The sequence below is a fragment of the Citrobacter sp. S46_ASV_140 genome, assembly GCF_018919545.1.
Classification (GTDB): Bacteria; Pseudomonadota; Gammaproteobacteria; order Enterobacterales; family Enterobacteriaceae; genus Citrobacter; species Citrobacter braakii.
Window position 1 is genome coordinate 1 of record NZ_JAHLRC010000012.1, and the last position, 57,671, is coordinate 57,671.

At 53.1% G+C, this 57,671-nt stretch carries 49 protein-coding genes, 5 tRNA genes and 1 pseudogene; 21 read left to right on the forward strand and 34 right to left on the reverse strand.

The window, feature by feature from the left end; all coding sequences use genetic code 11:
• Window position 1: 1 nt before the first annotated feature.
• The 10 genes from KQJ19_RS05630 to nagB all read right to left on the reverse strand — a co-directional run bounded on the left by KQJ19_RS05630 (window position 2) and on the right by nagB (window position 6,765).
• Window positions 2-78: transfer RNA gene (locus KQJ19_RS05630), tRNA-Met, on the reverse strand.
• Window positions 79-99: 21 nt separating this feature from the next.
• A tRNA-Gln gene (locus tag KQJ19_RS05635) sits at window positions 100-174 on the reverse strand.
• A gap of 37 nt (window positions 175-211) precedes the next feature.
• Window positions 212-286, reverse strand: a tRNA-Gln gene (locus KQJ19_RS05640).
• Window positions 287-309: 23 nt separating this feature from the next.
• Window positions 310-394 (reverse strand) — tRNA-Leu (locus KQJ19_RS05645).
• An 8-nt stretch (window positions 395-402) separates the two neighbouring features.
• Window positions 403-479, reverse strand: a tRNA-Met gene (locus tag KQJ19_RS05650).
• 222 nt (window positions 480-701) lie between these two features.
• Window positions 702-2,366, reverse strand: coding sequence for an asparagine synthase B (asnB, locus tag KQJ19_RS05655; RefSeq protein WP_003835552.1), 1,665 nt, complete (start codon window positions 2,364-2,366; stop codon window positions 702-704).
• A gap of 252 nt (window positions 2,367-2,618) precedes the next feature.
• The gene (gene nagD / locus KQJ19_RS05660) at window positions 2,619-3,371 is read right to left on the reverse strand and encodes a ribonucleotide monophosphatase NagD (protein WP_005121413.1); all 753 of its coding nucleotides are present in this window, start codon (window positions 3,369-3,371) and stop codon (window positions 2,619-2,621) included.
• A gap of 155 nt (window positions 3,372-3,526) precedes the next feature.
• Window positions 3,527-4,747 carry an N-acetylglucosamine repressor gene (locus tag KQJ19_RS05665; RefSeq protein ID WP_016152247.1) on the reverse strand — a complete coding sequence of 407 codons (1,221 nt, stop codon included), beginning with the start codon at window positions 4,745-4,747 and terminating at the stop codon, window positions 3,527-3,529.
• An 8-nt stretch (window positions 4,748-4,755) separates the two neighbouring features.
• Window positions 4,756-5,904 carry an N-acetylglucosamine-6-phosphate deacetylase gene (nagA, locus tag KQJ19_RS05670; protein WP_032931096.1) on the reverse strand — a complete coding sequence of 383 codons (1,149 nt, stop codon included), beginning with the start codon at window positions 5,902-5,904 and terminating at the stop codon, window positions 4,756-4,758.
• Window positions 5,905-5,964: 60 nt separating this feature from the next.
• Window positions 5,965-6,765: a glucosamine-6-phosphate deaminase gene (nagB, locus tag KQJ19_RS05675; RefSeq protein WP_003022803.1), complete on the reverse strand. Its 801-nt coding sequence runs from the start codon at window positions 6,763-6,765 to the stop codon at window positions 5,965-5,967.
• 342 nt (window positions 6,766-7,107) lie between these two features.
• Between nagB and nagE the strand changes: the two genes are divergently transcribed.
• Both nagE and glnS read left to right on the forward strand, forming a co-directional pair.
• Window positions 7,108-9,057, forward strand: a complete 1,950-nt coding sequence (gene nagE, locus KQJ19_RS05680; protein WP_016152249.1) for a PTS N-acetyl glucosamine transporter subunit IIABC — start codon at window positions 7,108-7,110, stop codon at window positions 9,055-9,057.
• A 187-nt stretch (window positions 9,058-9,244) separates the two neighbouring features.
• On the forward strand, window positions 9,245-10,912 hold the full coding sequence (glnS, locus tag KQJ19_RS05685) for a glutamine--tRNA ligase (RefSeq protein WP_016152250.1): 1,668 nt from the start codon (window positions 9,245-9,247) through the stop codon (window positions 10,910-10,912).
• Window positions 10,913-10,970: 58 nt separating this feature from the next.
• Here the strand turns inward: glnS and KQJ19_RS05690 are convergent, their stop codons facing one another.
• From KQJ19_RS05690 to KQJ19_RS05700, 3 genes are read right to left on the reverse strand one after another with little or no spacing between them, the layout of a single operon-like run.
• Entirely contained in the window at window positions 10,971-12,254 is a 1,284-nt protein-coding gene (locus tag KQJ19_RS05690; RefSeq protein WP_216403415.1) for an extracellular solute-binding protein, read from the reverse strand.
• Window positions 12,255-12,287: 33 nt separating this feature from the next.
• Window positions 12,288-14,396, reverse strand: coding sequence for an ADP-ribosylglycohydrolase family protein (locus tag KQJ19_RS05695; protein ID WP_216403416.1), 2,109 nt, complete (start codon window positions 14,394-14,396; stop codon window positions 12,288-12,290).
• 34 nt (window positions 14,397-14,430) lie between these two features.
• Window positions 14,431-15,432, reverse strand: a complete 1,002-nt coding sequence (locus tag KQJ19_RS05700) for a LacI family DNA-binding transcriptional regulator (RefSeq protein WP_181220676.1) — start codon at window positions 15,430-15,432, stop codon at window positions 14,431-14,433.
• 636 nt (window positions 15,433-16,068) lie between these two features.
• Here KQJ19_RS05700 and chiP point away from each other — a divergent pair.
• Together chiP and chiQ are read left to right on the forward strand one after the other, a co-directional pair.
• Window positions 16,069-17,475: a chitoporin gene (chiP, locus tag KQJ19_RS05705; protein ID WP_016152254.1), complete on the forward strand. Its 1,407-nt coding sequence runs from the start codon at window positions 16,069-16,071 to the stop codon at window positions 17,473-17,475.
• Between the two features lie 49 nt (window positions 17,476-17,524).
• Window positions 17,525-17,857, forward strand: a complete 333-nt coding sequence (chiQ, locus tag KQJ19_RS05710) for a ChiQ/YbfN family lipoprotein (protein ID WP_016155980.1) — start codon at window positions 17,525-17,527, stop codon at window positions 17,855-17,857.
• Between the two features lie 51 nt (window positions 17,858-17,908).
• Here chiQ and KQJ19_RS05715 read toward each other — a convergent pair whose 3' ends face one another.
• From KQJ19_RS05715 to ybfF, 9 genes are all read right to left on the reverse strand, one after another.
• A complete protein-coding gene (locus KQJ19_RS05715; protein ID WP_200046402.1) occupies window positions 17,909-19,204 on the reverse strand; it encodes an MFS transporter in 1,296 nt (431 codons plus the stop codon).
• A 53-nt stretch (window positions 19,205-19,257) separates the two neighbouring features.
• On the reverse strand, window positions 19,258-20,397 hold the full coding sequence (tcuB, locus tag KQJ19_RS05720; RefSeq protein ID WP_101699818.1) for a tricarballylate utilization 4Fe-4S protein TcuB: 1,140 nt from the start codon (window positions 20,395-20,397) through the stop codon (window positions 19,258-19,260).
• On the reverse strand, window positions 20,384-21,787 hold the full coding sequence (tcuA, locus tag KQJ19_RS05725; protein ID WP_200079487.1) for an FAD-dependent tricarballylate dehydrogenase TcuA: 1,404 nt from the start codon (window positions 21,785-21,787) through the stop codon (window positions 20,384-20,386). Before tcuA ends, tcuB begins: the two co-directional genes overlap by 14 nt.
• A gap of 97 nt (window positions 21,788-21,884) precedes the next feature.
• Window positions 21,885-22,811 carry a tricarballylate utilization LysR family transcriptional regulator TcuR gene (tcuR, locus tag KQJ19_RS05730; RefSeq protein WP_049281838.1) on the reverse strand — a complete coding sequence of 309 codons (927 nt, stop codon included), beginning with the start codon at window positions 22,809-22,811 and terminating at the stop codon, window positions 21,885-21,887.
• Window positions 22,812-22,939: 128 nt separating this feature from the next.
• Complete coding sequence (fur, locus tag KQJ19_RS05735; protein WP_003022836.1) at window positions 22,940-23,386, reverse strand: ferric iron uptake transcriptional regulator; 447 nt, start codon at window positions 23,384-23,386, stop codon at window positions 22,940-22,942.
• Window positions 23,379-23,465 carry a ryhB-regulated fur leader peptide gene (locus KQJ19_RS05740; RefSeq protein WP_049259739.1) on the reverse strand — a complete coding sequence of 29 codons (87 nt, stop codon included), beginning with the start codon at window positions 23,463-23,465 and terminating at the stop codon, window positions 23,379-23,381. Before KQJ19_RS05740 ends, fur begins: the two co-directional genes overlap by 8 nt.
• A 210-nt stretch (window positions 23,466-23,675) precedes the next feature.
• Entirely contained in the window at window positions 23,676-24,206 is a 531-nt protein-coding gene (gene fldA / locus KQJ19_RS05745; protein ID WP_003022839.1) for a flavodoxin FldA, read from the reverse strand.
• Window positions 24,207-24,361: 155 nt separating this feature from the next.
• Complete coding sequence (ybfE, locus tag KQJ19_RS05750; RefSeq protein WP_003022842.1) at window positions 24,362-24,649, reverse strand: LexA regulated protein; 288 nt, start codon at window positions 24,647-24,649, stop codon at window positions 24,362-24,364.
• A gap of 128 nt (window positions 24,650-24,777) precedes the next feature.
• The gene (ybfF, locus tag KQJ19_RS05755) at window positions 24,778-25,551 is read right to left on the reverse strand and encodes an esterase (RefSeq protein ID WP_047415163.1); all 774 of its coding nucleotides are present in this window, start codon (window positions 25,549-25,551) and stop codon (window positions 24,778-24,780) included.
• 194 nt (window positions 25,552-25,745) lie between these two features.
• Here ybfF and seqA point away from each other — a divergent pair, with 194 nt between their 5' ends.
• Both seqA and pgm read left to right on the forward strand, forming a co-directional pair.
• The gene (gene seqA, locus KQJ19_RS05760) at window positions 25,746-26,288 is read left to right on the forward strand and encodes a replication initiation negative regulator SeqA (protein ID WP_216403417.1); all 543 of its coding nucleotides are present in this window, start codon (window positions 25,746-25,748) and stop codon (window positions 26,286-26,288) included.
• A gap of 24 nt (window positions 26,289-26,312) precedes the next feature.
• Complete coding sequence (pgm, locus tag KQJ19_RS05765) at window positions 26,313-27,953, forward strand: phosphoglucomutase (alpha-D-glucose-1,6-bisphosphate-dependent) (protein WP_016152262.1); 1,641 nt, start codon at window positions 26,313-26,315, stop codon at window positions 27,951-27,953.
• A 71-nt stretch (window positions 27,954-28,024) separates the two neighbouring features.
• Here pgm and potE read toward each other — a convergent pair whose 3' ends face one another.
• The 9 genes from potE to kdpF all read right to left on the reverse strand — a co-directional run bounded on the left by potE (window position 28,025) and on the right by kdpF (window position 39,960).
• On the reverse strand, window positions 28,025-29,344 hold the full coding sequence (potE, locus tag KQJ19_RS05770; RefSeq protein WP_016155987.1) for a putrescine-ornithine antiporter: 1,320 nt from the start codon (window positions 29,342-29,344) through the stop codon (window positions 28,025-28,027).
• Window positions 29,341-31,539, reverse strand: a complete 2,199-nt coding sequence (gene speF / locus KQJ19_RS05775) for an ornithine decarboxylase SpeF (protein WP_216403418.1) — start codon at window positions 31,537-31,539, stop codon at window positions 29,341-29,343. The genes potE and speF overlap by 4 nt, the downstream gene beginning before the upstream one ends.
• Window positions 31,540-31,795: 256 nt before the next feature.
• Entirely contained in the window at window positions 31,796-31,900 is a 105-nt protein-coding gene (gene speFL / locus KQJ19_RS05780; protein WP_114149115.1) for a leader peptide SpeFL, read from the reverse strand.
• Between the two features lie 278 nt (window positions 31,901-32,178).
• Entirely contained in the window at window positions 32,179-32,856 is a 678-nt protein-coding gene (gene kdpE / locus KQJ19_RS05785) for a two-component system response regulator KdpE (protein ID WP_049269245.1), read from the reverse strand.
• A complete protein-coding gene (gene kdpD, locus KQJ19_RS05790; protein WP_216403419.1) occupies window positions 32,853-35,537 on the reverse strand; it encodes a two-component system sensor histidine kinase KdpD in 2,685 nt (894 codons plus the stop codon). The genes kdpE and kdpD overlap by 4 nt, the downstream gene beginning before the upstream one ends.
• Before the next feature lie 10 nt (window positions 35,538-35,547).
• Window positions 35,548-36,114 (reverse strand): potassium-transporting ATPase subunit KdpC, encoded by a 567-nt coding sequence (gene kdpC / locus KQJ19_RS05795; protein WP_047497716.1) that lies wholly within the window; start codon window positions 36,112-36,114, stop codon window positions 35,548-35,550.
• 8 nt (window positions 36,115-36,122) lie between these two features.
• A complete protein-coding gene (kdpB, locus tag KQJ19_RS05800) occupies window positions 36,123-38,171 on the reverse strand; it encodes a potassium-transporting ATPase subunit KdpB (RefSeq protein WP_016152268.1) in 2,049 nt (682 codons plus the stop codon).
• Window positions 38,172-38,191: 20 nt separating this feature from the next.
• A complete protein-coding gene (gene kdpA / locus KQJ19_RS05805; protein ID WP_047497718.1) occupies window positions 38,192-39,871 on the reverse strand; it encodes a potassium-transporting ATPase subunit KdpA in 1,680 nt (559 codons plus the stop codon).
• The gene (kdpF, locus tag KQJ19_RS05810; RefSeq protein ID WP_001670793.1) at window positions 39,871-39,960 is read right to left on the reverse strand and encodes a K(+)-transporting ATPase subunit F; all 90 of its coding nucleotides are present in this window, start codon (window positions 39,958-39,960) and stop codon (window positions 39,871-39,873) included. Before kdpF ends, kdpA begins: the two co-directional genes overlap by 1 nt.
• 308 nt (window positions 39,961-40,268) lie before the next feature.
• On the opposite strand from kdpF, the gene KQJ19_RS05815 reads away from it, so the two are divergent.
• The 3 genes and pseudogenes from KQJ19_RS05815 (at window position 40,269) to KQJ19_RS05825 (ending at window position 43,110) form a co-directional block, all read left to right on the forward strand.
• Window positions 40,269-40,475 (forward strand): YbfA family protein, encoded by a 207-nt coding sequence (locus tag KQJ19_RS05815; RefSeq protein ID WP_003022870.1) that lies wholly within the window; start codon window positions 40,269-40,271, stop codon window positions 40,473-40,475.
• Window positions 40,476-40,599: 124 nt separating this feature from the next.
• Window positions 40,600-42,018: a deoxyribodipyrimidine photo-lyase gene (phrB, locus tag KQJ19_RS05820; RefSeq protein WP_216403420.1), complete on the forward strand. Its 1,419-nt coding sequence runs from the start codon at window positions 40,600-40,602 to the stop codon at window positions 42,016-42,018.
• 159 nt (window positions 42,019-42,177) lie between these two features.
• Window positions 42,178-43,110 (forward strand): annotated as a pseudogene (locus tag KQJ19_RS05825) (Rpn family recombination-promoting nuclease/putative transposase).
• Between the two features lie 49 nt (window positions 43,111-43,159).
• On the opposite strand, the gene dtpD reads toward KQJ19_RS05825, so the two are convergent.
• Window positions 43,160-44,641: a dipeptide permease DtpD gene (dtpD, locus tag KQJ19_RS05830; protein ID WP_016155995.1), complete on the reverse strand. Its 1,482-nt coding sequence runs from the start codon at window positions 44,639-44,641 to the stop codon at window positions 43,160-43,162.
• A 289-nt stretch (window positions 44,642-44,930) separates the two neighbouring features.
• On the opposite strand from dtpD, the gene ybgI reads away from it, so the two are divergent.
• The 8 genes from ybgI to nei are packed head-to-tail and all read left to right on the forward strand — an operon-like array spanning window position 44,931 to window position 51,226.
• A complete protein-coding gene (gene ybgI / locus KQJ19_RS05835) occupies window positions 44,931-45,674 on the forward strand; it encodes a radiation resistance protein YbgI (RefSeq protein WP_016152273.1) in 744 nt (247 codons plus the stop codon).
• 15 nt (window positions 45,675-45,689) lie between these two features.
• Window positions 45,690-46,346: a 5-oxoprolinase subunit PxpB gene (gene pxpB / locus KQJ19_RS05840; RefSeq protein WP_046274709.1), complete on the forward strand. Its 657-nt coding sequence runs from the start codon at window positions 45,690-45,692 to the stop codon at window positions 46,344-46,346.
• Complete coding sequence (gene pxpC / locus KQJ19_RS05845) at window positions 46,340-47,272, forward strand: 5-oxoprolinase subunit PxpC (RefSeq protein ID WP_103766032.1); 933 nt, start codon at window positions 46,340-46,342, stop codon at window positions 47,270-47,272. The genes pxpB and pxpC overlap by 7 nt, the downstream gene beginning before the upstream one ends.
• Window positions 47,262-47,996: a 5-oxoprolinase subunit PxpA gene (gene pxpA, locus KQJ19_RS05850; RefSeq protein ID WP_053388605.1), complete on the forward strand. Its 735-nt coding sequence runs from the start codon at window positions 47,262-47,264 to the stop codon at window positions 47,994-47,996. Before pxpC ends, pxpA begins: the two co-directional genes overlap by 11 nt.
• Window positions 47,997-48,051: 55 nt before the next feature.
• Window positions 48,052-48,774: a DUF969 domain-containing protein gene (locus KQJ19_RS05855; protein WP_003831395.1), complete on the forward strand. Its 723-nt coding sequence runs from the start codon at window positions 48,052-48,054 to the stop codon at window positions 48,772-48,774.
• Entirely contained in the window at window positions 48,771-49,766 is a 996-nt protein-coding gene (locus KQJ19_RS05860; RefSeq protein WP_216403421.1) for a DUF979 domain-containing protein, read from the forward strand. The genes KQJ19_RS05855 and KQJ19_RS05860 overlap by 4 nt, the downstream gene beginning before the upstream one ends.
• 9 nt (window positions 49,767-49,775) lie before the next feature.
• The gene (gene pcp, locus KQJ19_RS05865) at window positions 49,776-50,420 is read left to right on the forward strand and encodes a pyroglutamyl-peptidase I (RefSeq protein WP_103766034.1); all 645 of its coding nucleotides are present in this window, start codon (window positions 49,776-49,778) and stop codon (window positions 50,418-50,420) included.
• A 14-nt stretch (window positions 50,421-50,434) separates the two neighbouring features.
• Window positions 50,435-51,226: an endonuclease VIII gene (gene nei, locus KQJ19_RS05870; RefSeq protein ID WP_049269262.1), complete on the forward strand. Its 792-nt coding sequence runs from the start codon at window positions 50,435-50,437 to the stop codon at window positions 51,224-51,226.
• On the opposite strand, the gene KQJ19_RS05875 is transcribed toward nei, so the two are convergent.
• Window positions 51,223-52,269: an AbrB family transcriptional regulator gene (locus KQJ19_RS05875; RefSeq protein ID WP_103766035.1), complete on the reverse strand. Its 1,047-nt coding sequence runs from the start codon at window positions 52,267-52,269 to the stop codon at window positions 51,223-51,225. The genes nei and KQJ19_RS05875 overlap by 4 nt on opposite strands.
• Window positions 52,270-52,442: 173 nt before the next feature.
• A complete protein-coding gene (locus KQJ19_RS05880; protein ID WP_016152281.1) occupies window positions 52,443-53,726 on the reverse strand; it encodes a citrate synthase in 1,284 nt (427 codons plus the stop codon).
• A gap of 697 nt (window positions 53,727-54,423) precedes the next feature.
• Here KQJ19_RS05880 and sdhC point away from each other — a divergent pair.
• From sdhC to sdhB, 4 genes are read left to right on the forward strand one after another with little or no spacing between them, the layout of a single operon-like run.
• Window positions 54,424-54,828 (forward strand): succinate dehydrogenase cytochrome b556 subunit, encoded by a 405-nt coding sequence (gene sdhC / locus KQJ19_RS05885; RefSeq protein WP_016152282.1) that lies wholly within the window; start codon window positions 54,424-54,426, stop codon window positions 54,826-54,828.
• Window positions 54,822-55,169, forward strand: a complete 348-nt coding sequence (gene sdhD, locus KQJ19_RS05890; protein ID WP_005122550.1) for a succinate dehydrogenase membrane anchor subunit — start codon at window positions 54,822-54,824, stop codon at window positions 55,167-55,169. The genes sdhC and sdhD overlap by 7 nt, the downstream gene beginning before the upstream one ends.
• On the forward strand, window positions 55,169-56,935 hold the full coding sequence (gene sdhA, locus KQJ19_RS05895; RefSeq protein ID WP_003022919.1) for a succinate dehydrogenase flavoprotein subunit: 1,767 nt from the start codon (window positions 55,169-55,171) through the stop codon (window positions 56,933-56,935). The genes sdhD and sdhA overlap by 1 nt, the downstream gene beginning before the upstream one ends.
• 15 nt (window positions 56,936-56,950) lie before the next feature.
• Window positions 56,951-57,667, forward strand: a complete 717-nt coding sequence (gene sdhB / locus KQJ19_RS05900; protein ID WP_003022921.1) for a succinate dehydrogenase iron-sulfur subunit SdhB — start codon at window positions 56,951-56,953, stop codon at window positions 57,665-57,667.
• Window positions 57,668-57,671: the final 4 nt, after the last annotated feature.

Genomic DNA, 57,671 nt, shown 5'->3' on the forward strand with positions numbered 1-57,671 from the left:
ATGGTGGCTACGACGGGATTCGAACCTGTGACCCCATCATTATGAGTGATGTGCTCTAACCAGCTGAGCTACGTAGCCAGATATTATCATATTCTTCGATGGCTGGGGTACCTGGATTCGAACCAGGGAATGCCGGTATCAAAAACCGGTGCCTTACCGCTTGGCGATACCCCAATGACCGTTGCGGTGAACCGCTACATCGAAGAAAAAATGGCTGGGGTACCTGGATTCGAACCAGGGAATGCCGGTATCAAAAACCGGTGCCTTACCGCTTGGCGATACCCCATCCGTGCAACGCTTACGGGTGAATGGTGCGGGAGGCGAGACTTGAACTCGCACACCTTGCGGCGCCAGAACCTAAATCTGGTGCGTCTACCAATTTCGCCACTCCCGCAAAAAAGATGGTGGCTACGACGGGATTCGAACCTGTGACCCCATCATTATGAGTGATGTGCTCTAACCAGCTGAGCTACGTAGCCATCTTTTTTTCGCGTAACCTTATCGGCGTTGCGGGGCGCATTATGCGTATTGAGCCTTGAAGCGTCAACCCCTTTTTCATTGAAAATAGCTGGAATGTGACTGTTTGGTTAGGTTGCGAACAGCATGACGCAATATTCGGCAATTATTAGTTATTAATTGTTTTTTTGCACAGAAAATAGACATAAAAAAGAGCCCCGCAGGGCCCTTTTCTAAGGATTAACTTATTTATAAGCGGACTGGTGTACGCCAACCGCACGACCAGAAGGATCGTTCATGGTTTTAAACGCCTCATCCCATTCAATTGCTTTGGCAGAAGAACAGGCAACAGACGGCCCGCCAGGTACACATTCCGCAGCGCTCGCAACCGGGAACAGCTCTTCGAAAATCTCACGGTACAAATACGCTTCTTTAGATGATGGCGTGTTGTAAGGGAAACGGAAGCTGGCGGTTTCCAGTTGTTGGTCAGAAACTTGCTCAGCGGCCACCTCTTTCAGGGTATCAATCCAGCTGTAACCGACACCATCGGAGAACTGCTCTTTCTGGCGCCATGCAACGCTTGCTGGCAGGTAGGATTCAAAACATTCACGCAGAACATGTTTTTCCATTTTGCCGTTGCCACACATTTTGTCCTGCGGGTTGATGCGCATCGCCACATCAAGGAATTTCTTATCCAGGAAGGGCACGCGAGCTTCCACGCCCCAGGCCGACATAGCTTTGTTGGCACGGGCACAGTCGAACATATGCAGCGCCTGCAGCTTACGCACGGTCTCTTCGTGCAGCTCTTTTGCATCTGGTGCTTTGTGGAAATAGAGATAGCCGCCAAATACTTCGTCAGAACCTTCGCCCGATAGCACCATTTTAATGCCCATCGCTTTAATTTTACGCGACATTAAGTACATCGGGGTCGAGGCGCGAATCGTCGTAACATCGTAAGTTTCGATGTGATAAATCACGTCGCGGATAGCATCCAAACCTTCCTGCACGGTGAAGTGGATCTCATGGTGCACAGTACCCAGATGGTTCGCCACCTCTTGCGCGGCTTTCAGGTCCGGAGCGCCTTCCAGGCCTACGGCGAAGGAGTGCAACTGCGGCCACCAGGCTTCGCTACGCTCCTGATCTTCAACACGACGCGCGGCGTATTTTTTGGTGATTGCGGAAATGACGGATGAATCCAGACCGCCGGACAGCAATACACCATAAGGAACATCTGACATCAGGTGGCTTTTCACTGCATCTTCCAGTGCCTGACGCAACTCGTTTTTATCGGTAACGTTGTCTTTTACCGCATCGTATTCAAACCAGTCGCGCTGGTAGTACTGACGAATTTCGCCGTCTTTACTCCATAAATAGCTACCGGCCGGGAATTCTTTGATCGTGCGACACACGGGAACCAGGGCTTTCATTTCAGACGCAACGTAGAAGTTACCGTGCTCGTCGTAACCCATATACAGCGGGATGATCCCGATATGATCGCGACCGATCAGATAAGCGTCCTGCTCGCTGTCGTACAGAGCAAAAGCAAACATGCCTTGCAGGTCATCCAGAAACTCTGGGCCTTTTTCCTGATACAGCGCAAGGATAACTTCGCAGTCGGAACCGGTCTGGAACTGATAGCGATCGCCGTATTCAGCGCGCAGCGCCTGATGGTTATAAATTTCACCGTTAACCGCCAGGATATGCGTTTTCTTCACGTTGTACAGCGGCTGAGCACCGGCGTTGACGTCGACGATGGACAGACGTTCGTGCGCCAGAATGGCGTTATCACTGGCGTAAATACCTGACCAGTCCGGGCCGCGATGGCGCATCAGACGAGACAATTCCAGGGCTTTTTTACGCAGTTCAACTGCGTCAGTTTTAATATCGAATACGCCAAAAATAGAACACATAACCTTCTCCGTTAACCTGTTGCGTGATGCTTTTTATGTTTGCTTGATAAAGAAAATGCCGCAAAGCTGGAGAGGGCGCAAGTGAATTACGGGTCAGAAAATAAAAAACGCAATGGTCATTGTGGATTGGTGAAAAAAGATTACAGAATAGACGGGTTTATTAATGAATCGATAATTTTATGGCTGTTTTATTAAATGGAAGGATTTCTTCTGGCCGGATATGACGCGGGGGCGTCTTATCCGGCTTACGCATCAAATCACATCAATTTCCGCAACGGACGGGTAAATCCAGCTTGGTCTGAACGGCATGCTGTCAATGTCGTCGAGCGTCGAAACGCCAGACAATACCAGGATGGTTTCGAGACCCGCCTGGAAGCCCGCCAGAATATCGGTACGCAGGTTGTCGCCGACGATAACGGTCTCTTCCGAATGCGCCTGCATTTTGTTGAGCGCCGCGCGAATAATCCACGGGCTGGGTTTGCCCACATAAAACGGCTTGCGGCCAGAGATTTTTTCGATACCGGCGCACAGCGCACCGCAGGCGGGATAAAAACCGCGTCCGTGAGTATCCGGGTTTGTGGCGATGAAACGCGCGCCGTTGGCCACAAAATATGCCGCTTTATGCATCATGTCCCAGTTATAGGATCGCGTCTCGCCAACAATCACAAAATCGGGGTTCACGTCAGTAATAGTAAACCCGGCTTTATACAGCTCGTGAATTAACGCACCTTCACCTACCACGTAGGCCTTTTTCCCTTCCTGGCGGCGAAGAAAATCAGCGGTAGCCATGGCGGAAGTATAAAAGACGCTATCAGGGACATTCACACCCGCGGTGGCGAAGCGGTTTGCCAAATCCTGCCCGGTCTGTGAAGGATAGTTAGTCAGCAAAACTAACGGCAGGCCTTTTTCCAGGATCCCAGTCAGAAATTCTGCCGCACCCGGTACGGCAACATTGTCGTGCATCAGCACGCCGTCGATATCACAAATTACATTCTTAATGGCCATGGACAATCCGACATCAAAAAAAGAAGGCATTACTATACACAAAATACACTAAATCATTCGAGTTGCATCAAGGCGGCAAGTCTGAGAACCCCGGAAGCTTACTGAAGTAAGTGACTGGGGTGAGCAGGTGCAGCTAACGCAGAGGCAGCTTGGTATTAGCTTTCCAGCAAACGTTGCAGCAATGTACCGTTGAGCATCGCACGCTTCACCAGCGCAAAGGCGCCAATGGCTGAACGGTGATCCAGCGTGGAACGAACCACCGGTAAATTGTGGCGAAACGCTTTCAACGCCTGCGTGTTGATACAGCTTTCTATAGCAGGCAGCAGCACTTTATCAGCCTCGGTAATTTCGCCCGCAATGACGATTTTTTGTGGGTTAAACAGGTTGATGGCGATGGCGATGGTTTTACCCAGGTGACGACCAACGTGCTCAATGACTTCTGATGCCAGGTTATCGCCTTTATTAGCCGCCTTACAGATGGCTTTAATGCCGCAATCATCCAGCGTGAGTCGGCTTGGATAACCCTGTTTCAATAAGTTCTGCACGCGGTGTTCAATAGAGGCATTGGCGGCAATTGTTTCCAGACAGCCGAAATTACCGCAGTGACAGCGCTCCCCCAGCGGCTCTACCTGAATATGGCCAATCTCACCCACGTTGCCATTGCGACCAATAAAAATTCGGCCATTGGAGATGATTCCCGCCCCGGTTCCGCGGTGAACACGCACCAAAATGGAGTCTTCGCAATCCTGGCTTGCCCCGAAATAGTGCTCGGCCAGCGCCAGACTGCGAATATCGTGACCGACAAAGCAGGTGACCTTAAAGCGTTTTTCGAGTGCTTCGACCAGCCCCCAGTTTTCGACCTGAATGTGCGGCATATAGCGGATGACGCCGCTTTCAGGATCAACCAGGCCTGGCAGAATGACGGAAATCGCAACCAGCTCGCGGATTTTCCGCTGGCAGTTCTCAATAAAGGTGGCAATGGTGTTGAGCAGCGCATACTCGAGCGTTTCCTGGGTGCGCTCCGGGAGGGGATAATGCTCTTCAGCGACCACTTTACTGCTCATATCATAGAGCGTGAGCGTAGTATCGTGGCGGCCTAAGCGAACGCCAATCGCGTGGAAATTGCGGGTTTCAGTGACGATAGAGATAGCGCGGCGGCCCCCGGTGGAGGCCTGCTGGTCGACTTCTTTGATCAGCCCGCGTTCAATCAATTGACGCGTAATTTTCGTTACGCTGGCGGGGGCAAGCTGGCTTTGCTCGGCAATTTGAATTCGCGAGATTGGCCCATGCTGGTCAATCAGGCGATAAACCGCCGCGCTGTTAAGCTGTTTTACGAGATCAACATTACCTATTTGAGCTTGTCCGCCTGGTGTCATTCTTTCTCTTACTCAGTAACGACCTCGTTGCCATTAACGATGGTCTTGATAATTTTAAAGTCGTGCGTGAACGCAGTCAGGTTGGCTACTTTGCCTGGCGCGATGCTGCCGAGTTGTTTGTCGACGCCAATGGCGCGAGCAGGGTAGAGCGTTGCCATACGTAAGACTTCGTCGAGAGCGATATTCGCATGTTCGACCAGATTGCGTACGCCTTCAATCATGGTTAATGATGAGCCGCTCAGTGTACCGTTCTCATCAACGCACAATCCATTACGGTAGTATATTGTTTTACCAGCGAAAATGAACTGTTCAATGTTTGCACCTGCTGGTGCGGTTGCGTCGGTGACCAGGCACAGCTTGTCGCCTTTCAGGCGTTTGGCATTACGAATGTTCACGTAATCAACGTGGAGGCCATCGGCGATGATACCGCAATAGATATCGGCTTCATCAAGAATAGCGCCCGCCAGACCAGGTTCGCGACCGGTAATGTACGGCATCGCGTTGAACAGATGCGTCGCAAAGGTGATGCCTGCGCGGAACCCGATTTTTGCTTCTTTTACCGTTGCATTTGAGTGACCCGCAGAAACCACAATACCCGCATTCACCAGTTTGGTAATGACCTCTACCGGGACCATTTCTGGCGCCAGCGTTACTTTGGTGATCACATCGGCATTATTGCACAGGAAATCAACCAGCGCAGCGTCCGGTTGACGGACAAATCCCGGATTATGGGTGCCTTTTTTCACCAGATTCAGCCACGGGCCTTCCAGATGAAGTCCTAGTGCCTGATTCGGGTGTTTCGCCAGGTATTCACGCATGACGCGAACGCCTTGTTTCATCAGGTCATCGCTGGTGGTGATAAGCGTTGGCAGGTAGCTGGTGCAGCCAGATTTTTCATTGGCTTTCTGCATGATTTCCAGCGTTTCAACGGTCACGGCTTCTGCCGTATCGTTAAACTGTACGCCGCCGCAGCCGTTTAGCTGTACATCGATAAAACCGGGGGAAACAATGGCCCCATTCAGTGAGCGCTGTTCAATTCCTGACGGTAACTCAGCCAGTGGGCAAACGCTGTCAATCAGGCCATTGGCGACAACAATCGCATGGTCATCAAGAATTTCGTGACCGGTAAAAATCCGGCCCTGGGTTAAAGCATACATTCCGACCCCCGATTTCAAAAAATGCCGCCCTGCAACTTATCGACAGGGCGGAGACATCAATTACAGACCTTTAATATTTTCCGCTTCTAACTCGTTAAAGTATTTCAGCGTCTTCACTTTCAGTTCCATGGTGGAAGGCTCATCGCAGACCACAACGGCTTTCGGATGCAGCTGCAGACAGCTGATGGTCCACATATGGTTAACGTTGCCTTCAACGGCGGCTTGCAGCGCCTGCGCTTTCTGGTGGCCCAGTACCAGGATCATCACTTCTTCGGCATCCAGCAGGGTGCCCACGCCAACGGTCAGCGCATATTTAGGCACCTGGCTGACGTCGCCGTCAAAGAAGCGTGAGTTCGCAACACGCGTGTCGTGAGTCAGCGTTTTGATGCGGGTACGGGAAGCCAAAGAAGAGGCTGGTTCGTTGAACGCGATGTGACCATCGTTGCCTACGCCGCCCATAAACAGGTGGATTTTACCGTAAGAACGGATTTTTTCTTCATACTGACGGCATTCTGCATCAATATCCGGTGCGTTACCATTGAGGAGGTTGATGTTTTCTGCTGGAATATCAACGTGATCAAAGAAGTTGCGATGCATGAAGCTATGGTAGCTTTCCGGATGCTCTTTCGGCAGGCCAACATATTCGTCCATATTGAACGTTACAACATGCTTGAAGCTTACCTGGCCCGCTTTGTGCATTTCAACCAATGCTTTGTAGGCTGTCAGCGGAGTACCGCCAGTCGGCAGTCCCAAAACGAACGGACGATCAGCCGTTGGTTTGAACGCGTTAATACGGTTAACGATATGGCGAGCAGCCCATTTGCCGACTTGTTCAGCGGTATTCAGGGGGATCAGTCTCATTCTTCACCTCAAAAGTAAATGTAAGCAATTGGCGGATTGAGTCTCTGTGCAGTATTAAGCGTAACCTGGTTTTGCATCGGTAAGGATCAATCCGTTTCGATTTTTTGAATGATAAAATAAGTTTTCGTAGTTAGCCAGTGGAAGGGAGGGTTAATAACGATATTTGGTGACTGGAATCACAAAAAACACGCATTTAATTTGCGATACGAATTAAATTTTCACACACTCTGAATGTAGATGAATGGTTAATATTGTTGTTCCAGAATCTTGCTGTCAGGAATGGTCGCACAATAAAAATATGGCTTCAAAGAAGCCTAATCGGGGTCTCGTAGGGGGAATAAAATGAATATTTTAGGTTTTTTCCAGCGGCTGGGTAGGGCGTTACAGCTCCCCATCGCTGTGCTGCCAGTCGCGGCACTGCTGCTGCGATTCGGCCAACCAGATTTACTTAACGTACCCTTCATCGCGCAAGCGGGTGGGGCCATCTTTGATAACCTGGCGTTAATTTTCGCTATCGGTGTGGCTTCCAGCTGGTCAAAAGACAGCGCGGGTGCTGCAGCGCTGGCGGGTGCGGTCGGTTATTTCATATTGACCAAAGCAATGGTTACCATTAACCCGGCCATCAACATGGGCGTGCTGGCAGGTATCATCACTGGTCTGGTCGGCGGTGCGGTATATAACCGTTGGTCTGGTATCAAACTACCTGACTTCCTGAGCTTCTTTGGCGGCAAACGCTTCGTGCCGATCGCCACTGGTTTCTTCTGTCTGGTGCTGGCTGCTATCTTCGGTTACGTTTGGCCGCCGGTGCAGAACGCCATCCATGCGGGAGGTGAGTGGATCGTAGGCGCTGGCGCGCTGGGTTCCGGTATCTTTGGTTTCATCAACCGTCTGCTGATCCCAACCGGTCTGCATCAGGTGCTGAACACCATCGCCTGGTTCCAGATTGGTGAATTCACTAACGCTGCAGGTACCGTATTCCACGGTGACATCAACCGCTTCTACGCGGGTGACGGCACTGCGGGTATGTTCATGTCTGGCTTCTTCCCGATCATGATGTTTGGTCTGCCGGGTGCGGCGCTGGCAATGTACTTCGCCGCTCCGAAAGCACGTCGTCCGATGGTTGGCGGTATGCTGTTGTCCGTTGCGATCACCGCGTTCCTGACCGGTGTTACCGAGCCGCTGGAATTCCTGTTCATGTTCCTGGCGCCATTGCTGTACCTCCTGCACGCACTGTTAACGGGTATCAGCCTGTTCGTTGCAACACTGCTGGGGATCCACGCGGGCTTCTCCTTCTCCGCGGGGGCTATCGACTACGTGTTGATGTACAACCTGCCGGCGGCAAGTCAGAACGTCTGGATGCTGGTCGTGATGGGCCTGGTGTTCTTCGTCATTTACTTTGTGTTGTTCAGCGCGGTTATTCGTATGTTTAACCTGAAAACGCCGGGCCGTGAAGATAAAGAAGACGATATCGTTACTGAAGAAGCGAACAGCAACACTGAAGAAGGTCTGGCTCAACTGGCAACCAACTACATTGCAGCAGTTGGCGGTACCGATAACCTGAAAGCGATTGATGCCTGTATCACTCGTCTGCGTCTGACCGTTGCCGACTCCGGTCGCGTAAATGATGCGATGTGTAAACGTTTAGGCGCATCTGGAGTGGTTAAGCTGAACAAGCAAACTATCCAGGTCATCGTGGGTGCGAAGGCCGAATCTATCGGCGACGAAATGAAGAAAGTTGTCGCGCGTGGCCCGGTGGCTGCAGCGTCTGGTGAAAGTGCGCCAGCAGCAGCGGCTCCGGTTGCTAAACCGCAAGCTGTAGCGAACGCTGTAACCGTTGAAACTTTAGTTTCTCCGATTACCGGTGACGTGGTTGCGCTGGAGCAGGTGCCTGATGAAGCCTTCGCCAGCAAAGCTGTAGGCGACGGCGTGGCGGTGAAGCCAACGGATAAAATCGTGGTTGCTCCGGCTGCCGGCACCATCGTGAAAATCTTCAACACTAACCATGCGTTCTGTCTGGAAACCGTTAAAGGCGCGGAAATCGTGGTCCACATGGGCATCGATACAGTAGCGCTGGAAGGTAAAGGCTTTAAGCGTCTGGTTGAAGAAGGTGCGGAAGTGACTGCAGGTCAACCGATTCTGGAAATGGATCTGGAGTTCCTGAACGCCAACGCACGTTCCATGATTAGCCCGGTTGTGTGCAGCAACAGCGATGATTTCGGTGCTCTGGTCATTAAAGCCGAAGGTCATGTGGTTGCTGGTCAAACACCACTGTATGAGATTAAAGGTAAATAACTGCTCCTGAGTAAAGTGAGTTAAGTGCCTTAAGCGGCGGGGGATATTCCTCCGCCGCTTTTTTTTGCAGCAAATATCCACATATATCCTGTTGAAACACCTTTTTTGTGCAACTAATAGTTGTCTCCTGACGTCGCTTATAAGATCATGTTCCGTTATACGTTGTTTACGCTTTGAGGAATCCACGATGAGTGAGGCTGAAGCCCGCCCGAGTAACTTTATTCGTCAGATCATCGATGAAGATTTGGCCAGTGGTAAGCACACCACTATCCATACACGTTTTCCGCCGGAGCCAAATGGCTATCTGCACATTGGCCACGCGAAATCCATTTGTCTGAACTTTGGCATTGCGCAAGATTACCAGGGCCAGTGCAACCTGCGTTTTGATGATACGAACCCGGTTAAAGAAGATATCGAGTACGTTGAGTCGATTAAAAACGACGTTGAATGGTTAGGTTTCCACTGGACTGGCGATATTCGCTACTCTTCAGATTACTTCGATCAGCTTCACGCCTATGCGGTAGAGCTTATTAATAAAGGCCTGGCGTACGTTGATGAACTGTCAGCGGAGGAGATCCGCGAATACCGCGGCACTCTGACGCAGCCAGGTAAAAACAGCCCGTTCCGCGATCGTAGCGTCGAAGAGAACCTGGCACTGTTCGAAAAAATGCGTACCGGTGGTTTTGAAGAAGGTAAAGCCTGCCTGCGCGCGAAAATCGATATGGCTTCGCCGTTTATCGTGATGCGCGATCCGGTGCTGTACCGTATTAAGTTCGCCGAACACCACCAGACCGGCAACAAGTGGTGCATCTACCCGATGTACGATTTTACCCACTGCATCAGCGATGCGCTGGAAGGCATTACGCATTCACTGTGTACGCTGGAGTTCCAGGATAACCGTCGTTTGTACGACTGGGTGCTGGACAACATCACCATTCCGGTTCACCCGCGCCAGTACGAATTCTCGCGCCTGAATCTGGAATACACCGTGATGTCCAAACGCAAGCTGAACCTGCTGGTGACCGACAAGCACGTTGAAGGCTGGGACGATCCGCGTATGCCGACGATTTCTGGCCTGCGTCGTCGTGGTTATACCGCTGCCGCTATTCGTGAGTTCTGCAAACGCATTGGCGTGACCAAGCAGGATAACACCATTGAGATCGCTTCTCTGGAGTCCTGCATTCGCGAAGATCTGAACGAAAACGCCCCGCGCGCGATGGCAGTTATCGATCCGGTGAAACTGGTTATCGAAAACTATCCGCAGGGCGAAAGCGAGCTGGTTACCATGCCTAACCATCCGAACAAACCGGAAATGGGCAGCCGTGAAGTGCCGTTTAGCGGTGAAATTTGGATCGATCGCGCAGACTTCCGCGAAGAAGCGAACAAGCAGTACAAGCGTCTGGTGATGGGCAAAGAAGTACGTCTGCGTAATGCTTACGTGATCAAGGCTGAACGTGTAGAGAAAGATGCAGAAGGGAATATCACCACCATTTTCTGCACCTACGATGCCGACACCCTGAGCAAAGATCCGGCTGATGGTCGTAAAGTAAAAGGTGTTATTCACTGGGTGAGCGCGTCCCATGCGCTGCCGATTGAAATCCGTTTGTACGATCGTCTGTTTAGCGTGCCAAACCCAGGAGCGGCGGAAGACTTCCTGTCCGTTATCAACCCGGAATCGCTGGTCATTAAGCAGGGCTACGGTGAGCCGTCACTGCAGGCTGCGATTGCAGGTAAAGCGTTCCAGTTTGAGCGTGAAGGCTACTTCTGCCTGGACAGCCGCTATGCAACGGCTGACAAGCTGGTATTTAACCGCACTGTAGGTCTGCGTGATACGTGGGCTAAAGTCGGCGAGTAATTCCTGCCACACTGCCTCAAACGCCGCCAACGCGACGTTTGAGGCGGATTTTTCTGTTTTACTTATGCTGCATTAACGCCTGAACCCGCTGCTGGCTGCGTTCCAGCACCACCGATGTCTCCTGCTTACCCACCGTCGCCTGATTGACCATTTCACTGAGGATCATGGAGCCGGTAATATCCCCCATCCGCGTAAAGTTCTTCTCGCCGACCGATCCAAAGACCTGCATATTTGGGTACTGGGCAATCAGCTGTTCAGGGAGAGTTCCAAAGACTTTGACGGCAGGGTTGTCCTTCCAGCTGACGTTTTGCGCGGCGGCCTTCGTCACCGGCAGCATCGCCCCCGGCGACATCAATACCCAGTCAGCCGCGTTCTGCGCCTGTCCCATAAAGCTGACAAATTTTTCGGCGGCTTTCGTTTCTGCCTCAGTCTGACCGGCTGTGAGCGTTAATGATGTGATAACGCCAAATACGGCAGGTGATTTTTCGCTCGGCACGACAAAGCCTAAATCCGCCAGTGAACCATCCTGATAAATCGCTGGCAGGATGTAGGTCGAATAGACCGCCATCGGCGCGGTGCCGTTCATAAAGGCGTCTTTGATCTCTGTTACGTTGTTCGAGCCGGGCATGGTATAGCGGGCCAGTTCGCGATAATAGTTCAGCGAGGCCTGCATTTCCGCTGAGTTAACCGTGATGTCGCCGTTTGCGTTGAACACATTGGCACCGTTTGAAAGTGCGAACTGAGAGAAGGTTTGTTCGCTCATGACGCTTTCAGCCGTCGGCAGCGCGATGCCATATTTTTTACTGGCGCTGTCGGTCAGCCTGCGTGCCGCTTCCAGCAGTTGCGTCCAGTTTTTGGGTTCGTTGATTCCCGCTTTAGCCAGTACCGATTTCCGATACCAGACTCCCTGTAGCCAGGCGCTGATCGGCACCCCGGTATAGGCCGTTCCGTCTTCGGTGCGAACAATGCGCAGCACGCCGTCGTAGAAGGCGCTTTCACCTTGCCTGTCGATCAGCGTTTTCACCGCTTTGTGGTCGATAAGCTGCTCTTTATCCATGACTTTGGCATAGTCATGGCTGACCTCGACGACCTCCGGCAGTGATCCTGAGCGGGCAAGGGTAATGATTTTGGTATTATAGGCATCCTCTTCGACGGGAACCTGCTTCACAATAATATCCGGATTCTCTTGCTGAAAGCGGTTGATGATCCCGGCAATGACGGTCTGGCGCTCCTGCTCAACGGCGGAGTGCATAAATTCGATGGTCACCTGCTGCGGTTTATCCTCACAGCCTGAAAGCAACACGGCGGTTATCAGCGCCAGCATTGTTTTTGGTATGTTCATTTTTAATCCTTTGTTGTCGTCCATTTCCGTTAATTAACAACTGGCGCTGATATGGATAGCGTCCGTCGACAGCGCACCCGCACAAATCAGTAAACCGATCCCGCCATCCATCAAGGCTTCGTGTTCAGCGTCCTCCACGCGCAGCGTTTTACCGTCAACGGTCGCGGAAATAATCTGCCCGTTGACGCTGATATCGAACGAGACAGGGCGCTCGTAAACGTCGGATAACGCCGCTTCTGCCAGCACTTTGGTGCTGGTGTCGCGCACGCGGACGATCTGTAATTTCCCGTCGCGCAGGATGCGCGCGGCGTAATAGCGCCTCATCCCCTGCACCCGAAAAGCCAGACCGCCGTACTCCCCTGAATGCAGCGTAATGTCACTCTGAACGCGGTAGTTATCCCACTGCCGCGTTCCGTGAATAATCAATCCCTCGTCGTACTCTTTGGAGATGCGAAAGCTGGTGGGATAGTGGCGTGAAAAGAGATCCACGCCGTTTACCCAGGCTCGCCACCAAAAATTAGTTTCCCCTGTGGGTTTACGCAGGGTCAGCTCAGGTGCGCCGTCCCAGCGCATACTGTCGATGAGCAGGCGACCGCGGGCAACGCGGGCATCGGTGCTGATTGTTACGCCAATCTCGCCGATCGGTTGGCCCTGGCAGTCCGGGAGATCCAACGCCAGCGTTAGCGATTCACCCGGGGCTATACTCTGCGCGTCGCCGTACTGGGGCGTCAGCTGATTGTTGTCATCATAAACCCGGTAGCAGAGCCGCACGTTTAACGCGGCGGTGTTATCCGGCGGGGCTATCAGTGTGGCCTGAAGACGCTGGCCTGGGTAGATAAGTGGGGTAGCCATTAAATCGTAGCTGCGCATTTCCACGATTTCAGGCGGGGTAAAGGTTTGCGTGGTCACGCTGGTGTGAAGTCCGGGCGCAAGATGGCGATAGTGCAGACTCAACATTTGCCGCCCCAGGTGCGCCTCATTCTTAACATCAACCGCGGCCGCATTTTCTTCATTAAGCCAGCGGAAACCCTGCACGCTGCCCGGTAGTGAGAAATGGTACTGCGCGCCGGATTTTTTGGCTTCAGGGCGCGGCAGACCGGCAATCTGGTGTCCCAGCCCGACCAGGTAATCGGTGATCCGCACGGCGTTGTTTATGGAGAACCCCCCGTCGGCTGAGGAGATCAGCATTCTGTCCGCCAGCGGCCCGCGCCAGTCCGGGCCTGCGTCAATGCCCTGGAGTCCCAGTATAATGCCGGACAGACAGCCGACATTCCCCGCATTGCAGTCAGTGTCCCATCCTGACGTATTGACAATGCACTGGGCCTGCTGGAAGTCGTCCGGCGCGTAAAGGATCGCCATAATCATCAGCGCATGATTAGGGATGATGTGACAATTGCTGGGATATTTGTGATAGCCATAGTTGTCGTCGATTCGCTGGCGGGTCGTCTGCCAGTCGTTATCTTCCCGTCGCCAGCGACGGATATCGCCAACCAGCTGGGCTATTTGCGACTCTGCCGGGATCACGGATAATCCGACGTCAATAAGCTGTTCGATCTCCTGGCAAATAAAGGCCTGTGATTCCATCGCCGCCCAGAGCATAGCGGCATACACCGCTTCACCGTCATGGCTCACGCTGGCGGCATTTTTGGCAAGTTCTGCCGCCAGACGGGGTTGTCCCGGTGCGACAAGCGCCCAGCTATCAATAAAGATTTGTGCGCCAATCTGTTCGGCAATCGTTTTCCCGTTGGTCGCAATGGCTCCGCTTAGCGGAGCCGGAATGCCTTTTTTGAGATTCAGCCAGGCGGTGTGTTCCGTCGAATTACCGTTGCCGCCCCACCAGAGGATGGTGCGTTTATCAATGATGTAATTAAGCCAGCAGTGCCCCATCTGTTCCGCGCTCAGATCCGGCGGCAGGGCATAATCTTCCAGTGCGCGGATAAAGGTAAAGGTTCCGGCGACATCATCGTCGGTGACAACCAGCGGACGGTTAAATTTTTCGTGGACGTAATATTGGATCGGCCCCAGCTCCTGCATAATTTTTTCGTAGGTCCATCCTTCGAAAGGGCGGCCAAGGTAGACGCCGATTAATTTCCCTAACACCCCTGCATAAACGCGCGACTCATAATCTGAAGGCAAATCCATCTGTTTGATCCTTGTGTGGTGTTTTATCAGCCGTTCAGGCGGATTCTCTTTTTACCAGGCCCCAGGGCATTTCTGTGGTGCTGCCCTGGAGCGGTGCGGTGATATCAGTTTGCGCCAGGAGGAGGGCGGCCGCTTTTTGCCCAAGCTGCTCCGGGTACTGGGCGATAGTGGTCAGGGAAGGGGTTACCAGCCCGGCGGCGGGAATATCATCGAACCCCATCACCGCAAGCTGCTCCGGGATCGTGATGCCTTTCTCCCTTGCGGCACGCATCACGCCGATAGCCATTAAATCGTTGGCGGCGAAAATCGCATCCGGGAGCGTACCGTCATTAATCAGCTGCATCGCGATCTGATAGCCGCTCTGTTCGTTAAAACCTGGCAGAATTTTGATGCGCGGAAGGCGGCCGGCCTGGGTCATCGCCTGGCGATATCCTTCCACTCTGGCAGGCTCAGGACCGCCAGCGCTGGCGATCATCGTGATATTTCGGTGCCCCTGTGCCAGCAGATATTCGACGGCGCTGCGCGCGGCAGCGGCGTTGTCGATATAAACATTATGCAGCGGTAGCGGGCCGTTTTTTTTCATTCTGGCTTCAATACGTGCAATCGGGATCCCTGCCTGAAGATACGGGGCAAAATCTTTCATCCCGACGTTAAAAAATGTCCCCACCACGGCGTCGACCCGCCCCTGCGCTGACCAGCGCAAAAAATGCAGCTCTCTTTCCCGTAATCCATCGGTGCTGGCCACGATCGCATCGTAGTGATACCTATCCGTCACCGACTGAACGCCACGGACGAGCGAGGCATAAAAAGGGTTGGCGATATCCGGCACGATGCAGGCGATCGACATGGTTTTATTGGTTTTCAGCGCTTGTGCAAAACGGTTCGGTATATATCCCAGCTGATTAGCCGCTTGCTCAACCCGGCTCACTGTCTCGTGTGGATAGGTGTGATTTCCTTTGGTGAGTACCACGGATACCACCGCCTGTGAAACGCCAGCCAGGGCAGCAACGTCTTTCTGCGTGATGCGTTTTGTCATTTATTTATCAACTTATACGTATAACCTGCATCTTTGAATAATGGGACACCCGGTAGCTGTCAATAAAAACCTTATAAAGTGAGTGTATTTGTGTGGAAAATCCGAGGACGGTCACATCAACGACGGAGAGTGAATTCAGGAGTTCAAACGTTCTGTTTGCAGAGCGAATTAATGACGCTTGAGAATTAATTTGTTTTGCGAATGCAAAGACAATTATTAGGGGTGGAATTATATATATAATAATAAAATTGAAGATATCTATATGTATATAAAGTATTTTTTCTTGTTTTTGTGAGTTTTTTTACTCCCAAAGCAAAATGTAACAGAAAACAAGAAAATATGTGCGGTTGCTCATACTATTACATACTCGTTACAGAAAGAGATTGATAATTCGCGTCGCGAAAAATAGTCTATTCATTGTAGTCACTGAGGTTTTCTCAGCGCTACTTTTTTAATTTTTGTTTTTTCGCTGTCCGCTTTTGTCGGCAGCATTTTATACCCAATGGATTTCGAGTTGCATCAAGGCGGAGACGCAGCGCGTGCGCTGTCCCCGAAGGGGCGAGGCCAAAGGCCGAGTAAAGCCAACACCGATGCAGCTTGAAAAACGAAGGGTTATACGTCAAAGAGGATTAACATATGCGTACGTTTAGTGGCAAACGTAGTACGCTGGCGCTGGCTATCGCCGGTATCACAGCAATGTCGGGTTTCGTTGTCGCTCCCCAGGTACACGCCGAAGGGTTTATTGATGACTCAACCTTAACCGGCGGCATCTATTACTGGCAGCGTGAGCGTGACCGTAAAGATGTGACCGATCACGACAAATACAAAACCAACCTTTCTCACTCCACCTGGAACGCTAACCTCGACTTCCAGTCCGGTTATGCGGCTGATATGTTTGGTATTGATATCGCAGCATTTACCGCTATTGAAATGAACGAAAGTAGCGAAAGCGGCCATCCAAACGAAATTGCATTCTCGTCAAAAAACAAAGGCTATGATGAAGATTACTCCGGCGATAAGAGCGGAATTAGCCTTTATAAAGCAGCAGCCAAATTTAAATTCGGCCCAACCTGGGCGCGCGCCGGTTACATTCAACCAACCGGACAGACTCTGTTGGCTCCGCACTGGAGCTTTATGCCAGGTACCTATCAGGGTGCTGAAGCCGGAGCCAACTTTGACTATGGTGATGCTGGTGCACTGAGCTTCTCCTATATGTGGGCCAACGAATATAAAGCACCATGGCACACTGAAGTCGATAAATTCTATCAGGCTGATAAAAAGACCAGCGTAGATTATCTGCACTCAATCGGCGCGAAATATGACTTCAAAAATAACCTGTTGCTGGAAGCCGCATTTGGTCAGTCTGAAGGCTACGTCGATCAGTACTTCGCAAAAGCCAGCTATAAATTCGATTTAGGCGGTAACCCGTTTACCACCAGCTACCAATTCTACGGCGCGCGCGACAAAGTTGACGATCGCACCGTGAACGACATTTATGATGGTACGGCCTGGCTGCAGGCGCTGACCTTTGGCTACAAAGTGGCGGAAGTGGTTGACCTGCGTCTGGAAGGGACCTGGGTTAAAGCGGACGGGCAGCAGGGGTACTTCCTGCAGCGTATGACCCCGACCTACGCCTCATCAAACGGTCGCCTGGATATCTGGTGGGATAACCGTTCCGACTTCAACGCCAACGGCGAAAAGGCTGTCTTCTTCGGCGCAATGTATGACCTGAAGAACTGGAATTTGCCGGGCTGGGCAGTGGGCGCGTCCTACGTTTACGCATGGGATGCCAAGCCATCAACCTGGCAGATCAATCCGGATGCGTATTACGACAAAAACCGGACTATCGAAGAATCTTCTTACAGCCTGGATGCGGTCTATACCCTGCAAGAGGGGCGTGCGAAGGGCACCATGTTTAAACTGCACTTCACCCAGTACGACAACCATTCAGACATTCCGAGCTGGGGCGGTGGTTACGGCAACATCTTCCAGGATGAGCGTGACGTGAAATTCATCGTTATTGCTCCGTTCACCATCTTCTAATGCCAACAGCGGCAGGCCGGGCGCCTGCCGCATCGTTGAGGAAAGTGCTATGAAAAAACTGATACTCATCGCTGTTATGGCATCCGGGCTGGTGGCTTGCGCGCAATCCCCGGCACCAAAAGAAGACAGCCGTCTGAAAGAAGCCTACAGCGCGTGCATTACTACCGCGCAAGGATCGCCGGAGAAAATCGAAGCCTGCCAAAGCGTGTTGAATGTGCTGAAGAAAGAAAAGCAGCATCAGCAGTTTGCCAATGAAGAAAGCGTACGCGTACTGGATTATCAGCAATGCATCCAGGCTACGCGCACAGGTAATGGTCAGTCCGTTAATGCTGATTGCGACAAGGTCTGGCAGGAAATTCGTAGCAAGAATACTGCGCAGTAAATCGAAAAATGAAACAGACAACGGGCGGAGAGTTTTCCGCCCGTTTGCATTTCAGGGTTTATATTCCACCGGTTGATAATTACGACTCAGCCGGACAAACAGCATTGCCGTGGCGGCGAGCCCGCAAAGTGCCGCACACATCAGCCACCACCCCGGTGAGCTTTTATCCCCGGTTAGCTGTACCAGCGCTGTGGAGATGACTGGCGTAAGGCCGCCAAAAATCGCCGTGGCAAGACTGAATGCCAGTGAAAAACCCACCGTACGCACATAGACAGGCATCACCTCAGTGAGTGCGGCGACCATTGCCCCGTTGTACATACCAAAAAAGAACGAGAACCAAAGCAGAACCAGCGTCATGCGCGTGAAATCTGGCGCGGCGGTGAGCCAGTGCATAACCGGCCAGGTGGTGATCAGTGCAAGGATGGTAATCCCCATCAACACCGGACGACGACCAATTCGGTCAGAAATCGCCCCGCCAATCGGCAGCCAGATAAAATTAGAAATACCGACCAGCATGGTGACGATCAGGCTGTCGCGAGCGCTCAGGTGAAGTACAGCCCTACCGTAGGTCGGTGTGTAGACGGTAATAAAGTAGAACGTCGTTGTGGTCATCGCCACCAGCAGCGTACCCGCAGCGATGAGACGCCAGTTTTTGATGATGGTAGTAAAAATTTCCCTGGTGTCGGGACGGTGCGTACGTTGTAAAAAGGCGTCTGTTTCCTGAAGCGAGCGGCGGAGCACGAAGATCAAAGGAATAATCATGCAACCAATAAAGAATGGAATACGCCAGCCCCATTCAGAAATCTCATCGTGTCCCAGGGTGGCGTTCAGGCCGTAACCAATCAGAGCTGCCACCACAATGGCGACCTGTTGACTGGCGGACTGCCAGCTGGTGTAGAAGCCTTTATTGCCAGGGGTGGCGATTTCAGAAAGATAAACCGAGACGCCGCCCAGTTCCACCCCTGCAGAAAAGCCCTGTAATAATCGGCCGAGTAATACCAGGACAGGGGCCAGCAGACCAATACTGTGATAACCGGGTACCAGGGCAATCAGCAGGGTACCGCAGCCCATAATCGCCAGCGTCACCATCAGTCCTTTACGGCGACCAATTCTGTCGATGTAAGCACCCAGCACAATTGCGCCAACAGGCCGCATTAAGAAACCTGAACCAAACACGGCGAAAGTTAACATTAGCCCGGCAAATTCACTCTCTGCAGGAAAGAAGGTCTTTGCGATATAGGTGGCGTAAAAACCGAACAGAAAAAAGTCAAACTGTTCGAGGAAATTACCGCTGGTTACCCGCAGTATTGCGCCGAAAGTTCCGGTGCGCGATGGTTGTTGTGTCATTGGGTTTGCTCCACTGTCTTATCATAATATTTATAGAGGTAAGAGTTTGCGGGTTAGTCGCCTGCGACCCCCGCCTGTTTGCCGCGCCGTTTCTCAATCGCCCACTTGAGTAAGGCTGCGCAGCGGTAAAATCCGTGGGCAAATTTTCCATAAGGAATGGTCAGAAAGAGCGCCATGACCACGCCGAGGTGAATGGCGAGCAAAATAGCCATCCAGGACGTGTCTCTTCCCGCCAGCAGCGCTAAACCGGTCAGACTGGTCAGGAGCAGCAGCAAAATAAAACCGCGATCCATCGGTTTTTGCCGAGCGTCGCCATGCAGCGGTGAGCGCTTAAAATTGAGCCATAGCAAGCCAGCCGGGCCGACAGTCAGGCCAATGCCGCCCAACGTGCCCAACATTACCGGAACGCTGAAGAACGGATAGGGCGCTTCTATACCTGCAAAGTAGTGATAGCCCGTTGCCACCACGGTGGCGGCAAAGCAGAGCATAAAACCGTAGAAGGTGAAGTGATGGAAACGGCGGCGCATCAGGGTGAAGGCATCATCTGCTTCGTTACAACCTTTGCCATGCCCACCATCGAGATACTTCAGCGTCAGCGCATTGTGCGAGGCTTCAGCAATTTCAGCGGAACGCGGTACACCCGGAGAGATTTCGCGCCAGAAGCGGAGAACACCCGCCATCAGCAGACCTATCGCCAGAATAAATACCGAACCAAACATCCATGCGAGCAGGTTATGCGGGAAAATCTGATAAAAATCCCCGGCCAGCGGAGGATGGAATAACGAGCCCTTTAAACTCATGGCGAGGAGTAAAAACAGGATCAGACCGAAAACCAGCGCCAGCGTCACAGTGATGCCTGCGCGACGATAAAGCGCGCCAAAGGCGGCGGGTTGCGCGTAGTGCTGATAGGTTTCGAGCCGCACTTCCGCCATCGCCTTCGGTACGTTAATGGCAAATTCATGAGGTGGGGCATACTGACACGCGTGCAGGCAGGCGCCGCAGTTATGGCACAAGTTAGCCAGATAATTGATATCCGCTTTACCGAATTCCAGGCGCTGAGTCATTGCCGGGAACACGGCGCAAAAACCTTCACAATAGCGGCAGGCGTTACAGACCTGCATCACACGTTCAACTTCTGCTTCCGGCTCGGTGATAATTTGTGCTTCGATGATCAGTTTCTCAAGCTGCTTCATGACGTGCCTCCTTACGTGCTGCCAGCGCGGCTTCTTTTCCGGCAATGCGGCCAAAGGTTGTCCCGATCGACATGCCCACGCCAGCGGTGTAACCCTTGCCCAACACGTTGCCCGCCATCATCTCTCCGGCGACGAACAGGTTGCGGCTTGGCTGCCCGGCAAAGTGCACGGCAGCGCGTTCGTTCACTTTTAACCCAAGATAGGTGAAGGTGATCCCTGGCCGCAGGGCATAGCCGTAGTAAGGTGGCTGGTCCAGCGGTCGCGCCCAGTGTGTTTTCGCGGGGGATAACTTCTTCGTCGCGCAGTTGTCCAGGATGGTATGGTCGAACTGACCTGGCTGGCAGGCGTTGTTGTACGCCGTCACGGTGTGGGTAAAGCGTTCGGTATCCAGCCCCAACTGATGCGCCAACTCCGCCAGCGTATTCGCCTGTGCGCCGGGGAATACCGGTGGCATAAAGTGGCCGATGGCTTTACTGTCGATAATGGAATAGCCAATCTGTCCTGGCTGTTGGGCGACCAGGCGTCCCCAAATGGCGTAGCGTTTGGGCCAGAAATCTTCGCCTTCATCATAAAAACGTTCTGCGTCACGGTTGACTACTATGCCGAGTGAAACGCAGTCCACGCGGGTGCAAATTCCGCCGTCATATAATGGCGCTCTGGCATCAATGGCGACGCAGTGTGACTGGGAGGGTTCGCCGATGATGTCCGCCCCGGCATCCATCATAAATTTAAGCAGTACGCCCTGATTAAAGCGTGTGCCGCGAATCAGGAAGTTATCCGCAGGCCACTCGCCGCGGGCGTTCTCTCCCCAGGCTTCGCGCAGCCATTCGCGGTTTGACTCAAATCCGCCAGCGGCAAGCACGCAGGACTTAGCGGTTATGCGCTCTTCGCCTGCCAGCGCTGCCACAAACTCACCATTATGCAGTTCAAGCGCCTGCACTGGTGTGTTATAGCGGATTTGCACGCCTAACTTTTCTGCGCTGCGATAATAGGCATTCACGAGGGCTTTCCCGCCCCCCATAAAAAAGGCGTTGGTTCGCGCTACGTGTAAAGCACCGGAGAGAGGAGGTTGAAAATTAACGCCGTGTTGGCGCATCCAGTCGCGGCATTGTGAAGAGGTGCGGATCACCAGACGCGCCAGGGCTTCGTTAGTATTTCCCTCGGTGACGCGCCGCAAATCCTGCCAGAACTCCTCTTCAGGATAGCTTTCCACCAGCACATCCTGCGGCGCGTCATGCATACAGCGCAGATTACGTGTGTGTTGAGAATTTCCCCCGCGCCATTCCCGTGGAGCCGCTTCGAGCAGGAGTACCGAAGCTCCTTGCTCCCGGGCGGTTAGGGCAGCACATAACGCGGCATTGCCACCGCCAATCACCAGAACATCAACCATCGTATACTCCATTACCATTTAACTAATTGTTAAATTTGTAATTGAAATGTATACGTACAGCTTGTGCGGGCGCTATGACGAAGTGCTAAAGAGGGCTTTAGTTATTGTAAAGGATGGCGCCTGGCCAGCTTCCTGCTTCCACCAGTTGATGCATCACTTTCGTTAGCACCACGCGGGCGGCGAGGCCCGCGGGGGTGAGCTCATCATCAGAAAGGCTGACCAGAAAGTTGGGGCGACTCAGTATTGGATTATGGACGCCGATCACTCTTAGCGTCTCTTTATCGAGATGGGAAATCGCCGCGCCGGGCTGGAGAGTAGCGCCGATTCCACTGCGAACGGCGCGCATTAGCAGCGCCAGACCATCAATTTCTGTGGAGATCTCAATGCGCAGTGCGTGTTCCTGACAAATTGCTTCCAGCCTGCCGCGCAGACCGTGGCCTGGGCTGGGCATTATCAATGGGATACTTGCCAACTGGGCTGGCGCAATATTTTCATCGGCAATATCGGCCAGTAAGGCATGAGTCCCAATCAAAAACAGGCGCTCTTCGAGAATCGGTCTGGCGCTCCAGCGCAGGAGCTTTTCTTTTTGAAATACCACGGCCAGATCAATCTGGCGGGTATTAATCATCCGTTCCAGGTTGCCAGAGAGGCTTTCCACCACATGCAGGCGGACATCACTATAGCTTTCCCGCATGGCGTTAATAAAAGGCATGCCGAGAACGGAAGCGGTACTGGGGGCCATACCGACGCTGACGTGCCCGGAAAGCCGGGACTCTCGCGCGGCGAGGATTGCATCGTCTGCGTGGCGGAGCGCCAGCTGCGCCTGGGAGTAAAAAGCCAGTCCGGCGCTGGTGGGCGTAACGCCACGCGAGGTGCGCTGCAGCAGGCGAATAGCGAGTTCGTTTTCCAGGCGGGACATTTGCTGGCTGAGTGCCGAAACCCCAATATTGAGATCGAGCGCCGCGCTACCCATGCTGCCGGTTTCTACAATGCGAACAAAATAGCGTAGCTGGCGAAGTTCCATTTCGACTCTCCGGGAAGGGACTATAGATTTTACATTAAAGCAACACAGGAGTGGAGGGAAGGGGAAAAGGGGTGATAATGCCCATAAAAAAAGCCAACCGAATGGTTGGCTTTTCAGAAAGCATCACATTATTTACCGTCGTGAGCATGCTCATCTTCGCGGCAATCGCCTTCGGCGCAGTGACCGTAAAGATAGAGGCTATGGTTGGTTAAACGAATACCATGTTTAGCCGCAATCTCACGCTGGCGGGCCTCGATGGAATCATCGCTGAACTCGACCACTTTGCCGCAGTCGAGGCAGATGAGGTGATCGTGATGATGCTGTTGAGTCAGTTCGAAGACGGATTTACCACCTTCAAAATTATGGCGGGTCACGATACCGGCATCATCAAACTGGTTCAGCACGCGATACACGGTCGCCAGACCAATTTCTTCACCCATATCGATCAGACGTTTGTATAAGTCTTCCGCACTGACGTGATGGTTATCCGGTTCCTGAAGAACTTCCAGAATTTTTAAACGAGGAAGCGTTACTTTCAGGCCAGCCTTCTTTAATGCGGTATTGTTGTCAGTCATGCGGAATCTGTCCTGTAGCTAAACGATTCACTTCATTAACAGAAGTGACAGAAATTGCACTTGAGATAATGCGATTCATTATAGAACTGCCATGGCTAAATGAAAACTGCAAGTCTCTGGCATATATTGTTAATCAAAACGTGGTATCGCCGACAAACACACTGTGCAATACCCGATTGGCATCCGGCCATTGTACAGGGTCAGACGAAAAAGTTACAAATTTGTAGCAATTATTTTGATTGGTTTTATCTATTGATGTGGCGCAGATGGAAATCTGCGCCACACAAAATCAGGCATTGATGATTTCGTCGAGGTGCAGCTCCTCAGAGATCTGCTTAACCCATTTTTCTACGCGTTCGGCGGTCAATTCAGGCTGGCGATCTTCATCAATGGCCAGACCCACAAAGTGGTCGTCGTCAGCCAGGCCTTTGGACGCTTCAAAGTGATAACCCGCCGTTGGCCAGTGACCAACGATGGTTGCGCCGCGTGGTTCGATGATGTCGCGAATTGTACCCAACGCATCGCAGAAATATTCTGCGTAATCTTCCTGGTCGCCGCAGCCGAACAATGCAACCAGCTTGCCGTTAAAATCAATGTCTTCGAGGGTAGGGAAGAAATCGTCCCAGTCACACTGCGCTTCACCGTAGTACCAGGTTGGAATGCCGAGCAGCAAAATGTCATACCCTTCGAGGTCTTCTTTGCTGCTTTTTGCAATGTCATGTACATCGGCAACGTCTTTACCAAGCTGTTTTTGAATCATTTTTGCGATGTTTTCGGTGTTACCGGTGTCGCTGCCGAAAAAGATGCCAGTGATTGCCATGAGTAAAATAACCTCTTGAAACTTATTGAAATGGTGGTGGCGCATTGCCCACGGATAAGGGCAATCATAGCAGAACAGTCAGGCATGCGGAAACAGCAAACACGCAGGACTGCACTCTGTGCTACACGATTTATGATTTAGAGCAGAAATTCAGACTAAGCCTGACCGCGCAATGCGCTGAGTTGGTTCATCAGCATCTCTTCGATGAGTTCACTGCGACTCATGTTGCGCGCCTCGGCCAGCTCGTTCAGAGCGTCAACAGCATCAGCGTTCAGTTTCAGTTCGACACGCTTAAGCCCGCGAACTTTATCGCGTTTAAGCTGATTACGTTTGTTAATACGTAACTGTTCATCACGCGAGAGCGGATTAGTTTTGGGTCGTCCCGGGCGACGCTCCTGCGCGAACAGATCTAATGTCGTACGGTCCGTTTGTTCTTTGGCCATGATCTTGGTGACTTCGGGGAAACAATCAGCCAGGCGTCTGCCCGGATGGATAGCCCGCCATAATACATCAGCAGGGGAGACACGCCAACGCCCACGCGCGTAATCACGCGCAGACGCTGAGTTTTTAATCAGTTAGCCTGTTCGCTCAGATAACGACGGATGGCGCGCAGTACCGCCTCCGGTTTTTCCGCATGCACCCAATGGCCCGCGCCTGCAATAACGTGCGCCCGAGCCTGCGGGAATTGCGCCAGCAGTTGTTCGCGATACGCTTCGGTTACATAAGGTGAGTTGCCACCGGGGATAAACAGCGCCGGGTGTTCCCACGCCGGGATGGTCTCCCAGCCGACAATATGAGGATATTGCTCCCACAGCACGGGAACATTAAAGCGCCATTCGCCGTCCACGAAGGATTTGAGCAGAAACTGGATCACGCCTTCCTCTTGCAGATGCTGGCGCATGACGCTCGCCGCCTGCTGACGCGAAGAGGACTGCGCGTCAGTTACTGCGTTAATGGCAGCAAAAATCTCATCGTGACGGCGAACATGATAGTCAACGGGAGCAATGTCGATGGCTACCAACCGTTCGACACGTTCCGGGGCCAACGCGGTTAACGCCATGACGGCTTTGCCCCCCATCGAGTGACCAATAAAGATCGCTTTTTCGATCTGTTGATCGTCCAGCGTATCCAGCAGGTCTTGCGCCATGGCCGGATAATTCATCTCAGGTGAACGCGGGGAGAGGCCATGATTTCGCATATCAACCTGGATGATATCGTGATCGGCCACCAGATCGCGCGCCAGGATCCCCAGGTTATCCAGACTGCCAAACAGGCCGTGCACCAGGACGATGGGAGAATTATTGTGCAGGTTTTGCGCAGATTGCGCTCGGATATTCAATTTCATGGCAAAGTTCTTTTTTTCACACTCACGGGTTAGGGTATCATGTTGACCATTCTGCCACATGGCTGCAACAACTACGGTTACTCTGAGTTTTGCCAGCCACCAGGCTTGACGCTATCCGCTGTTGGGATTTGCCTTTACACTACGCGTGTTGACCCCAACAACTTGTATTCAGCTAAACACTGCACTGGATTAAGATGAAAACGATTGAAGTTGATGATGAACTCTATAGCTATATTGCCAGCCACACCAAGCATATCGGCGAGAGCGCATCCGACATTTTACGGCGTATGTTGAAGTTTTCCGCCGCATCACAGCCTGTCACTCCGGTAGTAAAAGAAGTCCGCGCTGTGCAAGCTGTCGTGGAAGCGAAGCCGGTTAACCTCGTAAAAGATAAAGTGCGCGCGATGCGTGAACTGCTGCTGTCCGACGAATATGCGGAGCAGAAGAAAGCAGTAAATCGCTTTATGCTGGTGCTGTCTACACTCTATTCACTGGATCAAAACGCGTTCGCCGAAGCAACGGAATCGTTGCATGGGCGTACGCGCGTTTATTTTGCAGCAGATGAACAGACGCTGCTGAAAAATGGTAATCAAACCAAACCGAAACACGTGCCAGGCACGCCGTACTGGGTGATCACCAATACCAATACCGGCCGTAAATGCAGCATGGTTGAGCACATCATGCAGTCAATGCAATTCCCTGCGGAATTGATTGAAAAGGTTTGCGGAACAATTTAATCCTTGCATTAGAAGGACCAGGCAATGGCAATCCACAACCGTGCAGGTCAACCTGCGCAACAGAGTGATTTGATTAACGTCGCCCAACTGACGGCACAGTACTATGTACTGAAACCAACGGCAGGGAACGCTGAGCACGCCGTCAAGTTCGGTACGTCCGGACATCGCGGCAGTGCAGGTCGTCATAGTTTTAACGAGCCGCATATTCTGGCAATCGCTCAGGCGATTGCTGAAGAACGTGCGAAAAACGGGATCACTGGCCCGTGCTACGTGGGCAAGGATACCCACGCGCTGTCTGAACCGGCTTTTATCTCTGTCCTGGAAGTGCTGGCAGCGAACGGCGTGGACGTCATCGTGCAGGAAAATAACGGCTTTACGCCAACCCCTGCCGTGTCGAATGCTATCCTGGTCCACAACAAAAAAGGCGGCCCGCTGGCTGACGGCATTGTGATCACGCCATCCCACAACCCGCCGGAAGATGGTGGTATTAAATACAACCCGCCAAACGGTGGTCCGGCAGATACTAACGTCACCAAAGTGGTGGAAGACAGGGCTAACGCTCTGCTGGCTGATGGTCTGCAAGGCGTGAAGCGTATGTCGCTGGACGCTGCGCTGGCATCTGGTCATGTAAAGGAGCAGGACCTGGTTCAGCCGTTTGTTGAAGGACTGGCCGACATCGTCGACATGGCGGCGATCCAGAAAGCGGGCCTGACGCTGGGTGTCGATCCGCTTGGCGGTTCCGGTATCGAATACTGGAAGCGTATTGCCAAGCACTACAACCTGAACCTGACTATCGTTAACGATCACGTTGATCAGACTTTCCGCTTTATGCATCTCGACAAAGATGGCGCAATCCGTATGGACTGCTCCTCCGAGTGCGCGATGGCGGGACTGTTGGCGCTGCGTGACAAGTTCGATCTGGCCTTTGCCAACGATCCGGACTATGACCGTCACGGTATCGTCACCCCGGCGGGTCTGATGAATCCGAACCACTACCTGGCGGTGGCGATCAACTACCTGTTCCAGCATCGTCCGCAGTGGGGCAAAGACGTTGCCGTCGGTAAGACGCTGGTCTCTTCGGCGATGATTGACCGCGTAGTGAATGATTTAGGGCGTAAACTGGTCGAAGTTCCGGTTGGCTTTAAATGGTTCGTTGACGGTCTGTTTGACGGCAGCTTTGGCTTTGGTGGTGAAGAGAGCGCGGGCGCTTCTTTCCTGCGCTTTGACGGTACACCGTGGTCGACCGACAAAGACGGCATCATCATGTGTCTGCTGGCGGCAGAAATTACCGCAGTGACCGGTAAGAATCCGCAAGAGCACTACAACGAACTGGCAGCCCGCTTCGGCGCGCCAAGCTACAACCGCCTGCAGGCAAGCGCGACCTCCGCGCAGAAAGCGGCGCTGTCTAAGCTGTCTCCGGAAATGGTGAGTGCCAGCACGCTGGCGGGGGACCCGATCACGGCACGTCTGACGGCGGCACCGGGTAACGGTGCTTCTATCGGCGGTCTGAAGGTGATGACTGACAACGGCTGGTTTGCTGCGCGTCCGTCAGGTACTGAAGACGCCTATAAAATCTACTGCGAGAGCTTCCTTGGTGAAGAACATCGCAAGCAGATCGAAAAAGAAGCCGTTGAGATTGTCAGCGAAGTGCTGAAAAACGCGTAAGTATTGTTTGTACTGACGCGTTTTGTAGGCCCGGTAAGCGTTAGCGCTACCGGGCTTTTTTATGCCAGGATTTAACTATGCTTATTTTTCAGTTCAAAACGCGGTGATACCAGGCCATACAGCGTCCAGCCGAGGAAGGTCACGATAGAACCATAAAGCATTGCTTCTTCGCCAGAGGAGTAGAGCGCATAGAAGCTGTACAATGCGCCAACAAACGCCACGAAGTTCGCCGGTTTCGCTTTTGACGACGGAACATTCGCCATTTTTTGAATAATTACCAGCGCGGCCATCGACAGAATATACGGAATGATGTTCGTCACCACCGCCAGGTTGACCAGCACGTTGAACTGACTGTTCAGTGACGGGCTGATAGTCATCAGTGATAAACCACTCTGGATGATCACGATTGCCAGCATCCCCTGAACCGGCGCGTCTACTTTGGTCACGCGGGAGAAGATTTTAGGGAAGTAACCCCCATCAGCCGACGATTTGAATACCTGAGCGATAGTGAACTGCCAGCCCAGCAGTGAACCGCAGCAGGACATCACCATCAGCGCCATGATCACCTTACCGACTTCCGGGGTGAACATTTGTGCGAAGGCTAAACCGAACGGTGCTGTAGAGTTAGCCAGATCCATATTCGGCACAATCCCGGCTATCACGTTGGTGGAGATGATGTAAATCACCGCCGCGCCCAGCGTACCGCCCAATACGGCGATGGGCACGTTGCGTTCCGGGTTGTCTACCACTTCAGCGTTGGCGCAGGCCGATTCCAGACCCAGAAAAGCCCACAAGGTCATCGCAATGGAAGAACCGACAGCCGTGAAGAACGGGACGTGGTGTGGATTCCAGGAGTTAGCGTACAGCGTCGGACTGAACCAGAACCAGCCGATGATACACAGACCGACAACCGGAATAATGACGCCCCAAACGGTGATGCTGCTGATCTGCCCGGTAATGCGCGCCCCGCCAAAGTTAGCCACGGTACAGATCCACAGTACACCAATGGTTGCCAGGCCAATCTGCACCGGTGTCAGTGTGGCGCCAAACAGCTCGGTACCGTAGCCAACGGCGGAGATGGCGATAGCCACGTTGGCGATTAACAGCGAAACGCCATAAGTGTAGTTCGCCATAAAGTTACCGGATTTGCCAAAGGCGTATTCAGCGTAACCCCCCATACCACCGGATTTACGGCTGAACATACCGCATTTTGCGAAGGCCCAGGCCAGCGCCATTGAACCGACAGCAGTCACCAGCCACGAGATGATCGAGATAGTACCGACTTCCGCAAGCTTGGTGGGCAACATGATGATTCCAGATCCCATCATATTAACCATGGTCAGGATAGTGAGCTGGACGACGCCCATTTTGTTGGATTTGGCTTTGCTCATAACATTTCCCCTTTCAACAGAGCGGGTTGCGCGCTTTGTTGCTTAATCACGTAGCACCACACTTGTTTACGACCGTCGTGTTCTTCGATGTAGACACCCTGGAGTTCAGGCGCAAAGCCCGGTAGTAAATTGATTCCTTCTTCCAGTGCGCTGAAGTAACGTAATACTGAACCGCCCCAGATTTCACCCGGAACCACACACAGCACGCCCGGAGGATAAGGCAGCGCGCCTTCTGCCGCGATGCGACCTTCAGCGTCCGGCAGACGCACCAGTTCAACTTCACCACGCAGATATGCATAATTGGCATCCTGCGGATTCATGCTGACGCGCGGGAAATGTGCCTTACGGAACATCTCTTTCTGGAGCTGCTTCACGTTGTGACGCGCATACAAATCGTGCATCTCCTGGCACAGTTGGCGCAGGGTGTAACCGGCGTAACGGGCTTCGTGCTGCTTGTAGATCGAGGGCAGAACCTCGGCTAGCGGGGCATCGGCTTCCAGCAGTTTTTCGAAACGTACCAGCAGGGCGACAAGCTGCTGCAACTTCGCCATATCTTCTGCGGGGGTCAGCAGGAACAGGATGGAGTTGAGGTCGCATTTTTCGGGCACCACACCATTTTCGCGCAGGAAGTTAGCCAGAATGGTAGCCGGAACGCCGAAGGTATCGTATTCGCCGTTACGCGCATTAATACCCGGAGTGGTGAGCAGCAATTTGCATGGATCCACAAAGTACTGGTGTTCGGCATACCCTTCAAAGGCATGCCAGTGTTCACAGGGAACAAAATGGAAGAAACGCAGGTCGCTGGCGATTTCAGCGGTGGGATAAGCCTGCCACGGTTTACCCTCTACTATCTCCGGCACGAACGGGCGGATATGGTGGCAGTTTTCCAGGATCAACTTACGAGTATCAATTCCGTTGACGACGCAGTCCATCCACATGTTGCGCCCGCTGACGCCTTCATGCATTTTGGCGTTGATGTCCAGTGCGGCAAAGAGCGGATAGAACGGGCTGGTGGAGGCGTGCATCATGAACGCGTTATTCATTCGTTTATGAGGCACGTAGCGAGACTGGCCTTTAATATGGCTGTCTTTTTTGTGGATCTGCGAAGTCTGAGAGAAGCCTGCCTGTTGTTTGTGCACTGACTGGGTGACCAGAATGCCGGGGTCATTTTCGTTAAGATCCAGCAACAGCGGAGAGCAATCGGCCATCATCGGAATAAACTGCTCATAGCCAACCCACGCGGAGTCAAACAGGATGTAGTCGCACAGATGACCGATCTTATCCACCACCTGACGGGCGTTATAGATTGTGCCGTCGTAGGTACCTAACTGAATCACGGCCAGACGGAATGGACGCTCATCTTTCGAACGTTGTGGCGCAACTTCACTCACCTGTTCACGTAGATAGCCTTCTTCAAAGCAGTGCGCGTCGATCCCGCCGATAAAGCCGTACGGGTTACGCGCGGTTTCCAGATATACCGGCGTTGCCCCGGCCTGCAATAACGCGCCGTGGTGGTTTGACTTGTGGTTGTTGCGGTCGAATAACACCAGATCGCCTGGGGTGAGCAATGCGTTAAGCACCACTTTGTTCGATGAGGAGGTCCCGTTCAGTACAAAGTAGGTCTTATCCGCGTTGAAAACTTTAGCTGCGTGCTGTTGTGCGATGCAGGGAGCGCCTTCGTGAATCAGCAGATCACCCATTGCGACATCGGCATTACACAAATCGGAGCGGAAAAGTGTTTCGCCGAAATATTCGACAAACTGATTACCCGCAGGATGGCGACGGAAAAACTCGCCTCCCTGATGACCAGGACAATCAAAGGCGCTGTTGCCCTGATTGACATAGTCGACAAGCGCACGGAAGAACGGCGGACGTAACTGCGTTTCATAATGGCTGGCGGCGGTTTCTAACTGCCGGCCATAAAAGGCGGTACGGGCTTCATTACATTCGAATACACCTGAGATGCGCGGCAGATGTTCAGATGGAACACGTTCTTCATTTTCGGTGGCGATAAAAACAGGAATCCCATAGCCGGTGGCGTCAATTTCATCGAGTTTTCCTCGTTCAATATCATTGATGGATAACACGATAGCAGCAACATCAATAAAATTACTTTCATCGATATTTACGCAAGAACGCTGCGTAGAAAAACAATCAGGACAGGAACGGCTTACGGCAATTTTTAATTCTGACATTTTCATCTCTTTATTTTTAGGTAATAGCAGGTCCTCAATTTCTCAAATGAGAAATTGATAACTCCGGAAAAAAAAGCAAAGTCATACCGCTGATAAATAAATCAGTAAATTGCTTTTTTGAAGATGCAATAAACCCTAACCGGTCCGGTCACAGGTAATACAGGGTTATGCAGGGAGAGCACTGCGGATACAGGCGTTAGCCTGCGATACAGAGAGTCAGGAAGACCTGTATACTTGAGTGCCCTTAGTCGGAAGACTAACGGGCATTAAAGAAATGAAAGTCGAAACTGTTGCGGTGGGCAAACATCATAATATGCGTTGTTCGCCTTATATGTGGCATTGTACGGCTATTATTTTCCATTTTAGTTACCTTTACTGGATAAGTGGAAGGTGCGGGTATTTTATCCAGGAAATGGCTATGAACTGTGAAGAAGATCAATAAAAAACGATCGTTTATAAAATATTTAGTCGCCATTTATGCATAGTGCGGGACAAGATGCTGTTTTGTTGTTTATATGTTATTTATTTGTATTTTATTATTTTTTTACAATATTCTACTGGCTGCATAATAAGTATTATGCAGTGGAGTGAGTAATGAAAAATATATTTATTAATTAATCAGAAAAAATGAATAAGAATTCACGGCATAAACCGATAGCCAATTCCGGTTTCGGTCAGAAAATGACGCGGACGGGCCGGGTCCTGTTCCAGCTTCTGGCGCAGGTGTCCCATATAAATACGTAGATAATGACTGTGTTCGACGGCGTTTGGTCCCCAAACCTGATTTAACAACTGGCGTTGCGTCAGTACCTTCCCGGCATTATTTAGCAGAACCGCTAACAGACGAAACTCAATCGGCGTCAAATGAATTTCCTCGTCACCACGGTGAACGAGGCGCGCGGCAATATCCACTTTGACGTTGGAAAAATGTACCACCGGTTCGGGAGACGCACCGCTGGCGTGGCGACGCAATGCCACGCGCAATCTCGCCTGTAGCTCGCCAATACCAAAGGGTTTACTGAGATAGTCATCGGCACCGGCATCCAGCGCAGCAATTTTATCGCTTTCCTCACTGCGGGCTGAAAGCACAATCACCGGAATCGCGCTCCATTGTCGCAGGTCGCGAATAAAATCAATGCCGTCGCCGTCCGGCAGGCCGAGATCGAGAATGATGAGATCGGGTTTTCGCGTGGCGGCTTCCAACAGACCACGTTGCAGCGTTTCCGCTTCATATACACGCAGGCCATCGGCTTCCAGCGCAGTGCGCAGAAAGCGGCGAATGGCATGTTCATCTTCAACAATCAGTACGTTCGTCACATATCCTCATGAAAATCTTCAAGTTCAGGGGGGATTTCCTGGGGCAGTGTAACACGAAAACAGGCTCCTCCCTGCGCGCGATTGTGGACCGAAATAGTACCGCCGTGCACGTCCACAATAGCCTGACAAATTGCCAGCCCCAGCCCAACGCCGGGCACCGATGACTCTTTATTTCCCCGGGAAAATTTGTCAAAAACGCGCTGTTCCATACCCGACGGAATACCCGGCCCATTATCCCAGACGTCCAGTTGCAGATGTGCGCCATCGACGCTGGCATCAATACCGATTTGCGCCTGTGGCCCCGCGTATTTGACGGCGTTTTCCAACAGGTTAATCAGCACCCGTTCAAAGAGCGGACCATCGACGTGAATCAGTGTTAACGGTTCAGGTAACGACAGATTTATCGGGGCAGAGAGACCGGGCTCCAGCATCTGCAGGGCGCTGCCGACCACCTCTTCCAGCGTTAACCACTCCTTCTTAAGATTAAAGCCGCCAGACTGAATTCGCGCCATATCCAGCAGGTTATTAACCAGTCGGGTAGTATTCAGAACGTGCTGGCGAATCTCACTGGCCTGGCGCGCGTGCGGCGATCCCTCGCTGGCCAGATCCAGCGTTAAGATTTCCGCCTGACCGAACAACACCGTCAACGGCGTGCGCAAATCGTGGGACAGAGCAGCGAGCAGGGCGTTGCGAATGCTTTCGCGCTCGCTGGCAAACCGCGCCTGCTCTTCGCTGGCGGTCAGCGTCAGGCGCTCCAGCGCACTGGCTACCAGTAGAGTGAAGGTTTCCAGCAGGCGTTGCTGTTCGGGGATCATAAGCTGGCGTAAATTTCCCGGTTCGACCACCAGCAGCCCATGCGTTTTATCGGCGCTTTTTAACGGTAAAATCTGATACGGCACGCCCGGTAACGTGTCGGTGCCTGCACCGGCCGGTTGCCCTTTGTCAAAGCTCCATTGGGCAATGGCGTCATCCCACGGCGTCATGCCCTGTTGATGGGTGAGCGGGGCCAGCTTGCCGTTCTCACCGGGCAGTAAAACCTGGCTGCGGGCCTGAAACGTTGAAGCGATAAACTGTTCACTGGTGGCGGCGATATCCGTCTGACTCCGACCGACGGCCAGCGCTTTCGACATCTCATACAAATGACGCGTACGCTGTTCTCGATAACGCGCAACCCGCGCCTGATAACGCACCCCGGCGGTCAGATTACCAATAACCAGCCCTACCGTTAGCATTACGGCAAAGGTGAGCAGGTACTGAACGTCTGAAACGGCCAGCGTCCCGCGTGGGGCAATAAAGAAGAGATCGAAGCTGGCGACGTTAATAAAGGTTGCCAGCACTGACGGCCAGCGTCCGTAAAAGAGTGCGATAACCACCACACCCAATAAATAGATCATCACCAGGTTGGCGGCGTCAAAGGCCATTAGCCACTGCATGGCGATTAGCGTAATGATGGCGCACAGCGCAACGGCAACTACACAACCCTGAATTTGTACCCGCCATTTATCCTTAAAGGTGCGGCTATCTGCCGTTTGCAGCACAGGGCGTGAAGGGGGCTCATCGAGCGCAACAATCATCAGGTCGAGATCCGGTGCGCGATGAGCGAGTTTGTCGGCAAAGGAATCGCTACGCCACCAGCGACGCGTAGTCGGACGCCCGAGCACAATTTTTCCCAGATTATGCTCACGGGCATAGTGGATGACCGCTTTGTCTTCGGCGGGGTCGGAAAGGGTGGCTGTTTCTGCGCCTAACTCCTGAGCCAGCCGCAGAGCGCTTAAAATTGCGCGGCGTTGTTTTTCGGGCAGTCGGTGCAGCGCTGGCGTTTCGACATACACCGCATGCCAGACGCTGCCGAGACGCGCCGCCAGACGTGCGGCGGCGCGTACCAGTTTTTCGCTGCCGGTATTGTGCCCAATGCACAGTAAAATAGCGTCGCGGGTATGCCAGACTTTCTCCTCTCCCGGACGTCCTCGCCAGGCGCGCATCTGATCGTCTACCCGATCAGCCGTGCGGCGCAGGGCCAGTTCACGTAGCGCGATCAGATTACCTTTGCGAAAGAAATGCTCAATTGCTCTTTCTGCCTGACCGGCGATATAAACCTTGCCTTCGTTCAGGCGCTGGCGCAAATCGTCGGGGGGGAGATCGACCAGCACCACATCGTCGGCGGCATCGAAAAAAGGGTCGGGTACGGTTTCACGAACCTGAATGCCGGTAACGCCGCTGACCACGTCATTGAGACTTTCCAGATGCTGCACGTTAACGGTAGTAAAGACATCAATCCCGGCTTCCAGCAGCTCTTCAATGTCCTGCCAGCGCTTAGGATGCCGTGAGCCTTGCGCATTACTGTGCGCCAGTTCATCCATCAAAATGAGCGCTGGACGGCGGGCCAGCGCAGCGTCGAGATCGAACTCATTGATGTGGCGGCCGTGACGCGCCTGTCGCTTTAGCGGCAAGATGCTGAGGCCGTCCAACAGCGCGGCGGTCTCTTTGCGTCCATGGGTTTCCACCACGCCAATCAGCACATCTAACCCTTGCGCCCGCAGTCGCTGGGCCTCTGCCAGCATGGCCCAGGTTTTGCCGACGCCAGCACAGGCGCCGAAGAAAATTTTCAGTTTTCCCCGGTGCGGGGCCGTGGTCTGCTCCAGCAGGCGATCGGGGTCGGGGCGTAAGGGTTCGTTATGCATGTCCTTTTTCTCAGTGCTTATCCAGCGCTAAATTAAGTTCCACCAGGTTCACCACCGGCTGACCGATAAAACTGACCAACGGCTTGTGCGTATATTGTGCAACCAACCGCGTAACCTCTTCAACGCTGAGGTTGCGAGCCTGCGCCACGCGGGGAATTTGCCAGGCCACCGCGGCTGGCGTCAGGTTGTTATCCAGCCCGCTGGAAGAAGCCGTTACCAGCTCTACCGGGACGGCAGGATTGGCCTGCGGGTTGGCGGCACGCAGTGCGGCAATCCGGCTTTGCAGCTGTTTATCCAGTTCCGGGTTGCTGGCTGCCAGATTACTGCCGCCTGAAGCCATTGGATTATAGGGCATTTCAGCTGTGGCAGACGGACGCCCCTGAAAATAACCGGCAGCGGTAAAATGTTGCCCGATGAGCTCAGAGCCGCGAACAACCTGACCTTCGCTAAGAAGCGAACCGTTAGCCTGGTGGGGAAACCACCACTGCCCCAGCGCGGTCGTCAGCAACGGGTAAGCCCCGCCAGTGATAAGCATCAGGAAAATCAATGTTGATAATGCAGGACGTAATCCACTCATCTGAAACCTCACACCAGACCCAGCAGGGTCAGCAGTAAATCAATCGCTTTGATACCGATAAACGGCACAACCAAACCGCCCAAACCATAGATCCACAAATTGCGGCGCAACATCGCGGATGCGGACAAAGGTTTGTAGCTCACGCCTTTTAGCGCCAGTGGGATCAGAAAGACGATAACCAGCGCGTTAAAGATAACCGCGCTGAGGATCGCCGAGTCTGGCGAATGCAGTCCCATCACGTTCAGCGCATTGAGCTGCGGATAGGTGGCGGCGAAGGCGGCCGGGATAATAGCGAAATACTTCGCGACGTCGTTGGCAATACTGAAAGTGGTCAGCGAACCGCGCGTCATCAGCATTTGTTTACCAATGTGCACTACTTCAATCAGTTTGGTGGGGTTGGAGTCGAGATCCACCATGTTACCTGCTTCTTTCGCTGCCTGGGTTCCAGAGTTCATGGCGACCGCAACGTCGGCCTGCGCCAGGGCAGGTGCGTCATTGGTTCCGTCGCCGGTCATTGCCACCAGACGACCTTCCGCTTGATACTGACGAATCAGCGCCAGCTTGGCTTCCGGCGTGGCTTCAGCTAAGAAGTCATCCACTCCGGCCTCAGCGGCGATCGCGGCGGCGGTCAGGCGGTTATCGCCGGTGATCATCACCGTTTTAATCCCCATTTTGCGCAGTTGAGCAAAACGTTCTTTGATCCCGCCTTTCACAATATCTTTCAGCGCAATCACGCCCAGTACGTGGGAGCCTTCGGCAACCACCAGCGGCGTTGCGCCAAGGCGAGCGACGCTTTCGACCTTCTGCTCCACATCGGCGGGAAAGTGGCCGCCGTTGGCTTCAACGTGCCGACGAATGGCATCGACCGACCCTTTACGGATCATTCGGTTGTCGATGTTGATGCCGCTCATCCGGCTTTGGGCGGTAAACGGCACAAAGGTAGCGTGCAGAGATTGCACGTCGCGAATACGCAGATTAAAGCGCTGTTTTGCCAGGATCACGATGCTGCGGCCTTCCGGCGTTTCATCGGCCAGCGATGAAAGCTGTGCGGCGTCGGCCAGCGTTTTTTCGTCCACGCCGTGGGCGGGCAGAAAATCCGAAGCCTGACGGTTACCCAGCGTAATGGTGCCGGTTTTATCCAGCAGCAGTACGTCTACGTCACCTGCCGCCTCTACTGCACGTCCGCTGGTAGCGATGACATTCGCGCCCAGCATGCGGCTCATCCCGGCGACGCCAATCGCTGAGAGCAGTCCGCCTATCGTTGTAGGGATCAAACACACAAGCAAGGCAACCAGCACCGTGATGCTGACCGCACTACCACCCCAGGCGGAAAACGGCCATAGCGTGGCAGTCGCCAGCAAAAAGATAATGGTCAGGGCAATCAGCAGGATCGTCAGGGCGATTTCATTGGGCGTTTTACGCCGCTGCGCGCCTTCAACCATGGCGATCATCCGGTCGAGGAACGTTTCACCGGGGTTTACGCTGCATTCGATAACCAGCCAGTCGGAGAGGATGCGGGTCCCGCCGGTGACGGAGGCGAAATCGCCACCGGATTCACGAATCACAGGCGCGGATTCACCGGTAATGGCACTTTCATCTACTGATGCGCCACCTTCAATGACCTCGCCGTCACACGGGATAATATCGCCAGCTTCCACCAGCACGATATCCCCTTTCCGTAAATCATCGGCAGGAACGTGATCCATTGCCGCGCCGTATTTGGGTTCGCGAAGTTTACGGGCAAAGGCGGTTTTTTTGACTCCCTTTAGGCTATTAGCCTGAGCTTTACTGCGACCTTCCGCCAGCGCCTCAGCGAAGTTGGCGAACAGAACGGTAATCCACAGCCACAGACTTATCGCGCCGGTAAACCACGGGCTGCCCTGCATATGACCTGTTGCCATCGCCACCGTTAACAGGGTTGTTAACAAACTGCCCAGCCAGACGATAAACATCACCGGGTTACGCCACTGGGTATGTGGGCTTAATTTTTTCACGGCGTCCATCAGCGCCTGTGCGACCAGAGAGGGTTCGAACAGCGCCAGTTGCTTGCGACTCATAGTAATGTGCTCCGCATCACTCAGTGTAATGACAGGTATTCTGCGACCGGGCCAAGCGCCAGGGCAGGAACAAAGGTGAGAGCGCCAACCAGTAACACCGTACCGATTAACAACCCGACAAACAGCGCGCCGTGGGTAGGTAGCGTGCCTGGGCTTGCTGGCTGGATCTTTTTACTTACCAGCGACCCGGCAATAGCCATCACGGGGATGATCACGCCGAAGCGACCGAAGAACATGCACAGGGCCAGCAGGCAGTTCCAGAACGGGCTATTGGCGCTTAATCCGGCAAAGGCGCTACCGTTGTTGTTCGAGGCAGACGACACGGCATACAGGACTTCACTAAAGCCGTGAGGACCTGGGTTAAGCATGGCGCTGCGCCCGGTTTCGCTCATCATGGCGATCGCTGTACCGAGCAGGACCAGCGTAGGGGTGACCAGAATCGCCAGCGCGGTCATTTTCATTTCGCGCACGTCGATTTTCTTACCGAGATACTCCGGCGTACGGCCAATCATTAACCCGGCGATAAATACCGCCAGCAGCACGAACAGCAGCATGCCGTACAGACCTGAACCCACACCGCCGAAGACCACTTCACCAATCTGCATCAGCCACATAGGTACCATGCCGCCCAGTGCGGTAAAGGAGTCATGCATCGCATCGACAGCCCCGCAGGATGCTGCCGTGGTGACGACGGAAAAGAGACTCGTGGCCAGCACGCCAAAGCGGCTCTCCTTGCCCTCCATGTTGATATTGCTGTCGGCACCGAATGCCATCAGGTGCGGGTTGCCCTGAACTTCGGCCCACATCACGACGGCAACGCAGACCGCAAAAATCAATGACATGGCCCACAGTAAGGTCCGCCCCTGACGACGATCGCCCACTACATCACCAAAGGCAAAACACAGCGCAGTGGGAATTAAGAAAATAGCCAGCATCTGTACCAGATTGGTCAGTGCGGTTGGGTTTTCAAACGGATGCGATGAGTTAGCGTTAAAGAATCCCCCTCCGTTAGTGCCGAGCATCTTAATCGCTTCCTGTGAGGCGACTGGCCCCATTGGCAGCAGCTGTTTCACCCCTTCAAGGGTGGTGATGGGCTGATAAGGCAATATGTTTTGCAACGTACCTTGCTGAATGAAGAACAGGGCAATGAGCAACGCAATAGGGACGAGGATCCACAGCGTAATGCGAACCAGATCGACCCAGGCGTTGCCCAGCGTGTTCATACTCTGGCGTGTGAAAGCGCGGGTCAGGGCAAAAATCACCGCAATTCCGGTCGCCGCAGACAGGAAATTCTGCACGGTCAACCCGGCCATCTGGCTGAAATAGCTTAAGGTGGTTTCGCCAGCATAGGATTGCCAGTTGGTATTAGTGACAAAACTCACCGCCGTGTTGAGCGCCAGATCCCACGAAAGCCCTGGTAGTTGCTGGGGATTTAGCGGCAGCAGGTTTTGCGCCATCAGCATCGAAAACAGGACCAGCAGCCCCAGCACATTGAGAGCGAGGATAGCCAGCAGATACTGCCGCCAGTTCATCTCCTGCTGCGAGATGCCCAGACCGCGCCAGAGTAGATGCTCCGCGCCAACCAGACCCGGCAGGGGCGTATTGTTGATCAGTCGAGCCAGCCCAAATCCCAACGGTCTGGCGATGACAAATAGCACCAGCAAGAAACTGGCAATGAGTAAAAATCCTTGGGCCGCCATCAGAACGCCTCCGCATTGATCAGGGCATAGACCAGGTAACCTAATAATAAAAAGACCAGCACAATGCCGGTTATCACGCCTGCACTCACAGTGCACCTCCAGTGGCATAAATGTGATAACCAGAGCGTAGGTTTTTGCTTGCAAAGATTTCGCAAAAATCAGCGGGTGGGGTGTAAAAAAAGTATAAAAATGGCAAAAACCATTATTTAACTAATGGTTAGTATTAATTTAACTTTTATGTAACTTAATTACAGTTTTAAGCTAAACGGAGCATCAATAGATAAAAATAAGTGGTCGGATGAGTAGCAAAATTACACACAAGGCGGTATTATTTTCATCAGTTAACCAAGTTTATTTTTCCGGTGCTATTCACCGAACAGATATATGGGAGAGGATTATGGACTTTTATAAAGAATATCCAGCACACATTGTTTTCTTGCGCCGTACCTTTGCCGTAGTGGCGGGCGTGCTGGCGCTACCGGTCATGCTGTTCTGGAAAGACCGCGCTCGTTTTTACAGCTACCTGCACCGCGTCTGGTCTAAAACCAGTGATAAACCGGTGTGGATGGAGCAGGCTGAAAAAGCCACCTGCGATTTCTACTAAGTTATCGTTCTTGCTCAAGAAAACCGCTCACAGTAATGTGGCGGTTTTTTTTATGCGCCGACGTCTACACTTGTCGGTGTAATAGATAACGAGTGGCAATGATTAATTTATATCCGGGAGTATTATGACCACCCATCTGGTCTGGTTTCGACGTGATTTACGTCTGCATGACAACCTCGCGCTGGCGGCGGCTTGTCGGGATCGTACTGCGCAGGTCATCGCGCTATATATCTCTACTCCTGAGCAGTGGAAGGCGCACGAAATGGCCCCACGTCAGGCGGCATTTGTGAGTGCGCAGTTGAATGCGTTGCAGGCGGCGCTGGCGGAAAAAGGCATCCCGCTTGTGTTTGATGAAGTCGCAGATTTTGCGGCCAGCGTGGAAACCGTCAAAAACGTCTGCGCACAGCATAGCGTCAGCCGATTGTTTTATAACTATCAATACGAAATAAACGAACGTCAGCGTGATGTCGCCGTTGAGAAGGTACTACCCCATGTGGTGTGTGAAGGGTTTGACGATAGCGTGATCTTGCCTCCGGGGGCGGTCATGACCGGCAATCACGAAATGTATAAAGTCTTTACACCGTTTAAAAATGCCTGGCTGAAGCGGATTAAAGAGGGTGTTCCAGAATGCGTTAGTGCGCCGAAGGTGAGAGAAAGCGGCGCTCTTGACGCTCCGTTAACATCAATAACGCTGAGCTATCCGCAGCAAGATTTTGATACGCAGCGGTTTGTGGCAGAAGAAAAACTGGCTATCGCGCAATTACGCCAGTTTTGCCAGCAGGCCGCGGGAGAATATGAGCAACAGCGTGATTTCCCCGCGGTTGACGGTACCAGTCGATTATCCGCGAGCCTGGCGACAGGGGGATTGTCGCCGCGCCAGTGCCTGAATCGACTGCTCGCGGAGCAGCCGCAGGCGCTTGAAGGAGGGGAAGGCAGCGTCTGGCTGAACGAACTTATCTGGCGTGAATTTTATCGTCATCTGATGACTTACCATCCGGCGCTGTGTCGGCATCAACCGTTTATCCGTTGGACCGATCGCGTGCAATGGCAGAATAATCCGGCACATTTGCATGCCTGGCAAACAGGGAACACGGGATACCCGATTGTTGATGCGGCGATGCGTCAGCTCAACGCCACGGGCTGGATGCATAATCGATTACGCATGATTACGGCCAGCTTTTTAGTGAAAGATCTGCTGATCGACTGGCGTAAAGGCGAGCAATATTTTATGTCGCAACTGATCGATGGCGATCTGGCGGCCAATAACGGCGGCTGGCAGTGGGCGGCCTCAACCGGGACCGACGCCGCACCGTATTTCCGTATCTTTAACCCCACGACTCAGGGCGAAAAATTTGACCGCGACGGTGAGTTTATCCGCCAGTGGCTGCCGGAACTGCGCGATGTGCCGGGTAAAGCCATTCATGATCCGTGGACGTGGGCTGAAAAAGCGCAGGTTACGCTTAACTATCCTCGTCCGATTGTCGATCATAAACAGGCAAGACTGGCGACGCTGGCGGCCTATGAGGCGGCGCGTAAAGAGTAGGCATGGTGGATTTCAGCGTAATGCCTTCCAGCAGAATGAACATGTTGCAGTCGGGAGCTTTTAGCGCTGAAGCGTGCTCTCAGTACAGTGAATACCCTGCTGCATAAGTTTTCCCTCAGCAGTAAATTTCCGTCATCTTCATTCAGATGACGGAAATTAATGACAACGCCAACGCCAACGACATCCACACCGCACGATGCGGTGTTTAAAACGTTTTAACATCATCCCGAAACTGCGCGGGATTTTCTCGACATTCACCTGCCAGTTGAACTGCGGACGCTTTGCGATTTGAACTCGCTGAAGCTGGAGTCAGAAAGCTTTATTGAAGCGGATTTACGTTCGCGCTACTCCGACGTGCTCTGGTCTTTGCACACACGCGACGGCGACGGTTATGTCTATGTGGTTTTAGAGCATCAAAGTTCAGCCGAGCCGCATATGGCTTTTCGTCTGTTGCGTTATGCGATGGCGGCGATGCAGCGCCATTTGGACGCAGGGCATAAGGAACTGCCGTTGGTGATACCGATGCTGTTTTATCATGGCTGCCGAAGCCCCTATCCGTACTCGTTGTGCTGGCTGGATGCCTTTGCCGACTCCGTGGCGGCAAGACAACTTTATTCCAGCGCATTTCCGTTGGTCGACATAACGGTGGTACCCGATGATGAGATCATGGCTCACAGGCGAATGGCGCTGCTGGAATTAATGCAAAAACATATCCGTCGGCGGGATTTGATGGGGCTGGTAGAGCAACTGACCACGCTGCTACTTACTGGATGCGCTAATGACACGCAATTACAAGCGATGTTTAATTACATTCTACAATCTGGCGATGAATCTCGCTTTAATGAGTTTATGCAAGAGATGGCACAACGGATCCCCCAACACAAGGAGAGGCTGATGACTATTGCAGAGCGGTTACGGTTAGATGGATTACAGGAAGGTCTACAACAAGGTCTACAACAAGGACTACAACAAGGAAAACAAGAAGCGGCATTACGTATAGCACAAACCATGTTGGAACAGGGAATCGAACGCGAAATGGTAAAACTGGTGACCGGTGTTTCAGAAGCGGATTTGGCTGTAAACCATGCATAATCTCCAGAAAAACAGGCCCGAATCTTATTACATCATCGGGCCTGTAAACTCAGGACTCTACCGCCAGCGAACGATTTCTGAACTTCAGCGACTGGTACAGCCAAATCAGCAGTACCAGCACCACACAGGCCAGCGCGCCCCAGGTTATTTCGCTAAAGACATCAATATATGCATTGATGGAATAGTTGATAGCGCCCGCTGAGTCAAACGAACCTTGTGAGGTTTGATCGGCGATAACGCCGGCCAGGTAGTTGGCGATGGCCCCGGAAAGCAGCATGTAAATACCCGTTAATACGCCGGTCACTCCTGGGATCTCGATACGTGTAATCTGAGACATAGCCACCGGATCGATAAACAGCTCGGCAAAGCCCATGACCGCCAGCCCCAATACCATCAGCGGCATGGAAGAGTGACCGTAAGCCGCAGACCAGCGGGCGCTCAAGGTCAGAATACAGAATCCGGCGCTCATTAAACCGAGGCCAAGGGCAAATTTACCCCAGATACGTACGGTACGATTACCGCTAACGCTTTCTTTGACCACCCAGGCCAGCACGATACCGCACAGCATAACGGCAAAGGCGTTAACCGACTGGAACATCGCGGTAGGGACGGAATATCCCAGAATATCTCGGTTAACGAAGCGGTCGATATACAGGCTAATCGAACTGCCGCCCTGTTGAGCAAAGGCCCAGAACAACAGACTGAAGAAGGTCAATGTAACGATAAGCCCCAGCTCTTTGCGCTGTTTCTGGGTCTGCGCCTGGCGGTAAATCTTCGCCAGAACCGCCAGACCAATAACAGTAGCAACGATCAGTGCGTAAACGGACCACTCTTTCCAGAACAGAACGGTAATCAGCAGCGGTGCTGCAACCAGCAGAACTAACAACCAGGCCCAGTTTGGCAGCATATATTTTTTCGCACACAAGACGGCCTTGTTGACGCCGGTGGTATGGGCGAAATGGCGATTACCGCATACGAAAATCACCAGCCCCGCCAGCATGCCAATCGCCGCCAGCGCAAAGCCCATCGCCCAACTGTACTCTTCCTGCACGTAGCCGCAGGCAATGGGCGCGATGATTGAACCAATATTACCGGCAGCGTAGAGCAGAGAGAATCCACCGTCACGGCGAGGGTCTTCAGGCTGATACAACTCGCCTAACAGGCAACTGATGTTGGATTTAAACAGACCGTAGCCACAGACAATAATCGCCAGCGACAAATAAAGGAACGCCGGGGCCATTTCGCTGGCGCCCAATACCAGATGCCCCACTGCCATTAAAAATGCGCCGATCATCACCGCCATTCGATTGCCGAGCACTTTATCGGCCAGGTATCCCCCAAGTATGGGCGTGACGTAGACCAGCGAGCAGTAGGCGCTGAACAGTTCATATGCGTGATTATCGTCGTACTTAAGCTGGTTAGTGAGATACAGGATCAGCAATGCACGCATGCCGTAAAAACTGAAGTATTCCCAAATTTGTAGCGCAACGACGTAATAAATCGCCCGTGGTTGAGATGCTTGTTTATTCATTCTTTTCTCGAAGTAAATGCCTCGCGACAGGCTGAACGTGCTGCGCGAGTGTGTTTCCTTAAAGTTTTAACTTTGATACAGATCTGATTATTTTTGCAATATGCTGTCTGATTGCATAAATATACATGAATTAGATCGCGTGGGGGTAAGCAAATTGCGTTCAAATCGGGTGTGATTGTTTCTTGATGTGTCAGTGAAATGTCTATCGACGAACGCAAGCCGGGACGCTATTTTAACCTAAGCTGTGTTGCTGATTGGGCAGGCAGAATTTATGACTACGAGGACGATGATGAAAAACACCGAACTGGAACAACTGATCAACGACAAACTGAACAGCGCCGCCATTAGCGACTATGCGCCGAATGGTTTGCAGGTTGAGGGCAAAGAGACGGTGCATAAAATCGTGACCGGCGTGACCGCAAGTCAGGCGTTACTGGACGAGGCGGTACGCCTGCAGGCGGATGCGGTCATCGTTCATCACGGTTATTTCTGGAAAGGCGAATCTCCGGTTATTCGCGGTATGAAGCGCCATCGTCTGAAAACGCTGTTGGAAAATGATATCAACCTGTATGGCTGGCACCTGCCGCTGGATGCTCACCCGGAACTGGGTAATAACGCGCAGCTGGCAGCGCTGTTGGGGATCACCGTCATGGGTGAAATCGAGCCGCTGGTGCCATGGGGAGAACTCTCCATGCCGGTTCCGGGGCTGGAGCTGGCATCGTGGATTGAAGCGCGTTTAGGCCGTAAACCGTTATGGTGCGGTGATACCGGGCCGGAAAAAGTTCAGCGCGTCGCCTGGTGTACAGGGGGCGGTCAGAGTTTCATTGATAGCGCAGCCCGGTTTGGTGTCGATGCCTTTATCACCGGTGAAGTTTCAGAGCAAACCATTCACTCAGCCCGCGAGCAGGGGTTGCATTTTTATGCTGCTGGTCACCATGCGACCGAACGCGGCGGCATTCGCGCATTAAGCGAATGGCTGAATGAAAATACCGATCTGGACGTAACCTTTATCGATATTCCTAATCCAGCGTAATAAAGAGGGACGAAAGTGCAGCGAGCGCGTTGTTATCTGTTAGGTGAAAGTGCGGTGGTTCTTGAGCTGGAACCTCCCATTACGCTGGCGACTCAGAAACGCATCTGGCGTCTGGCCCAGCGTCTGGTTGATGCCCCGAATGTGCTGGAAGCTATTCCGGGAATGAACAATATCACGGTTACCCTGCGCGACCCGAAAACGCTGGCGCTGGATGCGATTGAACGCCTGCAGCGCTGGTGGGAAGAGAGTGAGGCGCTGGAGCCGGACTCGCGCTTTATTGAAATTCCCGTGACCTATGGCGGTGAGTTCGGCCCCGATCTGGCAGAGGTCGCCCGGCACAGTGGATTAAGCGACAAGCAGGTCGTCGAACTTCATGCGTCGGTTGATTATGTGGTGTGGTTTATCGGTTTTCAGCCGGGATTTCCCTATCTCGGGAGCTTACCTGAACCGCTCCATACTCCGAGGCGTGCGGAACCGCGTCTGCTTGTTCCGGCAGGTTCTGTCGGTATTGGCGGATCCCAAACGGGGGTCTATCCGCTTTCCACGCCAGGTGGATGGCAATTGATTGGCCGTACCTCCGTTGCGTTATTTGATCCAAAACGGCAGGAGCCGATTCTGTTACGGGCTGGCGATACCGTGCGTTTTGTCCCGCAGAAGGAGGGGATATGTTAAACATCATTCGCGCTGGCATGTACACCTCAGTACAGGACGGGGGACGCCATAGTTTTCGTCAATCCGGAATCAGTCACTGTGGCGCGCTGGATAAACCGGCGCTGAACGTTGCTAATCTGCTGGTGGGTAATGATGCGAATGCCGCTGCGCTGGAAATCACACTGGGGCAACTGGTGGTGGAATTTGAAACCGATGGCTGGTTTGCCCTGACCGGAGCGGGATGTGAAGCGCACCTGGATCGTACTCCCGTATGGAGCGGATGGCGGCTGCCGGTGAAAGCCGGGCAGCGTCTGACGCTAAAACGTCCACATCACGGCATGCGCAGCTATCTGGCGGTAGCGGGCGCTTTTGATGTGCCCGAAGTAATGGGGTCGCGCAGTACCGATCTCAAAGTCGGAATTGGCGGGCTGGAAGGGCGTCTGCTGCGCGATGGCGATCGGCTGCCAATTGGCGCATCGACCCGGCAATTCAGCGGGCCGCAGGGCGTAAAACAGCTGATGTGGGGCAACCACATTCGTGCGCTCCCCGGGCCTGAATACCAGGAGTTTGACGAAGTATCGCAGGCTTCTTTCTGGCGCTCCCCGTGGCAGCTGAGTCCGCAAAGCAACCGTATGGGGTATCGCTTGCAGGGGCAGTCGCTGACGCGCACGACCGATCGCGAGCTATTGTCGCATGGTTTGCTCCCTGGCGTAGTGCAGGTTCCGCATAATGGTCAGCCCATCGTGCTGATGAACGATGCTCAGACGACGGGCGGCTATCCGCGTATCGCCTGTATCATCGAAGCGGATATGTATCATCTGGCGCAGATCCCGCTCGGCCAGCCGATTCATTTTGTGCAGTGTTCGCTGGAGGAAGCGCTTAAGGCGCGCCAGGATCGGCAGCGTTATCTGGAACAGTTAACATGGCGACTTAACAATGAAAATTGATCTCAACGCAGACCTCGGTGAGGGATGCCCTAACGATGCAGCGCTGCTGCAACTGGTGTCATCAGCCAACATCGCCTGTGGGTTTCACGCCGGTGATGCGCAGACGATGCTTTTAAGCGTGCGCGAAGCGCTAAAAAATGGCGTAGCGATAGGTGCGCATCCGAGTTTTCCGGATCGGGAAAATTTTGGCCGTAGCGCCATGACCCTGCCTGTGGAAACGGTGTATGCGCAGACGCTGTATCAAATTGGTGCGCTGGCTGCCATCACGCGTGCGCAGGGCGGCGTAATGCGTCATGTTAAACCGCACGGTATGCTTTATAACCAGGCGGCGAAAGATCCTCAGTTGGCGGATGCTATTGCTCAAGCGGTGTATGCCTGCGATCCGTCGCTGGTTCTGGTAGGGCTGGCGGGAAGCGAACTGATTCGTGCCGGAGAACGCTATGGTCTGGTAACACGTCAGGAGGTTTTTGCCGATCGGGGTTATCAGGCGGATGGCAGTCTGGTGCCGCGCAGCCAACCGGGCGCATTGATTGAGGATGAAGAGCAGGCGCTGGCGCAAACGCTAGAAATGGTGCAATCCGGCAGAGTAAAAAGCCAGAGTGGAACGTGGGCGAGCGTGACAGCCCAGACGGTATGCATTCACGGGGATGGTGAGCACGCACTCGCTTTTGCCCGTCGCTTGCGAGCCGCATTCAATGCATGCAATATTCAAATTAGCGCATAAATTTATTCATATAAAACAATAATATATTACACAACAACATATACAGGACTGAATTATGGGAGAGGTAATTTCTCTCTGGCCATTGACGGGGATCGCCGTCATCGTGGTCGGATTTCTTTTACGTTTTAACCCGGTCTTGGTGGTCATTATTGCCGGGATCGTCACGGGGCTGGCGGCGCATATGCCGATCGCCACTATCCTTGAGAAGCTGGGTGAAGGTTTTCTTAACACCCGCAACCTGCCATTTATCCTGCTGATCCCGCTGGCGGTGATTGGCCTGCTGGAACGCCACGGACTCAAAGAGCGTGCTCAGGCGTGGATTGCAAAAATCCGCAGCGCCACCAGTGGTCGTCTGCTTATTGTCTATCTGTTCATTCGCGAAGCGACCGCTGCGTTAGGGCTGACCAGTCTGGGGGGGCATCCGCAGATGGTGCGTCCGCTGCTGGCGCCGATGGCGGAAGGGGCCGCAGAGAAAAATCACGGCGAGATACCTGGGGCGGTACGCTATCGTCTGCGCGCCATGTCAGCTGCGACCGATAACGTCGGACTGTTCTTCGGTGAAGATATCTTTGTTGCCTTCGGCGCCATCATTTTTATGCACAACTTTATGCTGGAGTCTGGTGGGATCCAGACCGAACCGCTGCATATTGCCTTGTGGGGGATCCCAACGGCAATTTGTGCATTCCTGATCCACGGTACGCGTCTGTGGCGTCTGGATAGCTATTTGCAACGTGAGGTGGCGAAAGCGAATGCCGCAGCGAAAGGTGAAGCGAAATGAATTTTCAACAAAGCTATCTCTATTGGCTGGCGGGAGCGGTATTACTGATTGTGGCGCTGATGTCCTGGCAGGACAAAGCGAACCCGCGTCGCTTTACCACCGGCCTGTTTTGGGGCATATACGGCGTACTGTTTCTGTTTGGCGACTGGACATACTCGCTGTTTGGCGACAAACGCACGGTGCATATTGCCGTTGGCGTCGCGGTGGTCGTGCTGGCCCTGATCGCCGGTTTTGGCGGCGTGAAGCTGGGAAGCTACCATCAACGAACGCAGCAACAGCGCGAAGAAAGCGCCAGTCGTCTGGGTAACCGCCTGTTTTTCCCGGCGCTGGCAATTCCGGTGGTAACGGTTATTGGCGTGCTGATGTTCAACCATATTCCGGGCTTACAGGATGCGCTGTTTGGGCCGGGTAATCACGCCACGCTGGTGACGCTCTTTTCCATGACCGCAGGCTCGTTGATTGGTCTGGCGATGGCGATAAAAATGACCCATGAGCGGGTTTATCAACCGATTCAGGAGGCGCGCCGTCTGCTGGACTCCATCGGCTGGGCGTTCATCCTGCCGCAGATTTTGGCCACGCTCGGGCTGTTGTTTACGGCAGCGGGCGTAGGCAGCGGTATTTCCTGGCTGACGCAAGAATACCTGGCGGTGGATAGCCGCTTTATCGCAGTGGCGGTGTACACCCTCGGCATGGCATTGCTGACGATGGTCATGGGCAATGCGTTTGCCGCTTTCCCGATCGTGACCGCTGGAATTGGGATTCCGATCCTCGTGCTGCAGCACGGCGGCAATCCGGCAGTAATGGCGGCAATTGGCATGTTCTCTGGCTATTGCGGGACGTTAATGACGCCGATGGCGGCAAACTTTAACATTGTTCCTGCAGCGCTGCTGGAGCTGCCGGATAAAAACGCGGTGATTAAAGCGCAGGTGCCAACCGGCATACTGCTGCTGCTGGTCAACGTGTTCCTGATGTATTTCCTGATGTTCTTGTAAGGTGACAGGATGAAAACAGTACTCATCACGGGATTTGAACCCTTTGGCGGCGAGTCAGTTAACCCTTCCTGGGAAGTGGTCTCGGGCCTCGACAATGCTATCATCGGCGGATGCCGTGTCATTGCCCGCCAACTGCCGTGCGTCTTTGGCGAGTCTCTTGCCGTACTCAATGGTGCGATTGACGCGCTGTCGCCATCACTGGTGCTGGCGGTGGGGCAGGCGGGTGGGCGCACGGATGTCACCGTGGAGCGCGTGGCGATCAACGTTGACGATGCGCGTATTGCGGATAATCAGGGTCAACAGCCGGTAGATGTGCCGATTGTGGCCGATGGTCCGGCGGCATGGTTTAGTTCGTTGCCGATCAAAGCGATGGTTGTTGCCATGCGCAACGCGGGAATTCCGGCTTCGGTTTCCCAGACCGCGGGCACTTTCGTTTGTAACCACGTGATGTATGGCCTGCTGCATAAACTACGTGACGTTCCGGCGGTGAAGGGAGGATTTATTCATATCCCTTATTTGCCGCAACAGGCTGCACAGCATCCCGGGGCGCCAAGTATGGCAGCGGACATGGTGCGCCGGGCGCTGGAAGTTGCGATTGCCACCGCGTTGCAGGTGGAGAGTGATATCGCAGTGACGGGCGGTGCAACACATTAAAAAAGGACAGTATTATGCCTGAAGGCCCGGAGATCCGCCGCGCGGCGGATAACCTGGAGGCGGCAGTCAAAGGCAAACCCCTGACCGATGTCTGGTTTGCCTTTGAGCAGCTAAAACCGTATCAATCTCAACTGATTGGGCAGAGTGTTACCCAGCTTGAAACGCGGGGTAAAGCATTGCTGACCCATTTTTCTAATGGATTGACGCTGTACAGTCACAATCAGCTCTATGGCGTGTGGCGAGTGGTGGATACCGGCAAAATACCGCAGACTTCGCGGGTTCTGCGTGTCAGGTTGCAAACACACGACAAAACTATTCTGCTCTATAGCGCCTCTGATATCGACATGCTGACGCCGGAACAGCTCGCTACCCACCCGTTCCTGCAACGGGTTGGGCCGGACGTCCTAGATTTACGTTTAACGCCCGATGACGTGAAAGCGCGTCTGTTATCCCCGCGTTTTCGCAATCGCCAGTTTTCTGGCCTGCTGTTGGACCAGGCGTTTCTGGCGGGATTAGGTAACTACCTGCGGGTAGAGATTCTCTGGCAGGTAGGGCTGACCGGGCAGCATAAAGCGTCGACGCTCGGAGATGAACAGTTGGATGCGCTGGCGCATGCGCTGCTTGATATTCCTCGTTTGTCCTATAACACCCGCGGGCTGGTGGATGAGAATAAACATCACGGCGCGCTGTTTCGCTTTAAGGTCTTTCACCGGGATGGTGAAGCCTGTGAGCGCTGTGGCGGAATCATCGAAAAAACGACGCTCTCTTCACGACCCTTTTACTGGTGTCCGGGATGTCAGCACTAAGCGGGATGCTTTGGCGCGTGTAGCGAAATAAACCGCGCCACCGCCGGGCCAGTCAATAAAATACTGAATAGCCGCAGGGTTTGCATCGCCATGATCAGCGCCATATCGGCGTGACTCCCTGCGGCAATCACCGCAACAGAATCCACGCCGCCTGGACTGGTCGCCAGATAGGCGGTAAGAAAATCTATCTGCATGTAATGCGCCAGTCCCCAGGCCATAGCGGCGCAGATCGCCATCAGTGAAAAAATGGACAAGAGGATTTGCGGTAAGGGGCGCAACGCCATTAAAAAGATCTGCTTGTCAAAACCCAGGCCGATTTGCCAGCCGATGGCCATATAGGCAATCGCCAGCAGCCATTCCGGCAGTTCGATCACCATCACGCCACCGGCATTCAGCAATGCGCCTGCCAACATCGGTAGCAACATGACGCCAGAGGGGATACGCAATAGACGCCCGGCCGTACCGGCAACGGCGGCCAGCGCCAGGGTACTGAACAGATTGCTGCTCAGCGGCGGAAACCAGAGAATTTGCTCACTGACCGTTTGGGCCTGGTCGCCCATCATCACTCGGGTGACCAGTGCTGCCGCGCCAACCACCAACAGTACGCGCAGATACTGCATAAACGCCACCAGCCGGATGTCGGCACCATATTCCTGCGCCATCGCCACCATTGCCGCCGCACCGCCAGGTGACGAGCCCCATGCACCGGTGTTTCCCGGTAGGTTACTGTAGCGAACCAGCAGCCAGCCGATTACCGCGCTGCTGATAAGGGTCGCCAGCAGGATGATAATCACCATCGGCCAGTGGGCCGTAAGGGTCGTCAAGATTGAGCCCGTCAGGTTTTGGGCAATCATGCAGCCAAGAATCGCCTGCGCGCCAAGAAATGTGCAGCGGGGAGGGTGTAGTGAGATGCCGCGCATACTGAATATGATGCCGACGATCATCGAGCCGAGCAGCAGCGGTCCTGGAAGGTGTATAAACAAAAAGAACAGGGAAAGAAGGAGCGATAGCAGAAACAACAGGCTCCACTGCAAAACAGGCATCCCATGCTCCTGAGTGAAATGACGGAAATCTCAGTAAATCATAGAGAAAGCATGATGAGAATAAAATAATATGCATCAAAAAAACAGGTCGGATTCTGGCTTCAATGCCTTGTCCGACCCGGGAGAATTAATGGCTGTAAGCCGGACAGGCGCTGGCGCCATCCGGCAGACAATTAACGCTTAATATCAGACTTAAAATCGCGCTTGTCGTAGCCGGTGTACAGCTGACGCGGACGAGCGATTTTCATGCCGTCGGTGTGCATTTCGTTCCAGTGTGCAATCCAGCCCACGGTACGCGCCATGGCGAAGATAACGGTAAACATGGAAGACGGAATACCCATCGCCTTCAGGATGATGCCGGAGTAGAAATCTACGTTCGGGTAGAGTTTCTTCTCGATGAAGTACGGGTCGTTGAGCGCAATGTGTTCAAGTTCCATCGCCACTTCCAGCAGATCATCTTTGGTGCCCAGTTCTTTCAGTACTTCATGGCAGGTTTCACGCATGACGGTGGCGCGCGGGTCATAGTTTTTATAAACACGGTGACCAAAGCCCATCAGGCGGAAGGAATCATTCTTGTCTTTCGCGCGGCGAACAAATTCCGGAATGTGTTTAACAGAGCTGATTTCTTCCAGCATTTTCAGCGCAGCTTCGTTTGCGCCGCCGTGTGCTGGTCCCCACAGGGAAGCAATACCGGCCGCGATGCAGGCAAACGGGTTAGCGCCAGAAGAACCGGCGGTACGAACGGTAGAGGTTGAGGCGTTCTGTTCGTGGTCAGCGTGCAGGATCAAGATACGGTCCATTGCGCGTTCCAGAATCGGATTCACTTCGTATTTTTCGCACGGCGTGGAGAACATCATGTTCAGGAAGTTACCGGCGTAGGAGAGGTCATTACGCGGGTACACGAACGGCTGTCCGATGGAGTATTTGTAGCACATCGCTGCCATGGTCGGCATCTTGGACAGCAGACGGAAGGCGGCGATTTCACGGTGACGCGGATTATTCACATCCAGCGAGTCGTGGTAGAACGCAGCCAGCGCCCCGGTAACACCACACATAACGGCCATCGGGTGAGAGTCGCGGCGGAAACCGTGGAACAGGCGGGTGATCTGTTCGTGGATCATGGTATGGCGAGTGACTGTGGTTTTGAACTCGTCGTACTCCTCCTGCGTCGGTTTTTCGCCGTACAGCAGGATATAACACACTTCCAGATAGTTCGACTCGGTCGCCAACTGATCAATCGGGAAGCCGCGATGCAGCAAAATACCTTCGTCACCGTCGATGAAAGTAATTTTGGATTCGCAGGATGCGGTAGAGGTGAAACCTGGGTCAAAAGTAAACATCCCTTTTGAGCCAAGACTACGAATATCAATAACATCTTGACCGAGCGTACCTTTCAGCACATCCAGTTCAATAGCAGAGTCACCATTTAGAGTGATTTTTGCTTTAGTATCAGCCATTTACGGTCTCCTTAGCGCCTTATTGCTTAAGACTGCTGGAACTCACATTTGCCTTCGTACATCAATGAACCGTTACCAGTTTGTTATTTGGCTCGCCGCTCTGCGAAAGAGGGGATAACCTGGGTACAGAGCTATGGGCGCTTGCAGGTAAAACGGTCTTTTCATGGCGAATAAACTGCAAATCAAGAACTTAGCAATCCGAATTATTAAACCTGTCTATCACTAATAACTGTCCTGACTGTATTGGTCAATACTTCCACACTGTTACATAACTAAATGTCCGGTGAAAGAGTGACCCCATAACTTTTACGCATTATATGCTTTTTCTGGTGTCGTTTGTAACAACTTTGTTTAATGATTGTCAAATTAGATGGTTAAAAATTAAAATAATGTTGTTATCGTGACCTATGTCACTGTTCGGGATAAAACCCGACAAACTATATGTAGGTTAATTGTAATGATTTTGTGAACGTCCTATACTGCCGCCAGGTCTCCGGAATACCCTGCAATCCCGAGCCAACCAGCGTTGTAACGTGTCGTTTTAGCATCTGGAAGCAGTGTTTTATATGACGCGTAGTTATAGTAAGGACGCTGTCTGACCCGCACGCAGACCGGAGGAAGGAAATCCCGTCGTCTTTCAGGCTACAGGTGTCTTCATCTTCTGTACCCGAAGTCCAAAGGGAATAATAAGAACAGCATGTGGGCGTTATTCATGATAAGAAATGTGAAAAAACAAAGACCTGTCAATCTGGATCTACAAACGATCCGGTTCCCAATCACGGCGATAGCGTCCATTCTCCATCGCGTATCCGGAGTGATCACCTTCGTGGCGGTCGGGATTCTGTTGTGGTTATTGGGTACCAGCCTTTCCTCCCCTGAAGGTTTCCTCGCGGCGTCATCCATTATGAATAACTTCTTTGTGGAGTTAATTCTGTGGGGGATCCTGATTGCGCTGGCATATCACGCCGTAATGGGCATTCGCCATCTGTTGATGGATTTTGGCTATATCGAAGAAACCCTCGAAGCAGGGACACGTTCCGCCAAAATTTGTTTCGTTATCATTGTCGTGCTTTCACTTCTCGCAGGAGTCCTCGTATGGTAAGCAACGCCTCCGCATTAGGACGCAACGGCGTACATGACTTCATTCTGGTCCGTGCTACCGCTATCGTTCTGACGTTATACATCATCTATATGGTCGGCTTCTTCGCCACCAGCGGCGAACTGACGTTTGAAGTCTGGACCGGTTTCTTCTCATCGGCATTCACCAAAGTCTTCACCCTGCTGGCTCTTTTCTCCATCTTGATTCATGCCTGGATCGGCATGTGGCAGGTGTTGACCGACTACGTTAAACCGCTGGCCGTGCGCCTGATTCTGCAACTGGCTATCGTCGTTGCGCTGGTGGTTTACGTCATTTATGGATTTGTTGTGGTGTGGGGGGTGTAATGAAACTGCCAGTCAGAGAATTTGATGCTGTTGTGATTGGTGCCGGCGGCGCAGGTATGCGCGCGGCGCTGCAAATTTCCCAGAGCGGTCAGACCTGTGCGCTGCTCTCCAAAGTGTTCCCAACCCGTTCCCATACCGTATCTGCGCAAGGTGGCATCACCGTTGCGCTCGGTAATACCCATGAAGATAACTGGGAATGGCACATGTACGACACCGTCAAAGGGTCGGACTACATAGGTGACCAGGACGCTATTGAATATATGTGTAAAACCGGTCCGGAAGCGATTCTGGAGCTGGACCACATGGGGCTGCCGTTCTCTCGCCTCGATAATGGCACAATTTATCAACGTCCGTTTGGCGGCCAGTCGAAGAATTTCGGCGGCGAGCAGGCGGCACGTACCGCGGCAGCGGCAGACCGTACCGGCCATGCGCTGTTGCACACGCTGTATCAGCAGAACCTGAAAAACCACACCACCATTTTCTCCGAATGGTATGCGCTGGATCTGGTGAAAAATGCCGATGGCGCGATTGTTGGTTGTACCGCGCTGTGTATCGAAACCGGTGAAGTGGTTTACTTCAAAGCCCGCGCAACCGTGCTGGCGACCGGCGGTGCTGGCCGTATTTATCAGTCCACCACCAACGCCCACATCAACACCGGTGACGGCGTCGGTATGGCTATCCGCGCTGGCGTGCCGGTGCAGGATATGGAGATGTGGCAGTTCCACCCAACCGGTATCGCTGGCGCGGGTGTTCTGGTAACAGAAGGCTGTCGTGGTGAAGGTGGCTACCTGCTGAACAAACACGGTGAGCGCTTCATGGAGCGTTATGCCCCGAATGCGAAAGACCTGGCGGGTCGTGACGTGGTGGCGCGTTCCATCATGATCGAAATCCGCGAAGGTCGCGGCTGCGACGGTCCGTGGGGGCCGCACGCCAAACTGAAACTCGACCACCTGGGTAAAGAAGTGCTGGAGTCCCGTCTGCCGGGTATTCTCGAACTGTCCCGTACCTTTGCTCACGTTGACCCGGTGAAAGAGCCGATCCCGGTTATCCCAACCTGCCACTATATGATGGGCGGTATTCCGACCAAAGTCACCGGCCAGGCGCTGACCGTGAATGAGCAGGGCGAAGATGTGGTGATCCCAGGGCTGTTTGCCGTCGGTGAAATCGCCTGCGTATCGGTTCACGGTGCTAACCGTTTGGGCGGCAACTCACTGCTTGACCTGGTGGTATTTGGTCGTGCTGTGGGTCTGCATCTGCAGGAATCTATCGCAGAGCAGGGTGACCTGCTGGATGCAACCGAAGATGAAATCGACGCTTCTCTGGCGCGTCTGAATCGCTGGAACGGTAACCGTAACGGTGAAGACCCGGTGGCAATTCGTAAAGCGCTGCAGGAATGTATGCAGCATAACTTCTCGGTATTCCGCGAAGGCGATGCGATGGCGAAGGGTCTGGAAGAGCTGAAAGCGATTCGCGAACGCCTGAAAAATGCCCGTCTGGACGATACCTCCAGCGAGTTCAACACCCAGCGCGTTGAGTGTCTGGAGCTGGATAACCTGATGGAGACCGCGTACGCCACTGCAGTATCTGCAAACTTCCGTACCGAAAGCCGTGGCGCGCATAGCCGCTTCGACTTCCCGGAACGTGATGACGAAAACTGGCTGTGCCATTCCCTGTACCTGCCAGAGTCGGAATCCATGACGCGACGTCAAGTCAATATGGAACCGAAGCTGCGCCCGGCATTCCCGCCGAAGATTCGTACTTATTAATGCGGAGACAGGACAATGAAACTCGAGTTTTCAGTTTATCGCTATAACCCGGATGTTGATGACGCTCCGCGCATGCAGGATTACACCCTGGAGGCGGAAGAAGGGCGCGACATGATGCTGCTGGATGCGTTGATGCAGCTGAAAGAAAAAGATCCGTCGTTGTCGTTTCGTCGCTCATGCCGTGAAGGGGTCTGCGGCTCCGACGGTCTGAACATGAACGGCAAAAATGGACTAGCCTGTATCACACCTATTTCTGCGCTGAATCAGCCGGGCAAGAAAATTGTCATTCGCCCGCTGCCAGGTTTACCGGTTGTGCGCGATTTGGTGGTAGACATGGGGCAATTCTACGCACAGTATGAGAAGATTAAGCCTTACTTGTTGAATAATGGGAAAAATCCTCCGGCTCGTGAGCATTTACAAATGCCAGAGCAGCGTGAGAAGCTCGATGGGCTGTATGAATGTATTTTGTGTGCATGCTGCTCAACGTCCTGCCCATCATTCTGGTGGAACCCGGACAAGTTTATTGGCCCGGCAGGCCTGTTGGCCGCGTATCGCTTCTTAATTGATAGCCGCGATACCGAGACCGACAGCCGTCTGGAAGGTTTAAGTGACGCTTTCAGCGTATTCCGCTGTCATAGCATCATGAACTGCGTCAGCGTATGTCCTAAAGGGCTGAATCCGACGCGCGCCATCGGTCATATTAAGTCGATGCTGCTCAAACGTAGTGCATAAGTAA

Coding starts and splice junctions, on each gene's coding strand:
- chiP (WP_016152254.1), top strand. CDS start 16,069: ATGCGTACGTTTAGTGGCAAACGTAGTACGCTGGCGCTGGCTATCGCC.
- nagB (WP_003022803.1), bottom strand. CDS start 6,765: ATGAGACTGATCCCCCTGAATACCGCTGAACAAGTCGGCAAATGGGCT.
- pxpC (WP_103766032.1), top strand. CDS start 46,340: ATGTTAAACATCATTCGCGCTGGCATGTACACCTCAGTACAGGACGGG.
- ybfF (WP_047415163.1), bottom strand. CDS start 25,551: ATGAAATTGAATATCCGAGCGCAATCTGCGCAAAACCTGCACAATAAT.
- pxpA (WP_053388605.1), top strand. CDS start 47,262: ATGAAAATTGATCTCAACGCAGACCTCGGTGAGGGATGCCCTAACGAT.
- seqA (WP_216403417.1), top strand. CDS start 25,746: ATGAAAACGATTGAAGTTGATGATGAACTCTATAGCTATATTGCCAGC.
- sdhA (WP_003022919.1), top strand. CDS start 55,169: ATGAAACTGCCAGTCAGAGAATTTGATGCTGTTGTGATTGGTGCCGGC.
- nagD (WP_005121413.1), bottom strand. CDS start 3,371: ATGGCCATTAAGAATGTAATTTGTGATATCGACGGCGTGCTGATGCAC.
- chiQ (WP_016155980.1), top strand. CDS start 17,525: ATGAAAAAACTGATACTCATCGCTGTTATGGCATCCGGGCTGGTGGCT.
- phrB (WP_216403420.1), top strand. CDS start 40,600: ATGACCACCCATCTGGTCTGGTTTCGACGTGATTTACGTCTGCATGAC.
- dtpD (WP_016155995.1), bottom strand. CDS start 44,641: ATGAATAAACAAGCATCTCAACCACGGGCGATTTATTACGTCGTTGCG.
- KQJ19_RS05815 (WP_003022870.1), top strand. CDS start 40,269: ATGGACTTTTATAAAGAATATCCAGCACACATTGTTTTCTTGCGCCGT.
- KQJ19_RS05695 (WP_216403416.1), bottom strand. CDS start 14,396: ATGGATTTGCCTTCAGATTATGAGTCGCGCGTTTATGCAGGGGTGTTA.
- KQJ19_RS05700 (WP_181220676.1), bottom strand. CDS start 15,432: ATGACAAAACGCATCACGCAGAAAGACGTTGCTGCCCTGGCTGGCGTT.
- tcuB (WP_101699818.1), bottom strand. CDS start 20,397: ATGAAGCAGCTTGAGAAACTGATCATCGAAGCACAAATTATCACCGAG.
- speFL (WP_114149115.1), bottom strand. CDS start 31,900: ATGGAAAATAATAGCCGTACAATGCCACATATAAGGCGAACAACGCAT.
- potE (WP_016155987.1), bottom strand. CDS start 29,344: ATGAGCAAAGCCAAATCCAACAAAATGGGCGTCGTCCAGCTCACTATC.
- kdpC (WP_047497716.1), bottom strand. CDS start 36,114: ATGAGTGGATTACGTCCTGCATTATCAACATTGATTTTCCTGATGCTT.
- sdhB (WP_003022921.1), top strand. CDS start 56,951: ATGAAACTCGAGTTTTCAGTTTATCGCTATAACCCGGATGTTGATGAC.
- KQJ19_RS05690 (WP_216403415.1), bottom strand. CDS start 12,254: ATGAACATACCAAAAACAATGCTGGCGCTGATAACCGCCGTGTTGCTT.
- KQJ19_RS05880 (WP_016152281.1), bottom strand. CDS start 53,726: ATGGCTGATACTAAAGCAAAAATCACTCTAAATGGTGACTCTGCTATT.
- KQJ19_RS05860 (WP_216403421.1), top strand. CDS start 48,771: ATGAATTTTCAACAAAGCTATCTCTATTGGCTGGCGGGAGCGGTATTA.
- kdpD (WP_216403419.1), bottom strand. CDS start 35,537: ATGCATAACGAACCCTTACGCCCCGACCCCGATCGCCTGCTGGAGCAG.
- fldA (WP_003022839.1), bottom strand. CDS start 24,206: ATGGCAATCACTGGCATCTTTTTCGGCAGCGACACCGGTAACACCGAA.
- KQJ19_RS05740 (WP_049259739.1), bottom strand. CDS start 23,465: ATGAATCGCATTATCTCAAGTGCAATTTCTGTCACTTCTGTTAATGAA.
- sdhD (WP_005122550.1), top strand. CDS start 54,822: ATGGTAAGCAACGCCTCCGCATTAGGACGCAACGGCGTACATGACTTC.
- KQJ19_RS05715 (WP_200046402.1), bottom strand. CDS start 19,204: ATGACACAACAACCATCGCGCACCGGAACTTTCGGCGCAATACTGCGG.
- asnB (WP_003835552.1), bottom strand. CDS start 2,366: ATGTGTTCTATTTTTGGCGTATTCGATATTAAAACTGACGCAGTTGAA.
- kdpB (WP_016152268.1), bottom strand. CDS start 38,171: ATGAGTCGCAAGCAACTGGCGCTGTTCGAACCCTCTCTGGTCGCACAG.
- pcp (WP_103766034.1), top strand. CDS start 49,776: ATGAAAACAGTACTCATCACGGGATTTGAACCCTTTGGCGGCGAGTCA.
- KQJ19_RS05855 (WP_003831395.1), top strand. CDS start 48,052: ATGGGAGAGGTAATTTCTCTCTGGCCATTGACGGGGATCGCCGTCATC.
- sdhC (WP_016152282.1), top strand. CDS start 54,424: ATGTGGGCGTTATTCATGATAAGAAATGTGAAAAAACAAAGACCTGTC.
- pgm (WP_016152262.1), top strand. CDS start 26,313: ATGGCAATCCACAACCGTGCAGGTCAACCTGCGCAACAGAGTGATTTG.
- nei (WP_049269262.1), top strand. CDS start 50,435: ATGCCTGAAGGCCCGGAGATCCGCCGCGCGGCGGATAACCTGGAGGCG.
- tcuA (WP_200079487.1), bottom strand. CDS start 21,787: ATGGTTGATGTTCTGGTGATTGGCGGTGGCAATGCCGCGTTATGTGCT.
- ybfE (WP_003022842.1), bottom strand. CDS start 24,649: ATGGCCAAAGAACAAACGGACCGTACGACATTAGATCTGTTCGCGCAG.
- nagE (WP_016152249.1), top strand. CDS start 7,108: ATGAATATTTTAGGTTTTTTCCAGCGGCTGGGTAGGGCGTTACAGCTC.
- kdpA (WP_047497718.1), bottom strand. CDS start 39,871: ATGGCGGCCCAAGGATTTTTACTCATTGCCAGTTTCTTGCTGGTGCTA.
- ybgI (WP_016152273.1), top strand. CDS start 44,931: ATGAAAAACACCGAACTGGAACAACTGATCAACGACAAACTGAACAGC.
- tcuR (WP_049281838.1), bottom strand. CDS start 22,811: ATGGAACTTCGCCAGCTACGCTATTTTGTTCGCATTGTAGAAACCGGC.
- fur (WP_003022836.1), bottom strand. CDS start 23,386: ATGACTGACAACAATACCGCATTAAAGAAGGCTGGCCTGAAAGTAACG.
- KQJ19_RS05665 (WP_016152247.1), bottom strand. CDS start 4,747: ATGACACCAGGCGGACAAGCTCAAATAGGTAATGTTGATCTCGTAAAA.
- KQJ19_RS05875 (WP_103766035.1), bottom strand. CDS start 52,269: ATGCCTGTTTTGCAGTGGAGCCTGTTGTTTCTGCTATCGCTCCTTCTT.
- glnS (WP_016152250.1), top strand. CDS start 9,245: ATGAGTGAGGCTGAAGCCCGCCCGAGTAACTTTATTCGTCAGATCATC.
- speF (WP_216403418.1), bottom strand. CDS start 31,539: ATGTCAGAATTAAAAATTGCCGTAAGCCGTTCCTGTCCTGATTGTTTT.
- nagA (WP_032931096.1), bottom strand. CDS start 5,904: ATGTATGCTTTAACCCAGGGCCGGATTTTTACCGGTCACGAAATTCTT.